This window comes from Shewanella sp. YLB-07, assembly GCF_009377275.1.
The window spans coordinates 346,029-403,699 of sequence record NZ_VOQB01000006.1 but is presented as its reverse complement, the minus strand read 5'-3'; the positions used below and the strand labels follow the sequence as shown (position 1 = coordinate 403,699).

Genomic DNA, 57,671 nt, shown 5'->3' with positions numbered 1-57,671 from the left:
TGTGTCGGCTTTTCTCAAAGTGACAAATAACAAGATTAAGCTACCAATCGATAGTCCGAGGGACATCATGGGGCTAATGGCTAATGCCATGGCTAATCCTGCACATACGGCAGAGAAAGCTAATGTCATTGAAAGTAGCATATAGGTGTTTTTTAGAAGCTTATTCACTTCCAGTGTGGAAGCTCCTGTTGAATACATTGTCTGTTGCGTCATAAATCTCTCCAGTGACCCTTAAAATCGAGTGTTGTACTTGATGCCTGTAATTAGATGATGGTTCAGTCAAAGAGTTCCATATTCTCTGATTAACCCTTATACATGTTTGCAAGTTATTGAATCATACCTTAGCTTGATAGGGGGTTAAAGTCACAAAGTACATTTTACCTCCTCAAGTGGCGAATAATGCGTGATTTGCCTTATTTATAGAAACCAATCATTGTGTAATTTTTCACTATCGCCTAAATATTCGAGTACCCAAGACATGGCTGGAGACTTATTTGCGCCATTCCAAGCAAGGCAACATGGGCTTGGGGTCCTAGGTTGCTCTAAATCTTTGAGTATTAAAGAGCCGGTTTTGATAAATGGTTCGGCAAAGTGCAGTGGCATATAACCTATGCCCAGACCTTCACGGAAACAGTTTATTGCTCTTATCCAATCCGGGACCACTAAGCGACGCTGGTTATTTAACAACCAGGTCATGCGTTTAGGAATTTCACGAGACGTATCTTCAAGACAAATAGAAGGGTATTGACGTAGCTCATCATCGGCTAATGGTCGATCGATCTTAGCCAATGGGTGATGCTTACTGACTAAAAAGGCCCATTGTATTTCGCCCATATCCCTGAAGTGATATTCGCCACCGACAGGAATCGCTGTAGTTGCACCAATGGCGATATCACTGCGACCATTAGCGATGGACTCCCAGACTCCATTGAATACTTCGATACGAATGATGAGTTCAACATTGGTGAATTGTCGATAAAAATCGGCGATGAGTACACTGATCTTGTCTGCACGGACAATATTATCGAAGGCAATAGATAATGTAGGTTGCCAACCATTAGCGATACGTTTTGTATCATCTTTCATCGAGGCCATGTTTGTTAATAGAATACGAGTCTGTTTAACGAAATGTTCACCCGCTAAGGTTAAGCTGACACTGCGATGATGGCGTTCAAATAAAGTGACGCCTAATTCTTCTTCTACCTGTTTTACCGCATAGCTGACAGCCGAAGGTACCTTGTGCAGTTTATTTGCCGCGGCGGTAAAACTGCCTACCCGTGCGACCATATCGATCAATTGCAGTGATTGTTCAGAAAGCATACCCGCATTTCCTTGCTGTGATTTTTTTTGAAGGCTGATATCAAAATTAAACGTTTCACTTCAATATTGCAAGTGATTAGACTGCGCAGCCAATGTAATTATCTTTAGTTTTTATTAGTAGTAATATTTTATGAATTCAGTAAATAATACCAAGTACTTCTTTTTTCTATCTTACTTAGCTTTGCTCAGCATGCTAGGTTTTATTGCCACCGATATGTATCTTCCTGCGTTTAAAGCGATTGAAAACACCATGCAGGCATCGCCAGCGCAAGTTGCCAGCACACTCACGAGTTTTCTCGCCGGTTTGGCCATTGGTCAACTATTGTATGGTCCATTAGTCCTACGTATTGGCAAGCGTAATTCCTTGTTAGTCGGTTTAGCCATTTTTGCGGCTGCCAGTTTCTCAATAGCATCGAGTGAAACAGTATTCGCTTTTAATGTGTCACGCTTCTTTCAAGCCATAGGAGCTTGTAGCGCTGGGGTGATCTGGCAAGCTATCGTCATAGAAAAATACGATGCAGCCAAGGCTCAGCGGGTATTTTCGAATATCATGCCTCTAGTGGCGCTTTCACCGGCTTTAGCCCCCTTATTAGGTGCATTAGTATTAGAAAGCACGGGGTGGCAAAGTATTTTCATGATTTTAACTGGGCTGGCCGCCTTTCTTATGTTAATGACACTAATATTTGTGCCCAAAGAAGCAATTGAAAAGCATAAGGCAAGTCAGACTCGCGCTATTTCTAATTGGGGTCTGCTAAATAATACCAAATACTTGGGGAACGTGATCATCTTCGGAGCTTGCTCCGGTGCATTCTTTGCCTATCTAACCGTGTGGCCAATTGTCATGGAGCAACATGGATTCGCTACCAAGGAGATTGGACTGAGCTTTATTCCACAGACGGTTATGTTTATCGTTGGTGGTTATGCCAGTAAAATATTAATAAGGAAAATAGGGACTGAAAAAACACTCTCAGTTCTACTCACGGTATTTGCCCTATGTGTATTAGCCATTGTGGCCAGCACACTGGTCTTTTCTGTTGATACCTTGCTACCTCTGTTAATTTCTTTCTCGGCTTTAGCGGCTGCAAACGGCGCAATCTACCCGATAGTCGTCAATAATGCGCTACAAGAGTTTACCGATAATGCGGCGAAAGCGGCAGGTCTGCAAAACTTCTTACAGATAGGTATCGCCTTCGGTGCCTCAAGTTTAGTCGCTATCTGGGCTGCTCTTGGTGAAGTCGCAATCGGATGGGGAATACTTGCCTGTGCAATTGGAGTACTTGGAGGCTATTGGTTGAGAAAACAGAACTCCTGGTCACAGGTGAAAGCACACTTTGTCACCCCTGATCCTGCGCGTATTGCGCTAAACACTGATAAAACGGATAAAAGTTGATATAAAATAGCCAAATAGCGCCAATATTGACCGTTCAATCAGGTTTAGGCCTTCTTATGATGAAAATGTGCATTTGAGGCCTTTACAAGACTGAGGTGTCACTATATTATTCGCGGCGTTCGGAGAGATGGCAGAGTGGTCGAATGCACCGGTCTTGAAAACCGGCATGGGTTTATAGCCCATCTAGGGTTCAAATCCCTATCTCTCCGCCACATTTAGAAAAGGCCGCTTTAATAAGCGGCTTTTTTGCTATTTATAAAATGGTGATTGAACCCTAGGGTTCCTATTGTTCAGGTCCGCTATCTCACCGCATTCGTTTCGAACAAAGAGTCAGATAAAGCCCAGCAGAAATGTTGGGGCTTTTCGTTTATGACTCCTTTGTTCCTATTGTTTAACTCGGCTATCTCTCCGTCAGATTCAGAAAAACTCCTTATAGAAATTTTCTATCATTTTCCTTTTGTTTAAATCCTTGCTGTTAACAATACCTAGTCTCATCAGTTTAAATCGATTCATGCTAACAATTGATTGCCACTTTCTGACGTTATAGAGGTGCCACAAAAATAATACACAACAAGTTAAAAAGATTAACATCTGTTACTGGTCATATAACTATAAGTTTTTAAAGGCTATTATATTGTTAATTTACTCTACTTTTGGCTATATTTTCTTGTTATCTCGTTTCAACTAGTCCAATGTCTAGTTTTTACAGAATGACGTGTGTTCATCCTGTAGCGGTATATAAAAGGAATTACTCAATGAAGTTTAGAATGAACAAACTCGCCTTAGCCTCTTCGGTATTGCTTTCAGCCTTTGTCTTACAGGCATGCGATAGTGGTTCTACGACTCAGACCCAAGATACAGTGACAGCTGAAAAACAAGTCACAGCTGAGGTAACCGCAATGAAAACTCTGGATATCAATGTTATCTATTTAGACCGCAGAATGTTGCCACCTAATGCAGTACTCGAGGTGACACTGGAAGATATCTCAAAAGCTGATGTTGCTTCAGATCTGATCGCGAGTCAGTCCTTAAAAGATATCGGTACACCTCCTTACGCCGTGAGTATCGAATACGATGCCAGTAAGATACAAGATAAACACAGATATAGCCTGCGTGCGACGATAAAAGTCGAAGACAGCTTAGTGTTTACATCGACCACCAGCATAGATCCTTTTGCCGAGGGCCAGACCAAGCCTATCGAGATTAAACTGGACCGAGTCGCTCGTGCAAAGACAGCGGAGTCGGATAAAAAAGCCAATGCCGAGTTTACCAATACTTATTGGAAACTGATGAGTTTGGGAGATAATCCTGCAAAATTGGGTGCTGGTGAGAAAGAACTTTTTATCCAGTTCGTAGCTGAGAAAAATGTCATCAAGGGTTTTTCTGGTTGTAATAACTTCACTGGCGCTTTCGAGGCGAATCAAGGTAAGTTAACCATGGGGCCGGTAGCGGGTACACGTAAGATGTGTATGCAAGGCATGGATCAGGAACAAGCATTCCTTAAATCTATCGGCGAGTTTGCCAGCTACAGCGTCAATGGTGAAGCACTGACAGTGAAGAGTGATAAGGGCGAACTCATCGCGATTTTCGAGTCTCGTTACATGAACTAGTTTTTGCTGGCGCATTATTGCAGCGCTAGTTAGACAAGATTAAACCCGCTTTTGGCGGGTTTTTCATTTCTGACAAATAATAGGTCTGTGAAATCAGGAATATAAAAATGCCGCTCGAAATGTCGAGCGGCATTTTATTGAGCGAACATCAATCTAAGGCCTATTTTATCAGCTCTGGTTCCATGGCGTGATCATCGTCATGCTGAACACGTGACTTGCTGCCGACTAGCTTTTTAATATCTTCGATAGCGAGATACAAGCATGGGATCAGCATCAGGGTGACCACAGTGGCAAACAGGACACCGAAGGCGAGGGAGGTTGCCATAGGGATCACCATCTTAGCTTGCATGCTGGTTTCTGTCATGATGGGCATCAAGCCGATAAAGGTGGTCAGCGAGGTCAACATGATGGCTCTGAAACGTCTGCAACCCGCCTCAAGTACCGCCGTCTTCATCGCAATTCCCACCTCTCGGGACTTGTTGATGTAATCCACCATCACCAGTGAATCGTTCACTACAACACCGGCAGCAGCAATAATACCGAATAGGGAAAGGGCGCTTAAGTCGATTCCCATGATCATATGGCCGAGCACTGAGCCTATGACGCCGAAGGGGATAACAGCCATGATCATTATGGGTTGGGAGTATGACTTCAGTGGGATGGCCAACAGGCTATAGATGATCAACATGGAGATGATAAAGTCTCTTAACTGAGTCTTAGCGCTGTCCATCTGCTCCTGGATATTTCCCGATACTTCACTTTGTACACGCGGATATTTCTTTAGCAGCTGAGGCATAAAGTTATCACGAATGTCCTGAGCCAGTTTGAAGGGCTCGGCTTGATCGGCATCCACAGAGGCCCAGACATTAATGGTACGGTTACCGTTTTCACGGCGAATGCCATTGACCCCTTGAGTGACTGTGATGTTGACCACTTCTGAAAGGGGAACTTCGGCACCTTCTGGGGTGACAATCAATACTTCGCTGACCTGAGCAATGGAGTTACGCTCTCTTTCGGGATAGCGCAGCATCACCTTTATCTCAGAGCCATGTCTCAAGATACGCTGGGCTTCCAAGCCATAGAAGCTGTTACCTACCTGAGAGGCTATGTCGGCCAAGGTGAGACCCAGACCATAGGCCTGAGGCTTGAGTTTAAACTGTACCTCTTTAGCACTGGATTGACGACTGTCGTTGACATCACCGACACCTTTGAGCGAGTTAAGCTTAGCCTTGAGTTCATTCGAGGCGGCAATCAATTGTTGCTCATCTTTTCCTTCCAGGCGGAAACTGATGTCACCATCGTCACGACCACCACCGAACAAGTTATCCTGAATCTCGAATGACTTCATTCCCGGTATGAGAGGCATGGCTTGACGCCATAGCTCAGCAAGCTCGAAGGTATCTAAGGGCCTAAGCTCGGGATCCACCAGCTTGGTCATGACTTCTGCCGAAGTACGTCCCTTAAGATCGACCTGCATGTCTGAGATCATGCCTTGACCATATTGCTCTTCCAGCCGCTTATCTACATCATAGATGGCCTTCTCGATAGCCAGTGCCGCAGAAAGGGTAGCTTTCTCAGAGGCATCCACGTTCATCTCGAAGTTCACCCGAGGAAAATCATGGGGGATCTTGGGCTGTCCGATGAAGCGGATCATGCCACCGGCGTACAGCCCTGCACAGATCAGTATGAAACTGATAAACAGCATAATAACCGTATAGCGATACTTAACGGCACTGGTGAGCGCCGGGCGGTATATATTCTGAATAAAATACTGTAGACCCGTATCGACCTTGCCTTGAATAAAGTTCACGCCATTACGTAACCAATCCAAAGGATTTTTAGAGCCAGGTTTAACCTTGGTTCTAGGTTTCATTCTGGCCAAATGTGATGGCAAGATGAGCTTAGACTCAACCAAGGAAAATATCAGACACAAGATCACGATATAGCCTATGGCTTTACCGAAAGCAGAGGAGGGACCGTCATCAAGAGTCAGTGGTAAAAATGCAGCTATGGTGGTCAGTACGCCGAATGTTGCAGGCATAGCGACACGTTTTACACCACGGATGACATTTTCCAGACTCTGGCCATTTTTCTCACATTCATCGTGGGCACTCTCACCCATGACGATGGCATCATCCACCACGATACCCAGTACTAAGATGAAGGCAAACAGGCTGATCACGTTCACTGTGACATCGAGCATCGGCATAGGCATGAAGAGTAGGGTGCCGAGGAAACAAACCGGCAGACCCATCATGACCCAGAATGCCAGGCGCACCCGCAGGAATAGGGCTAACATAAGGAAAACCAGCACCGCACCAGTTTTCATGCTATCTAACATGAGATCTAAACGGCCTTCAAGATAATAGGTCATGTCTACCCAGGTCTCTAGCTTAAGCCCGTCAGGTAGCACTTGCTGTTTCTCAGCCACATAGGCTTTAACTATATCGGCTACATCTGTCATGCTTTGATCGTTTGCGGCCCCGATAAAGAAAGTGACCGAGTTTTTACCGTTAAACTTCGAATATTGAATGCCCTCTTCGAAACCGTCAATGACGGTGGCGATATCTCCCAAGAGCACATTGGTACCGTCTTGTAAGGTGATTAAGGGCAGGTTCTCGAACTCGTAACCAACGTAGGCCTGATTTTGAATTCTAAGGTTGATGTAACCGTTCTCGGCGCGGATCTGACCCGCTGACATGTTACGGGAGAAGCCGCGAACGGCTGCGGCTACATCATTGAACGTGAGCCCAAACTCTCGCAACCTGTCTCTACTCACTTCGATGGCTATCTCATAATCAAGACCGCCGTAGAAATCGGTGATGTTAACCAAGGGAAGTTGCATCAACTCATCATGGATTTTTTCACCTAGTACCTTGAGTTGTCTCGGCGTCATATCACCGTACAAACTCATATAGAGCACTTCCTGACGCAATTTAATGCGCTCGACCTTAGGCCTTTCCATGCCATCGGGGAAACTGGATATGGAGTCGATGGCAGATTTTATCTCGTCGAGTACGATTTGTGGATTGTAAGAGTCCTCTATACGAAAATAACCAGTGGCCGAGTTTCGGTTAGAATAGGTGATCACACGTTTGAGCCCCTGAACACTCTCCAGCGCCTCTTCAACTTTTATGGTGATGCCTTCCTCTACTTCTTGAGGCGCAGCGCCGGGATAGAAGGCATTAAACTCGACCCAGTTGATCTCAATCTGAGGGAAAAACTGTTTACGTATGGTGTCGGCGGTCAAGAGACCACCTAAGATGATAATGAGCATCAAGAGGTTAGCCGCGACACTGTTGCGAGCAAACCAGGCTATGATGCCAGTTTGTGTTTCTTGCTCGCCAGCCGAAGGCGCAGATGTTTGATTAGTGTCTGACATGGACTATTCCTTCTCTTCCATGGCGAGTTTCGTCTTAGACTCTTCGGAGCCATCGTCTTGCTGCAGTTTGTCTTCCGGTAGGGCAAGCTGCATGCCTTCGACTGGATAATCGAGCGCGGAGGTGATCACATTCATTCCTTGTTCGAGACCTTCGGAGATCACCACTTCTGCACCGAATTGACGGATGATGTTGACGGTTTTATAGGTGAGTTTCTTGTCATCATTGAGTACTGCAATTTGTCCGTTGACGACTAAGTGTCTCGGCAGTACGGTTACATTTCCGGCCTGAGTGCCTGCAATGTTGGCAGTAACATAGGTACCAAACCTGAGTTCACTCTTTTTTGACGCTAAACCATAAGGGTCGATGACTTCGGCGACCAGGTAAGTCATACGGCTGAGTTTATCGATAACTCCTTCGCTACGCACTATGATGCCAGTCCACTCTTGCTGCTTGCCACCTAGGTCGGCAACGAGAGTCACTTGTGCATGCTTACCTTTATTGATTAGGTATTGGATGTCTTTATCTGCCAAAGGCAAACGAATCTCGGCCTTATGGGTACTTAACACCTTGCCAAGGGGAGTTCCCATGCTGACATAGGAACCTAATCCTATGGTTCGACTTTCTATGAGGGCATCATAAGGCGCCTTGATCACAGTACGTTCGACGTTGCGAAGTGCACGTTTAAGGCCTGCTTCGGTGGATTTAAGCTTGGCTATCTCTTGGGCGAGCTGTGGTTTACGCAGGCTCAACTCCGAGGGGACGCCATCTTTAATGCGTTTCCACTCCTCTTCGGCTACCTTGCCGTAAGCTTTTTCCTGCACTAAAGTGGCTCTTGCTGAGGCCAGGTTGGCTTCGGCATCGATGAGATCGGCATCGTAATCACTGAGATCTATTTTCGCGAGAATGTCGCCTTTCTTCACGAATCCTCCACGAACGAAGCTTTCTGACAGGTAAATGATCTCGCCGTTAACTTGAGAAACCAATTCCGTTTCATACTTGGCGTTGACCACGCCGTAGGAGCTGACGGTAAAGGTCATAGGGTTGAATTCAACCTGTTTAACGGCAACTAAAGGCGTATTGTCTATCGCTTCCTTCTCTTGGGGAGGCTGTTTCAGTGCTGATATAGCAAAGAAACCACCGATCCCGAGGGATAATACGACAATAGGCAAAATAATTTGTTTTTTTGTAGCCACGAACACTTCCTCTTGTTGAAGCTTGGATTTTTATATTTTTGTAGAACAGCCTTACTATGGCTAGTCCAAATTAATACATTGGCGAAAGACTTTTTTTGACTTATATATGTTAAATGATCTGTGTCGATGTTACATGCTCATTGTGTAAATTTGTATGTCGTAATTCATGGCTATTTTATTGCCGACTAAATGTCGGCTTACTCAATGTAAATGCTGATGTTTTATTCGATTGCTGCGTTTGGTTTTATTAACACTAAACGTGTAAGTTTTTAACTTGTCTACAGGGCGCCCATTTATCGACCATAATTTGATCGACATCACTATCTCTTCATACCTGAGTGTTAGTCTGAATAGGCTAACTAAACACAGCTATCTAGTGAATAAACAGAATTTTATTACAGCATTCAATTCTGTTTATATTGAAATCGAGGGAAGGTTATGACTGATTTAGACCATAGATTTGGCGTAAAAGAGGCCAATTTAGTCGTCAGATATTTAAAGCTTGAAGGGATCACACCAGATAACAAAAACAAACTAGTCGCTAGTATTGATCTGATTATCGGTATCGACAGTGTTTCATATGATGAGTCTGCAAGGACATTAAAAATGGCCTACGATGCTAGTCATTGTGATCTGGACCTGTTTGAAAGGTTAATTCAAGCGCAGGGAGCAGACCTTTCACAGGGGATATGGACTCGGGTTAAAGAGGGATTTTATAAGTATGTCGATCAGAACGTGAAAGATAACGCAGAGCACGATCCATATTGTAATAACGCTTTACCCAAAGCTTTACCTGGCAGTAGGAAAAGATAAGACACTATTTATTTATACTCGTTAGAATCATGAAAAATTGCTACTTTCATTAATTTATCCTTGTTGGCTGCACTCTCTAAAAGAGTGCAGCTCTTTAGCTTTATTTCATCAAGCTTCATCTGTCCAAGTTTCGATTGAATGAAAGCCGCTAATACCATTTTCCATCCCCAAAAATTTGAATAGAGATTTTACTCTATTCTTCTACGTCAAAAAATTTAGGCATCGAAATCAATATCTGATTATCGAAGTTTTAATTTTATACAGCATATTATCTTAGAACAGCAATGGGCAAAGGCTTACAAGATTAATCTAAGATCTCTCGTTAAGATAATTATCTATATAATCGGACATATCAATTAGCGGTTGTCAAAATTCAACTTTCGAATGAAATATGAGCTTTACCTTTATGCTTATTATTCATAAATATTATAAAAGATAATTATTTTTAATAAAAAATACCGAGTAAATGTATTTGTTTGTATCGTTAAATCAGTCTGAATCGACTTTTTGTTACTCTGGTAACCATAATGTAAGTTATTGTTTATGAGTGATTAGCACGGGCTTTTAATCTGTTTCACTATTATCTGGAACATTCGTTCCACTTATATTGGTTTACAAAATTGCAACCTGGTTGAATTAATGTGTGTGAATTATTCTCTTGCGATTATAAATTTGTTAGTTAAAATCAGCTGATTCAATTTACTTGATTAATTTTAACTCTAGAATCCATCTTAATTAGAAAGTCAATAGGTAAAAAGAGGGGGGTACCCTTAAGAAACATATTTTTTTGTAGTAAATATATAATTAATTGGAATAGGTTTTAGCCTATTATAGCCGTATATGGAGATTTAACATGGCAAAAGATGGCACAGTTGCGCCTAAAGAGCGTATCAATATCAAATATGTCCCTGCAACGGGCGATCAACAGGCAGAAATGGAACTTCCGCTGAAGATGTTAATCATCGGTGACTTTAAAGGACACCCCGAAGATACCCAGCTCGAAGAAAGAAAATCCGTTTCAATCAATAAAACTAATTTCGAATCTGTTATGAAAGAAAGTGAGCTGTCAATTAAGGCTACAGTTGCCAATAAATTGACAGATAACGAAGCTGATGAGCTGGATATCGAATTAAACTTCACTTCTTTAAAAGATTTTTCTCCCGATTCTATTGCGGAACAAATTCCGGAAATTAAAAAGCTTATCGAATTGAGAGAGGCCTTAGTCGCCCTCAAAGGGCCTCTGGGTAATATCCCTTCATTTAGAACTAAGCTGCAAGAGCTCATTGAGACCAAAGATTCTCGGGAGCAATTATTGGCCGAACTTCAAAATCTAGACAGTTAATACAAGCAGTATTATTTACTCAGATTTTATACGAGTGAAGGGATAAATAGATCTCGTCATTCGACGATCCATTTAAGGAATAAAATTCATGGAATCTATGGATAAAGCGGTTGAAAGCAACCAGGCTCTCGGTGCTAATTTACTGGATGAAGTATTAGCTCAAACTAAGATAACCCCCGTCGATGAAGGCTATGATATTGCAAAGAAAGGCGTGGCAGCATTCATCAGCAATGTGATTGCCAGTCGTGATAGCAGTGAGCCGGTTAATAAAGCTCTTGTCGATAAGATGTTAGTCGAGTTGGATAAGAAGATCAGTAGTCAGATGGACGCTGTGCTTCATAATGAGACTGTGCAGCAGATGGAGTCTTCATGGAGAAATCTTAAGCTGTTGATCGATAGAACCGATTTCAGAGAAAACATCAAGCTTGAACTCCTGCATGTGACTAAGGATGAGTTACTGGATGATTTTGAGTTTGCACCGGAAACAGTGCAGTCTGGCCTCTATAAACATGTGTATTCATCGGGATATGGTCAATTTGGTGGCGAGCCCATCGCTGCCATTGTAGCTAACTACGCCTTTACGCCTTCATCACAAGACATGAAGTTGCTGCAATATGTTGGGGCGATTGGTGCCATGGCACATGCACCGTTTCTCTCTTCGGTTGCACCTGAGTTCTTCGGTATAGATTCATTCGAAGAATTGCCTAACCTAAAAGATCTTAAGTCTACTTTCGAGAGCCCTAAATACACTAAATGGCGTTCATTGAGAGAATCTGAAGATGCCAGGTATCTTGGGTTAACTGCGCCTCGCTTCTTGCTGCGTGTGCCATATGATCCTATCGATAATCCTATCGGCTCTTTTAATTACCGTGAGGATGTCAGCGAGAGTCATGAAGATTACCTTTGGGGTAACACGGCCTTTGCATTGGCCACACGTCTGACAGAGAGCTTCGCTAAATATCGCTGGTGCCCGAACATCATAGGTCCGCAAAGTGGCGGCGCAGTCGAGGACTTGCCTGTGCATGTGTTCGAGTCTATGGGGTCCTTGCAGGCAAAAATTCCAACGGAAGTCTTGATCACAGACCGCAAAGAGTTCGAATTAGCCGATGAAGGCTTTATCAGCTTAACCATGCGTAAAGGTAGTGACAATGCTGCTTTCTTCTCGGCAAACTCGATCCAGAAGCCGAAGGTATTCCCTAATACCAAGGAAGGTAAGGAAGCCGAAACTAACTATAAGTTAGGTACTCAGATCCCTTACATGATGATCATCAACCGTTTAGCGCATTATATCAAGGTGCTACAAAGGGAACAGATAGGTTCATGGAAAGAGCGTCAAGATCTTGAACGTGAACTGAATACTTGGTTGAAACAGTTTGTCGCCGATCAGGAAAATCCACCAGCAGAAGTCAGAAGTCGACGTCCACTGCGCGCGGCTAAGATCGAAGTGATGGACGTACAAGGTGAGCCGGGTTGGTATCAGGTCACCATGTCGGTTCGTCCGCATTTCAAATATATGGGTGCTAACTTTGAACTTTCCTTGGTGGGTCGTTTAGACCAGGAGTAGTGATTTGTACACCAATGACAGAACCTACTGTGTCAGCTTCTTCGAGCGACTAGGTAGCGACATAGATCTGCCCTCGACCGGGGTAGAGTCTATTGAATATGTCATTGCTTCGATAAAACGTAATATCTCCGGCCTGCTTAATACCCGGGTCGGAGAATCCCAAAGTTGCCCTGAACTTGGTTTGTTCGATTTCAACGACGCAAATTCAGGCAGCTTCGATTTGGGAGTCAGAATCAAAGCCGGCATTAAGGCATGTATCGAACGCTTCGAACCTAGGCTAACTCAGCTGGATATTCGAGTATTACACGATGATACCTGTCCTTTTAGCCTACGATTTCATATTCATGGCAAGATCAGCGTTAAATCGATAAAGGAAAAGGTCGAGATCGATCTCGTTCTCGACAGTAATCGGACCTATAGGGTGAGTTAGAGTGTCTCAAGACAAGTATTTCAGGGATGAATTAGCGTTTCTGAGGGAGCAGGGAAAGCAGTTTTCCGATCTTCACCCTCATCTTGCACGCTACCTGCACGGCAATAATACCGATCCGGATATAGAGCGTCTGCTCGAAGGATTTGCATTTTTGACTGGCAGGTTAAGGGAAAAAATAGAAGATGAGTTTCCCGAACTCACTCACTCTATGATCAACATGCTATGGCCTAATTACCTGCGTCCGGTGCCCAGCACCAGTATCGTCAGTTTCTCCCCATTAGAACGTGGCATCAGTCATAGACAAGGGATAGAGAAGGGCTGCATGTTGAATAGCAGACCTGTGTCTGGACAAGTGTGTCACTTTTCCACCTGCCGCGATGTCAATGTCTATCCTCTGCTGGTGGATAAGGTAGAGGACTTTCATTCGCGAGAAGCGTCCATCATAGATATCCATTTCACCAATTTGAGCGATCTGCCCTTAAATGAGATAGGACTCGAAGATCTTCGTTTCTATCTCGGTGGACAAAATTACAGTGCGCAGATGCTCTACCTCTGGTTGAATCATTATCTCGAGGGAATGGCTATCTGTGTCGGAGATAAGCAGTATTCTCTGCCTAAGAGTTGTTTCAAGAGTGTCGGCTTCGACAGTGGTGACGGTATCTTGCCTTATCCGAAGAATGTCTATGAAGGCTACCGAATTTTACAGGAATACCTGGCGTTCCCCGATGCCTTCATGTTCTTCGACATTTGTAAGATCCATAAATGCTTGCCAAGTGGCCTCACTGGTAATTTCTCGCTTAAATTAACCTTCTCCCGCACCTTACCTGCGGACGTGTTTATTAAGCAAGAGACGTTTCAACTCTATTGTGTGCCTGTGATGAACCTGTTTAAACATGATGCCGATCCTATCGACCTCACCGGCAAGAAGATCGAGTATCCCATATTTCCGTCTAGCCGTTCGCCGGAGAACTTCGAGATATTCAGTGTCGACAAGGTGCAGGGCTGGCTGGATTCAGACTCTGGCAGAATGCGCGGCGAAGAGCGGATTTATAGTCCGTTCGAGAGCTTCCAACACGAAGTGGAGCGGGTTAGAAATCGCGTGGCACTCTACTACCGCCTCAGGGTTAAGGAGAGCATTCGTGAAGATGGTTTCGACCATTTCCTCTCCTTCGTTAGGGGAGATGAAACCTTAAGTTTCGATGGTAACGAAGCCGTGTCGTTATCGCTGACATGCACCAACCGTCAACTGCCGATGCAATTGGGAAAGGGGGATATCTGTGTCGCCACCGACAGCTCACCTAATTTCGCTACTTTTAAGAACATTACCGAGCCCAATGCATCACTGAGACCCGTGCTCGATGGCAGTATGCTGTGGACCCTTATCTCAAATTTATCCCTTAACTATTTGTCTCTGTTATCTAAAGATGCCCTGTGCTCGATCATCCGGGCCTATGACTTTAAGGCATTGATCGACCGTCAAGCTGAACGAGTGACCCAGAAGCGTCTCGATGGCATTGTTAGCATCGAATCCAGGCCAACCGAGCGAATTTTGCGGGGACTGCCTGTACGTGGTCTGCTGTCAGAAATTGTATTAGATCAAACTTGCTTCGGATCCGAGGGAGATCTCTACCTGTTCGGCACTGTGTTAAGCCGATTCTTCGCTCTCTACGCCAGCATCAATTCATTTCATGAGTTGATTGTGATCAATGCAGCCAATCAGGAACAGTACACATGGGATATTCAGATTGGCCAGCAACCTCTGATCTAGCAGATGAGAGTGAAGGGCACAAGCAAGTAGAGAATGTAAGGTCGTATAATTTTTTTCAGCTGGTTGAATTACTGCATAAATTAGAGGGGAACGATCCCGAAGAGCAATCTTGGGAGAGTTTGGGGAAACTATTTTTTACCGCAAACCCAAGTTTGGGATTTGCGCCGAGCGATGTGAGCGCAATGCACAGACATCCGGGGAACAGGGTCCAGTTAGAGACGACGTTTCTCGGATTAAACGGGGCTCAGTCACCGCTGCCCAGCTATATGCTGGAGCAACTTATTTTTGATGAGACCAATATCAAGCGTGATTTTCTGGATTTTTTTAATAATCGCTTGATCGCCTTATTTTATCGGTCCTGGCGTAAGTATCGCTATTACATACGTTTTCAAGATGATGCCGTGGATAAGTTTTCTTCACAGGTGTTTGCCCTGGTGGGGCTGGCCAATGAAGACATTCGCGGCGATACGCCGATTAACTGGTGCAAGATGCTGGCCTATGCCGGCACCTTAGCCGGACGCAGTCGCTCACCGCAAACAGTAGCCGGTATCGTGGCCCATTGTTTCGAACTCGAAGATGTGTCAATCAGGCAGTGGGAGTTTCGTCATGTACAGATCCCGGATTCCCAGCGTTGCATCTTAGGTCAGCGCAATGTGTCCTTAGGTCAGGACACCATGCTGGGGTCGAGAGTCGGCGATATTACCGGTAAGTTCGTTTTGTGTATCAAGAACTTATCGCTCGAGCGATTTAAGGATTTTCTGCCTTCGGGTAAGGAGTACAAGGCCCTGTGTAAGGTGATGGAAGTGATACTCAGAGAGCAGATGGCATTCGATTTTGAGCTGACACTCAAGACTGATGAGGTTCCGCTGTTAAGGCTCGGAGAGGGCAAGGGGGGTCAACTTGGCTGGTCATCATTTCTGGGACAGGCTGAGATTGAAAATCAGCAAGTATTGATACAAATTAGACAGTAAAGAGGGTCGAAGTGGATAAAGTAATTTCATTAAATATTGTTAATTCTCAGATGCTTGATGCGGGACTGCTCCCTTACATTCGTTTTACCAAGCAAGGCGGAGTCATAGGAAGCAGCCCTGGTGCAGATTGGCAATTAAAGCACCGTTTAAATGAAGTTAAGGCGCAGCAATGTCGCATTCTATGGCTGGATGAACAATTTTGTGTCGAAGATTTGTGTGGTGAAGTCTTCGTCAATCAATCGTCTATGCCAATAGGCCTGAATCGCATGGCTAGCCTGAATGAAAATGATGAAATCTCCATCGGTCCCTACAAGGTCAGAATATCTCTGGGGAGCGAGAACGAGCGTTCATCGGCAATGACCAAACAGTTATCTGAGATGTTTGATGAGCAAGCCTTATCGGATCTCACCCAGACGTCGGCTTTATCGGCGGGCTTGGTTGCCGAGGTGAAGCTCGCCGCCATCGACGATCCCATGCAAGCTTTGGATGCACTGGAGCAGCAGGGGAGAAATAAAGTACTGAGCTTTACCTCATTAGACCCAGAGCAGGAAACAGAGATGAGTCTGATAGACAGTCAGCTCCTGGGCTCAGATAAAGAGTTAACCATGCAGGCAGATTCCGAGTACACACAAGACTCGGCTATCGCATTGAAGAAGCATACTTATTTGGATAATTTTACCATGGACGAAAAAACGTTAGATTTATTGGAATCTGAATTACATACGGATTTTGACAAGAATTCAGTGCCATCGATTCACCCTGTGGGTAATCACCTCACCGCCGGACCTCTGTTTCGTGGTCTGGGCGTACAGCTTGGTGATGTGCGCGACAGCGAGCAGATGCAGGCCATCTCGGTGGATCTTGGGGCGTCACTTAAAGCCGCCATTTCCGGCATCTTGTCACTGCATGACACGGCCAGTCAGGGTCGCTATCAGCTGATGAACAAGAATTTGCAACCTATCGAGGATAATCCTCTGAGACTGGGTCTGAATTATGAAGACACAGTAAAGACCCTGTTTGATGATGACCGAAGCCCGGTACATCTCTCTTCAGCATCGGCAATTACTGAGAGTTTACAGTCGGTTGAGCAGCATAACCAAGCGGTACAGACGGCAATATCTGAGGCGCTGGATTACATCTTGATGGCTTTCTCTCCGGAGAAGTTGCTTAAGCGTTTCAGTCAGTACCGCAAGAGCAGCGATGCCAACCTTGAGACTGGCGATAAGTGGGCCTGGTCTATGTATGAAAAGTACTATGCCGAACTCACCTCTAATCGTCAAAAAGGCTTCGAGAAACTGTTCTGGGAAGTCTTCGAGCAGGCTTACGATCGCAAGCTGCGTGAACTTCAAAGGGATTGTTGATGAATCGCCTGCGCTTGGGTCTCATGCTTGTAGTCTTGAGTCAGTTGTTTGCATGTAGTAGCTCCAAGCCTAAAGACCTGCCGACCATACTGACCTACAGCATATTGGCTCTGGATGAGGTTAACCCAAATCTAGAGGGAAAACCGTCGCCGTTAGCTTTTCAGGTGTTCGAGCTCGAGGATGATTCCAAGCTGCTCGCTGCCGACTATGATTCGCTGATCGAAGATCATGAAGATGCGCTGGGAACCAACTATGTCGATCACAGTGATTACACCATGCTTCCGGGGCAGTTTAAGTTTATCGAGCCAAAAGCTATCGATGAAGACACACGTTATATCGGTGTGATGGCCCAATACGGCGATCCTGAGGTGTCTCAATGGAAGAAAGTCATCAAAATTAAATCAATTGGCCGTGAGTACCATCTACTGATCTTGCTTAAAGAACAGGAAGTCATACTGGATAAAGTGGAATAAACATGTCGTCAAGAAATAGAGTAATTTGGGCCGAAGGTCTATTCATCAAACCACAACATTTTCAGCAGCAGCAAAGATATTTTGAATACGTAACCGATGTGAGGTTGTCTTCGGTAAACGGATACCTCTACGGAATATCTGAACTGGAATTGAATCCCGAGTACCTGAGCTTCGGTCGTATCGCCATACAAAGAGCCAAGGGAGTGATGCCCGATGGCACTGTGTTCAACATGCCTCAGGAAGATCTGCTCCCTAATGCCCTGGAGGTCGTGGATGGATCCTTGGCCAACCAGATTGTTTACTTGGCCTTATCTCTTCGCAGCGATTCGATAACCGAGGTAGCCGAGACCTCAGAGTCCGGTAACTCCCGTTATGTGATGCGCCGTCATGAAGTGCGGGATCTCCACAGTCCTCAGGGAGACTTCTCCACCATAGAAGTGAGTCCGCTACATATGCGCTTGATGCTGGAGAAGGAAGATCGCAGTGCTTATAGTTCGGTGGCCATCGCCAAAATATTGGAAAAACGCCCCGACGGCAGCGTGGTACTCGATCCCCATTTCATTCCCTGTAACCTCAATGTTGTCGGGGTGCCATTTTTGCACCGTTTCATCGGTGAGATGGCGGGTTTGATGCGAGAGCGGGCAAAAAATATCGCTCAACGTATCGGCTCCCCTAGTCAGGGTGGTGTGGCGGATGTGTCTGATTTCATGCTACTCCAGTCACTGAACCGTATGCAGCCAATCCTGCAACATATTTCTCAACTAAAAAGCCTGCATCCGGAGCAACTCTATCAGCAGTTGGTCAGTATTTGTGGTGAATTGTTTTCATTCACCGACGACAGCCGCTTAGCCCCCACATTCAGCCCCTATGATCATGATATGCCAGTACAGTCTTTCTCACTGTTGATGTCCATGTTGCGTCAGTCGTTGAGTATCGTGCTCGAGCCAAAAGCCGTGTCTCTGCAGCTACATAAGCGTAAGTACGGCCTGATGGTAGCGCCAGTTCAGGATCCGGAGCTTATCAAGGATGCCGACTTCATCCTCGCGGTTCGCGCCAAGATCCCATTGGAGGAGCTGAAGAAATTGTTTATTCAACAGACCAAGATTGCCTCAGTTGAGAAAATTCGTGAACTTATTTCACTGCAACTACCGGGTGTGGGTCTGACGCCTCTGCCTGTCGCACCTAGGCAACTGCCTTATCACGCAGGTTATACCTATTTTCAGCTAGATCGATCGAGCCCGTCATGGCAGATGCTGAACCATTCCAGTGGTTTTGCCTTCCACGTTGCCGGTGATTTCCCAGAGCTTGAGCTGCAGTTCTGGGCAATAAGGAGTTAATGCGATGAAACCCCAGAAACAATCCCTTACCGAGCAACAACTGGACGATGTCCTGTTCGATGAGGTGAGCAATATCGACGCCGATAAAGAGTATTGGTTCCAATTACGTGGCGACAACATCAATCAACTGATCGATGCGGCGTCTCCTCTGATTGGCATGGTACTCAGGGTCAGGAAACTGGCGGATTTGCAGGATGTGCAGCAGCTCTATGATAACAGTGTCGATGATATCTCTGCTATAGAGGCTGAGCTCACCGAGTCCGGTTACGATCGCGCCATCATATTAGCTTATCGTTACGTGCTGTGCTGCTTCATCGATGAGGCCGTGATGAACACGGCCTGGGGAGCCGACAGTGTCTGGGCGCAGCACTCACTCTTGACCCGGTTTCATAATGAAACCTGGGGCGGCGAGAAAGTTTTCAGTATCTTACAGCGTTTAGAGACGGAGCCAGGAACCTATCAGGAGTTGCTTGAGTTTATCTATCTGTGTTTCAGCTTGGGTTTCGAAGGCAGATATAAGGTCATGGAAAATGGACGTGAGGAGTTCGACAAGATAGTTAACCGCCTGTTTGAGACCCTAAGGAACCTCAGAGAAGAGGAGCCACAGCTGCTGACCAGCGCCACCGAACATGTGGTCAATACCCGCTTTCAGATCGGCAGACAGATGCCCATCTGGACCGTGTTTGCAGGTTTTTTTGCCATGCTGACCGTGATATTTATCTTTTATTCTGTGTCCCTTGCCAATAAGTCTGCCGGCGTGTTGGACAAACTTTATCAGATCTTAAATTAAGGACGTTTTATGATCCGTATAGAATTGAGTGCGCTCATTACTAAATTAAATCCTATCAACAAATTAGCCATGGAAGAGGCGGCTTCTTTCTGTATCAGCAGAAGAAATGAAGAGATAACCTTAGCGCATCTCTTGTACAGTCTGTTGGAAAATCCTCTGTCAGATGTGAGGGTGATACTTAAGCAAGTCGACTGTAACCTAGACGAGCTCAAGTCGATACTCGGGGAGGCCTTGCCAAGGGGCGAGAGCTTAGATACCTATCCGTCATTCTCACCTCTGTTGGTGGAGTTACTCCAGGATGCCTGGTTACTGTCAACTACGGAGCTGGGACAGACTCAGCTGAGATCCGGCGCCATTTTTATCGCAGCCCTGATGCAGTCGAGTCGTTATCTGCCGTTTGAGCTGACACATTTTTTCGCCGATATCAATCGTGAAGGCCTGCGTAAAGAGTTCAATGCCTTGACCGCAAGCTCTGCGGAGTCAGAGAGCAAATCGGAGAAATCAGCCTCTCAGCCTGTGGCTACGGCTAATTCAGCACTGGATAAGTTTACCAGCAGTTTCACTCAGCAGGCTCGTGATGAGGAGCTGGATCCGGTTTTATGCCGAGATGATGAGATCAACCTGATGATCGACATCCTGTGTCGGCGTCGTAAGAACAATCCCATCGTGGTGGGAGATGCCGGTGTGGGTAAGAGCGCTGTGGTAGAAGGACTAGCGCTGCGAATCGTCGCTGGTAAGGTGCCGGATTCACTTAAGGGTGTCGAGCTCCTATCTTTGGATCTTGGCCTGCTGCAGGCGGGAGCATCGGTCAAAGGCGAGTTCGAGAAGCGCCTCAAGGGCGTGATAGAAGAAGTTAAGCTATCGGCGACGCCCATCATACTCTTCATCGATGAGGCGCATACCCTGATTGGCGCTGGGAATCAGGAGGGGGGCGGCGACGCGGCTAACCTGCTTAAGCCCGCATTGGCCCGCGGCGAGCTGCGCACCATAGGCGCCACGACCTGGAAAGAATATAAGAAGTACTTCGAGAAAGACCCAGCCCTGACCCGACGTTTTCAACTGGTAAAGTTAGATGAGCCGACACCGGAGCAGGCCGTGACCATCATGCGCGGCCTGCACGGCGTATATGAATCGGCCCATAAGGTGCTGATACAAGATTGTGCCCTGAAAGCCGCGGCGCATCTGTCTAATCGTTACATTTCGGGTCGTCAACTGCCGGACAAGGCCATCGATGTGCTGGACACCGCATGTGCCCGCATCGCTATTAATCTTAGCTCCCCGCCTCGTCGTTTGGCTCAATTAGAGGGAAAGATACATCAGACTGAGGTCGAGGTGGCGCTGTTGACCCGTCAGCTCAATCTGGGTCAGGCCGTGGATGAGGAGTATCTGACTAAGCTTGCTGAAGATATCGCCACTGCCCGTGAAGAATACCAGCAGCTCGAGGCATCCTGGCATCAGCAAAAGGAGATAGTCGAGAAGATCATCAGCTTGAGGCAAGCCATACTCGAAGATGAGCAAGCGGGTGATTCAACACTGCGCAGCGAACTTCAGGCCACAGAGTCTGTGCTCGATGAGATGAGTAAAGAGCATAAACTCATTATCCCGCAGGTGGATGAGCAGCAGATAGCCGCCGTGATTGCCGATTGGACCGGGGTACCCGTAGCGCAGATGAATAGTGATGAGCTGCATAAAATCACTCATCTGCCCGAACTTCTGAGTGCATCGGTCAAGGGGCAGGAGATTGCCATTTCGCGCTTACACAAGAACATGCTGACGGCGCGAGCCGATCTGCGTAAGGCGGGGAGACCCAAAGGCGCATTCTTGCTTGTAGGCCCAAGTGGTGTGGGTAAAACCGAAACCGTGATTCAGATAGCCGAGCAGTTATATGGCGGCAAGCAATTTTTGACCACCATCAATATGTCTGAGTATCAGGAGAAGCACACGGTATCTCGCCTCATAGGCTCGCCTCCGGGTTACGTAGGTTTCGGCGAGGGGGGGATCCTGACTGAGTCTATCAGGAAGATGCCTTACTCTATTGTGTTGCTCGATGAAGTGGAGAAGGCCCATCCCGATGTGCTCAATCTTTTCTATCAGGCATTCGACAAGGGCGAATTGGCTGACGGCGAGGGCCGTCTGATCGATTGCCAAAATATTCTCTTCTTCATGACCTCTAATCTTGGCTATCAGACCATAGTCGAGCATGCTGATGAGCCGGACGTCCTGGAAGATAAGCTTTATCCTGAGTTGGCCGACTTCTTTAAGCCAGCCCTGCTGGCACGCATGGAGATAGTGCCTTATCTGCCATTGGGTGAAGCGGTACTGAGACAGATAGTCGAGTCTAAACTCGCGTCTTTGACTGAGCGACTTGAGCTCAGATACAAGGCGCGGGTGGAATGCGACCCAGCGCTTATCGATGAGATCATCAATCGTACCGGCCGCACAGAAAATGGTGCCCGTATGCTCGAAGCCATCATAGATGGGCAGATGTTACCTCCCATCGCCCTGGCGCTACTCAATAAGCTCGCCAATAAGCAGGCCGTGAATGAGATCCGCTTGGCTTGTCATCAAGGTGAGTTTGTTGGAGAGGTCAGTTAGTGACCAGTAAGCAGTGGCTAGAGCAGACTTCAAGTCTGCTCGAATGCACCCGGGAGCATGAGTTAACGGCTCAGTTTATGCGGACGCTACAGCAGCAGCTGTGCCTGAGCGATTGTGTGTTACTCGTGCCTTCTGTGGATGGTCGACGCTTGATTTTGTCGCAATTTCGGGCCGATAAACGGCTCAAGGTGGATACGGAGGCCGACTGGGATGTGACCGATTTTAGTCATCCTTTCGCCCATGTGTTACAGACAGGCAAGCCAATGGTACTGGATTATTTTAGTCTGGCCTACTGGCGCGAAGAGGTTAAGTTTGTCCAGCTGGTGTCAGGGCTTCCCCAAGAGATAAACCTGTTGATGTTTCCCCTGATCCAGGACCAGCATGTGTCTGGCCTGCTGATTTTCGCGGTTTCGGTAGTCGAGACTAAGGAGATGCTGCAGGATCAGCAATGGCAACATTACTGCGGCGTATTTATGCGCCATTGGCAGCTGCTCAATACCGTGGCGAGTCAGTCGGGGCAAGCTAGTTTTCTTGCCGACTCATTGTCTCAAGCCAAGGATGAGATCCGTCATCAGAAGAGCCTAAAGGCCCTGTCACAGATCCTGGTGGGCGAGGCGGACAAGATGTATAAGCTGCGGGGCGAGATCTTACGCGTCTCGGGCACAGATCTGTCCGTGATGGTGCAGGGAGCAACCGGAACCGGCAAGGAGTTAGTAGCCAAAGCCATTCACGAGCATTCTCAGCGTCACGATGAACAATTTGTTGCCATCAACTGCGCTGCCATTCCGGAAAATTTGCTTGAATCTGAGCTGTTCGGATATGAGAAGGGCGCTTTTTCCGGTGCCCATGCTAAAAAGAAGGGACTGATAGCCCAGGCGAATAAGGGCACCTTGTTTCTCGATGAGATCGGCGATATGCCGCTTAACCTGCAATCTAAGTTGCTACGGGTACTCGAGTCGGGTCACTTTCGCGCGCTGGGCGCATCGAAGGAAGAACACTCTAACTTTCGCTTAGTGGCGGCGACCCATGTGAACCTTAAACAGAGAGTCGATAACGGCGATTTTCGCCGGGATCTCTATTATCGTCTGTGTCAGTTTCCCATTCATGTTCCAGCGTTAAGCGAACGTCTCGATGATCTGTCTTTGTTGGTGAATCACTTTATCAATGGCTTTAATCGTCACCACAGGCGCGAGATCACAGGGGTACGCTATGAGACGTTGCTGAAACTTAAGCGTCACAGTTATCCTGGCAATGTGCGCGAATTACGTAACATTATCGAGTACGCCTGCGCCCTGACGAGTCACCATGGTGAGTTGGAGGTGTCTGCATTACCCGAGTTTGAATCCGCTGAGTTAATCGACATCAGATGTGTCTCATCTGTTGAGGGGGACTTTGGCGATATCGAAGACCTTAGGCTAGCAGTAGCAGAATTTGAACGTCAGGTGATCCGCGACAGACTGGATAAATTTAAGGGCGACAGGGCCAAAGCCGCCATGAGTCTGGGCATGCCCAAACGGACCTTCTCGCATAAATGCTTAAAGTTGGAGATAAACGAATAATGTCACAGGTGAAGGGATGGGTCCTGACAGGGGTACTCTTGTTACCGGCTATGTGTCACGCAGAGCCACAGCTGCTCAATGATGCTCAGGTTTGCGTCAAGATCACCAGTAAACTCGAACGCTTATATTGCTTCGATCAGGTTTTTGCAACGCCTCTGATGGCACAGCAAACAGGCCTTCAGGCATCGACACATGCGGTGGAGTGGTTACGTGCCACTAAGAACGAAGAGCAGAGGCAAGCCGGTTCAAGTTTCTTTCTGGGCCGTGAAGAGGATAGCGACAATGTCTGGTTAACCGCTTCCGCCATCGGCGCAGTGCCCCCTAGGCCCATATTGATGTTGAGTTGTATCGACGGAATAAGTCGGGTGGAGTTGGTGTTATCGCACTATTTCGAGACGGGCTCGATGCTGGTAGCAGTCAATAGGGCTGCCAGTAAGGGTCAACGTTGGCAGAGTGATAATTCTGGTTATATTTTCAGAACCGGACGTGGCCTACCTGCCATCAAGGTGATGAGGACCATGTTGGCAGATAAGTCCTTGGTATTGCACTCAGATACCGAAGAGATCGATGGTTTGCTGTTCGATACCACAGAGCTTAAACAGGCGATCATGCCCCTACGAAAAGTTTGTCGCTGGTAAATAATATGTCACAACAATATCTTAAAAAAATAGTCGAGCCCATCAGTGCTGCCAATCCTGTGGGTGATCGCCTGCACGATGATGCATTATTCGATTTTGTCGAAACTCAGCTGATGAAGGTGGGTTCCCTGTCTCACAGCGAAGTGCAGTGGGGGGAGGTCGAGTCCGGGGTGATGACCTTACTTGAGACCCGTAGTAAAGATCTCAAGTTGATCACTTACCTGATGCAGTGCCTGCAACATCAGGCCAGTATCGACAGATTCAGCCTGTCATTGACGAGTCTCAATGAATTTATGAAGTGTTATTGGGAAACCTGTTTCCCAGCACCGGGTCCCAGAGGCGTGTTGCCCAGACGCAAGTACTTTGCGCAAATCGTGCAGCGCACGGCTAAAGCCGGTGAAAATCTGGATAGCCAATTTAGCGATCCCGAGAGTAAAGAGCAACTGCTGATCTGGTTGAGTGAATTAATGGACACGGCCGAGAAGCTGGAGCTGCCAATCGATGTACTCGACGGGCTCAAGGTGCGTCTGACTCGCCAATTTGAACAGGGTGAATCTAAGGCGGTGGTCAATGCCGTGAGTCAAACCGCTTCGACAACTTCAGTGGCTCAAGTCATGGCGCCTAAGTTGGAAATAGATTCCAGCAACGACAAGGCGACCAAACAGACCTTACTCAAGGTGGCTGATTTTATCAGTGAATTTGAAACCGGAACTGGGCTCAGCCTCAAGATTCGCCGGTTTGCCACTTGGTTTTCCGTGGCGAGTGCCCCCGAGAATGCCAATGCCGACGGGGAAACCAGTTTGATGCCGATTGCCGCCGACAGGGTCAGTGAATACCTGAGCCAATTAGAGAGAGGTGCAGATCTGGCTTTGCTGAGAAGGGTGGAGTTAAGCCTTACTCTGAGTCCGTTCTGGCTTGACGGTCATCATTTGAGTGCCCGCATCGCGGTGGCTCTGGGTCAGACGCCGTGGGCCAAGGCCATTCATGAAGATACCGCGGCATTTGTCGACCGGTTACCTAAGTTATTGAACATGTCGTTCAAGGGCGGCTTGCCTTTCGCCAGTAAGGACACTAAAGCCTGGCTTGAGCAAGGTTATGGCCGAACAGCGGCCAATGGCGGCGGGCAGGGGTGGGAGCTGCAAGGTAATGAGGTGATGGAATTAGCCGAGTCCGGCGGTTTGTCGGTGGCTTTTGCCAGCCTCAATGACCATCTGCAGCGGGCATCTGAGCCAAGAGACAATTTTTATCTGCGCCTGTTGGCGGCAGATCTTAAGAGCGGTCATCAACTGTCTGCTATGGCCGATATCGATTATCGGATCTTATATGAGCAGGCCAATAGCACGGCTCTGGCAGACTGGGAGCCTGGTTTAATGGCTCGCCTCAAACAAAAAGCAAATTTGGATTAAGTACAGGGAATTAAGTATATGTGGTCGAAGCTGAAATCATTTTTTATCAAGCTATTACCAGAGTTTAAATCGGCATTACCCATTTTATTGGTGGCCATTTTTGTGTTGATCAATGTAGGGATCTGGTGGGCTGGTCCTTGGTTGGAGATAGAATCCGAGCATGTGCTCGCCAGTGTCGGTTCCCGAGTGGTGGCCAGCACTATCTTCTCGCTGTCGTGTTTCGCTCTGTGGGGCTGGTTTCAATGGCGTAAGTTGAACCAATATAACGCAGATAATGAGAAGGTTCAGCAGCTTAAAGATGATCCCATCAAGGGTATGGTCGAGCGCCAGCAAGTCGAGCTTAATGATGTGATGTCAGGGCTCAAAGAGAGTCTAAACACCCGTAACTACCTCTACGCCTTACCTTGGTATTTGGTGCTTGGGGTCGAGAATGCCGGTAAAACCAGCATGATAAACCGCTCGGGGCAGAAATTTGTGTTCTCCTCTGTGATGCGGGCCTCGGGCAAGAAGTCTGAAAATCCCTACTCCTTCGATTGGTGGATCAGTGACAATGCCGTGCTTATCGACCCTGACGGCGAGTTGCTGACGCAGAAGAAGGTAGAAGGCAGTAACGAAGGCGAGATGACAAGGCGTCTGTGGACCCATTTTGTCGAGTGGCTCGAGAGTACCCGCAGCCGCAGACCCCTCAATGGTGTGGTGTTAGCGCTGGATATGGCTAACGTTATCAGCTCGGCAACATCTGAACGTAAGGCTTATGCTCAGCTGATTCGAGCCCGTCTGCGTGAGTTGATGGAGACCCTGTCTACACGTCTGCCTGTGTATATCACCTTGACTAAATTAGATTTATTACTTGGTTTCGAGCCCTTCTTTCGCCATTACACTCAGGCCCAGAGAGATGAGATCATGGGGTTTACCTTCTCACTCAATTCGGTCAACGATCTGGACAGTTGGCTCAAGGAGTTCGATGAAGACTATTCCGGCTTTATCGCGCGCATCAATGCCCATCTTCCCCGGGCGCTGTTGCAGTGCCGTGATAAGGAAGAGCGCGCGGCCATCTATAGTTTTACCCGTCAGATAGCGGGTTCTCATCAGGTGCTACAAGAGTTCTTCAGCGATGCATTGGCCAGCGATCAATTTTCTACCTCGGCCCTGGTTCGTGGTGTCTATTTCACCTCGGTTTATCAACAAGGCGTGCCAACCAATGCCTATGTCGACAGTGCTTCACGTCGATATGGCCTGAGAGAGTCAATCAACAGTGCCCAGAAGAGTGAGAACTCGACGACTTATTTCATCCAGTCACTGTTTAAACAGATCATCTATCCTGAGGCCGGTCTAGCATCGGATAACTTCAAGGTGGCGAAACAAAAACGTCGTCTGATGACCCTCTCTTTCGTGGCATGCACAATCGCCTCGGTGCTCCTCGTCGGCACCTGGCACAGATATTACCTGCTTAACGGTGAGCAGGCGGACGCGGTATTGAACAAGGTGACCGAATTTAATGAACTCAATGAGCTCTCGAGCTTCGATCTACTGGGTAAGAGCATCATACCTCCCTTAAATACCATACGTGCAGCGACCTTAGAGTTCGGCTTCTTTCGTGATAAGCCAAGATTGATCTCAGATTTCGGTCTTTATCAGGGCCATACCATAGGGCCTAAAGTAGAGGAAACCTACCTGAGGCTGTTGTCATACCGTTACCTGCCGGCATTGCTGAAACAAGTGGCCATCGACATGTCCGATGCCCCCGAGAACAGCAATGAAAAGCTGGCGATACTCAGGGTGTTTCGCATGATGGTGGACAAGAGCGGTCGTCAGGATGAATTTGTTAAGGCGTATTTTTCTAAGGTGTGGCAGAAGTCCTATGAAGGGGATCGCATCTTACAGACTCAGTTGATGGAACATCTGGATTATGCTTTGTTGCATACGGATCTGCAGGCCATGAGGCTAGCCGGCGTCATAGAGGCGGAAGATACCCTGAAATCATACGATAAGCTGATCGCTAAGACTCAGGCCGAGTTGAGCACCTTACCCATAGAACAAAGGGTTTACAGGCAGCTCAGGCAATCGGCCTCGGCGGAATTAGGCGGCGCATTGGATCTTAAACTGGCCACGGGACCGGCCTATGAGCTGGTGTTTGAAGAACGTAAAGAGATCAAAAATCATGGTGATGGGATGAAGATCCCCCGTTTGCTCAGTAAGCAAGGGTTCGAGCGCTACTTTATGCCTAAGTCTGATTCGGTGGCAGATCTGGCGTTGATAGACAGCTGGGTGCTGGGCCAGTCCGATACCACGGATTTCAGTGATGCAGATAAGATAGCCCTGAGAAACAAGATCATCAATCAATATACCTTAGACTACAAGTCATCCTGGCGCAGGGCGCTCAATGATTTCGAGTTGAAGGATTTTCGGGATATCAATCATGGAGTCATGGTGATTGATAACTTTGCCATCAGCAATCGTCCCATTAATCGCCTGCTGGATACTTTGACCACTAACACTGAGCTATTCCCCTCTATGCCGGACGATGCCAGTGCTCGCAGTGTCATCATGGAATCTCCCCGTTATCAGATAGCGGCGAAGATAGACAGTGACTTTACCGCCTTGAACCATCTACTCAAGAGTGAGGGAAAGCAGCCCGCTTACCTTGACGAGGTAATGGGGTCTATTGAGCGATTGCACGCTTATCTTAAATCGATTCAGGATGCTCCCGATGTGGGTAAGGCTGCGCTCAAGGCGGCTCAGGAACGCCTGACCCTCAACGATGCCGATCCCATCTATGCTTTAGAGCGTATTGCCACCAGTTTGCCTAAACCTGTAGATGCCATGGTGAGCAAGCTGGCCAGTGAGAGCTGGAAAGTCGTGCTCCAAAGTGCAATCAAGCATTTAGAGGTTCGCTGGTATAACGAAGTGTTCCAGGATTTTGAGCAGAATCTGGCTTCACGTTATCCATTTAACCCTCAATCGAAAAAGCAGGTCTCCATCGATGACTTCGAACGCTTCTTCGGCCCTAAGGGCACATTGAACAACTTCTATAACGACCAGATGAAGATGTTTCTCGAAGAGAACTTCGATGCGCTAAATCAATTCAGCGAAGGTGATTCGACTCTGGTGCGCAAAGAGGTGTTGCAGTCTCTGGAGCAGGCTAAGCGTATCCAGCAGGCCTTCTTCAATCCCAAGGGTAACCTGGATGTGGAGTTTTCTCTGGAGACACTACAGATGAGCCCCAACAAACGCCGCAGTGTGATGAATATAGACGGTCAATTTGTCGAGTACACCCATGGTCCACATCGTGGAGTGGCGCTGGTATGGCCCAATACGTTACGGGACTCGGCGGTGAGCAAGCTGACTCTGGTGCCGAGTAAGACAGATGCTTCGCCTCGATCCCTGGTATTTGAAGGGCCCTGGGCCTTCTTCCGTCTGCTGGACAGTGCCAGAATGTCTGGCAGTAGCTCTACCAGTATCGATTATAAGTTTGTGGTCGATAAGGGCGATGTGACCTATCGATTGCGTACCCGGGATAATGTGAATCCATTTACTTCTAAGTTACTCAGTAGCTTCGAGATCCCTAAAACTTTGTATTAATTCTTGTATTAACCCTTGTATTAAATGACGGCGGGGGGAAACCCCTGCTTTTCCTGTTTATAGAGGCGAGAAGAGCTCTTGCCTGGTGGTACCTTAATGCAAAACAATGTGTGTAGAGTCAATCGTTTCAAACTGGCCTCAAATCCTAAGTCTCTCAGAGAGCAGCCTCTGTATCAGGAGATGAGAGCCGAGATCAATCGGCGTAACAATCCGCTCAGTGGGGGAACCGACTGGGACAAGGTGTGTCGTTTGGCACAGGAATTAGCCAACACCTCGGGTGCAGATCTGCTGACCTCAGCCTATTACATTAGCGCCGCGAGTAAGACCCAAGGGGTGAGCGGCCTCGCATCGGGACTGGAACTGATGTTATCCATCGTCTCTTATTCCAGTGAAATAGAGGCCATGGCGGCGGAGAAAATTGCCGAAATAATCAACTGGGCGGTGACGAAAGTGACCCCAGAGCTTAAGAAAATGGCGGCGACGCCGGCCAATGTGCGTGACTGGTATCGTTGTGAATATGCCTGCCAACAGTTATTCGAGTTACTGAAGCAGAAGCAGCCTCAGCAGGTGCCCAATCTGGATGTGCTGGGTTACGTGATTTTTGAGAAATTAGATCATATTGAGGCACTGCAACGTAGATCCATCGCTAAAGTGACGCACATCGGAGTTGATAAGACAAAAACAGCCAAAAAATCCACACCTTGGATGGTGGCGCTCTCAGGTTTATCGATTTTGACATTTGGCTGTGCAGGTGTTTACGCCGGCGTCTCTTATCAGGATGAAATTCGTCAGCAATTACCCAGCTGGTTTACTCCCATCGTCGAAGTACAGGCACCGCCAACGGTGGCTCAGCTGATCGATGAGTTATTTAATCTGCCACGGCAAGACACTTCTCTGTCTATCTATCCCGAGCAGGTGAATTATTTAATAGAGCTAGATAAGAATTTTAGGCGATTTTCGGCGGCGAGAACCAAGATGGCCAACTTAAGCCAACTCACCAGACGAGTCCCGGTGAACATCAGGCAGGTGCAAGGGGCCGCTAAAGATGTGGCTAATTATGCCAGCAGCTTGTCGCCCATATTGGCGCGGACCTATTTTATCGATGATCTGTTAAAGGATGAGGCTTATGTTCGCGCCAGTGGTGAATTGTCGCAGCTCGATACTCAGTTAAAGGCCTTATTGATCAAACGCACCTTACTGGCCCTGCAGTGGGGGAAATTAACCGCCGTCGAGTCTGAAGCCAAACTCGCTAATGAAGCTGTGGCTAGTGGAAAGGAAAATGCTAAGGCAAGTGGCAAGAGTAGCGGGAATAACGCCACACTATTACCAAAGGATGCAAATGTATCCTTAAAGGTCATAGCAAGCGAGACCAAGGCAGAGAAACAGCATTAAGCCTAAGCCTAAGCATAAATAGAATAGCTGGGCCACTTTTTGCTCGCTGGGCAAGATCTTGCTCAGCATCGAGCAAGAACTTGCCCAGAAAATACAGGTAAAAACACTAAATAATGTAAAAACAACCACTTACACACTTGGCACGATACTGGCTATATGGCAGTAGGTTTAATAACAAACCCCTAGGTTTAAAGAGCCAACAGGCTCAACGAACCAAAGTAAAATCATTACTAATTTTAAAAGGAATTATCCATGCCAACACCATGTTATATCTCAATCAAAGGACAGACCCAGGGACACATTACTGCAGGTGCTTTCACCGCCGATTCTGTCGGTGACATTTTTGTCGAAGGTCATGAAGATGAGATGCTGGTTCAGGAATTTGATCACATAGTCACAGTGCCTACAGATCCACAGTCGGGTCAACCTTCAGGACAGCGTATTCATAAGCCATTTAAGTTTACTGTGGCACTGAACAAGGCCGTTCCCTTGATGTATAACTCACTCGCATCGGGTGAGAAGATCACTGAAGTTGAACTAAAGTGGTACCGCACTTCTATCGAAGGTAAGCAAGAGCATTACTTCAGCACTAAGCTCGAAGGCGCAACCATCATAGATATTAAGTGCCACATGCCTCATTGCCAAGATCCAAGCAAGGCTGACTTCACTCAGCTAGTTACTGTGTCTATGGCATACCGTAAGATCGATTGGGATCATACGACTGCAGGTACTTCAGGTTCAGATGATTGGCGTAAGCCGATCGAAGCTTAATAGCCCATTAAGTTAACTCATCAGTTGTCCCTATGTTTCGACGCAGTACTGGCTTGAATCCGTCATTTAAGCCAGTCGTTCGGATCATAGGTACGGCCAATGAGAATAAGCAGGTGCTTACATAAGCACCTGATTTTCTTTTAGCGCGTTTATTTATATTTTCACTATTTATTGTAGTGAAGGAGATAAGTTTTAGGGAAATACACCTGCCCAAGGCCGGGTTTGTTTCCCTAACATTTATTGCAATCGGCAATTTCAATCGACATAGAGTCAGGCATGAACCTACTCGATGTCACTGGATACAACACCAATAGATAAGGATATTGTCATGGCGCTTTCTGGCCCAGGTTTACGTTTCCACTTCAGTGCCCAAGGCTTGGACGAGGATAGCCTAGATGTGGTCGATTTCAACTTCATCGAGCATCTGTCGACGCCATTCGAGGTTAAGTTGACGCTATTAAGCCGATTAGACGATCTCACTGCCGAGTCTATCGTCGACCAAACAGGCTTACTCACCTGGACCTTAGATGAGTCGGTTCAGCGTCAGGTGCACGGCATTGTGAGCCAATTTAGCAAGGGCGATACCGGCCATCATCACACTCAATATCAGCTGACCTTAGTGCCGGCACTTTCCAGACTCAAGCTCAGGCAGAACAGTCGGATTTTTCAGCAGAAAACCGTTCTGGATATTATCGCCACCTTGCTCGGTGAGATGGGGCTAAAAGATTATGCCTTCAGTTGTGATCCCAGATTCGAGTCTGAAATACGTGAATATTGCGTGCAATATCGTGAGACAGATTTCGAGTTTATCAGTCGTCTGGCGGCTGAAGTCGGTCTGTTTTACTTTTTCGAACACACTGCAGACACGCACACGCTGATTTTCTGTGACAGCACCAGTAAATTGGCGAGCTTGGGTGCGCCTTTTCCTTACAATGCCATTAGTGGCGGAGTGATCGATGTTCCCTATGTGAACGCGTTCAGCTTTCAACATCAGATAAAGCCTGCCAGCGTCACCCTCAAAGATAACAGCTTTAAGAAGCCCCAATACAGCTTCCTGCAGACCAGCACAGGCAAAGAGTTAGATTGCCAACGTTTGGATTACGAGCACTTCGACTATCCGGGCCGTTACAAGGATGATGCCGCGGGGATCCCGATCACTCAGGTGCGTCAGGAATACCTGCGCCGTGATGCACAAGTGGCCACAGGCAAGAGCAACATCATGCAGGGCATCAGTGGTTTTAAATTCGACTTGATGGAGCACGGCGATAGCAGCCTTAATCGTGACTGGATCATTACCGGGGTTAAACATACCGGCGAGCAGGGAGCCGCAGCGGAAGAAGCCAACACTCAAAAGCCTACCCGATATCATAATGAGTTTACAGCCATTCCAGCCAGCTTACCCTGGCAAGCAAGGCCGAACCCTAAACCTCTGGTTACCGGCCCGCAGATGGCTATCGTGGTGGGGCCTGAAAATGAAGAGATCTTCTGTGATGAATTTGGCCGGGTTAAGGTGCAGTTTCCCTGGGACAGATATGGTAATGGTGACGCTAGTGTTAATAAGGGGTCCAGTTGCTGGGTGCGTGTCAGTCAGGCCTGGGCCGGGGGGCAATATGGCATGATGGCCATTCCACGGATTGGTCACGAAGTTATCGTGAATTTTCTTGAAGGCGACCCGGATCAACCTATCATCACAGGGCGTGCTTTTAACGTTATCAGCCAAGTGCCTTATCCGTTACCGGCGAACAAGACACGCACAGGTATCAAGACTCAGACCCATAAGGGCGAGGGCAGTAATGAGCTAAGATTTGAAGATGAATGTGACAAGGAAGAGATATACATTCACGCCCAGAAAGACATGAACACCTTAGTTGAAAATGATCAAGCAACACAGATTAAACATGATCAACATCTTGATGTGGATAACGAACGCTTCACCCGTATTAAGGCCAATGATCACCTGACCGTAGAAGGCGAGAGTCGCCACAATATCAAAGGCGACATGAGTTTAACCGTGGAAGGTTCGATACAGATGAAAACCGGCAGTGCCTGGATAAATGAAGCGGGCACCGAAGTGCACATCAAGGCCGGACAGAAAGTGGTAATCGAAACCAGCACGGAAATCACCCTCAAGGCCGGTGGCAGCTTCGTCAAAATTGACTCCGCTGGCGTACATCTGGTTGGCTCAGCCATCAACCTTAACTCAGGCGGCGGCGCAGGCTCAGGCAGTGGTTTTTCGGGCCAAAATGCCATATTACCCTTAGGCGTAGAAGCGGCTACTGTTGCTGAAAGTGAAAAGATGGAGTTAGCTGAGGCGACGGAGGTCGCTGGTGTGGCAGAGGCTAGTGTAGCTGTGACGCCTGCACTCAAACATAAAATAATTTCCGATCAGCAAGAAGATGCTCCCTTGACAGAGGTATGTCAAAAACAAACTGATGGTTCATGCCCTTTAACCGACTGTCCTTGTGGGAATAACGGTTAATGGAATTACATCATACTCTTCAGCTTCAAGACAAACTCGATGATGAAGAGTTAGCACATTACCTGATTGCTGATTATCACCCTGATACTGCTCACGATTTGTATGCTTATGGAGCCAGTCCGGATATTGCCCCCTTATACATAGGTACCGACTTAGCTGAGCTATTAGAATACAGCCCCTATGTGATCAGAGTTAAATCAGATGATACTCTATTGAATATATTTCACACTAAAGCTGTTTCGGGTGGCTCTTGGTCTGGTATTCTTATTTCAGCTCTGGCTGAAATTGCTTTTGATGATTTAATCACACATCTTCGACAACGATTAATTATGCAGTTTTCCGGGAATAAAAAGGGCATTCTGCACTTCCAAAATCCGGCCGTTGCTCACTACTTCTTCGGGGAGTCAGATAAACGAGATACGGCGCTTTGGATGGGGCCTATTACACATATCTCTTGGTATGCTTTTCCATATTCCGCAATCCAAGGTGTATGGTGTTCAGTCAGTAATTCATTGCCTATAAAAGCCGCAGAACTATTAAGCGATACTTCAAATTCATCTTGGATTATTACGCCATCGCAGCAAATGGCTCTTGAGATACAATATGATGATAAAACCTTGAGTCGCTTTTTTGAATCTATTTCTATTTCAGTCACTGATAACGTCGAGTGGTGTAATTATCGGCAATACCTTAATCAAGCCGAGAGTCTGGGGTTAATCGATAATACCTGTATTTATCGTTACTTAACCTTATGTCGTCAATATGGAAAGCCTGCTGAATCTCTGCTGAAATCATCATACCTGTTCAGTTTAACTGGTTCAGAAAAATTACAGTATTTAGAAAATACACTTAGAAAGGACTCTTTGTATGTCAGTTGATAAACTTAGCCCTGGGCCGGCATGTGACCCCAAGAAATTATTTATTGAAGTAACCGGACTCGATCATGGCACAGAGCATAGCATTCAATTCTATGATGATAAGGATGCTGTTCAGCAGGAGTTTCTGGAGAACAAGTTAGAAGTAGAATCACTTGAAGATACTTGTATAAACAGTTGGGACTGGAATGAGCAAAAAACGCCGATTAATGCTTGGCTATCTATTACAGCTGATTCCGGAGTGATCAAATTACCCTTATTTACCGATATTCAAGCCAAAAAGCGCGTAGACGGCGAACAAGACTACCTGTTACATGCGGTGATGCCTCTGACCTTGCTACCGACCTATGACACATCACTGACCGCTAAAGAGCGATTAGCACCAGTGAGGAATGGTTATATTTATGTGTTTTATAATAATAAAGCTTGGCGCGAAATTGAAATACGAACTCAAGATGATGGTAGTGTCAATTTAAAAGATATCGATTTATATCAATATCGCCAAGGGCGGGATAAGCCGTTTCTTGATGAGAAGCGCATCGCAGTAGGGCAACCACTCAAAGAAATTTGGTTACCGGCAAAGGACAACAAAAACGGAGCCAGAATTCATCTAGCCTACTCTGAAGTGCAATGGAGCAGTGCACGTCTTAATGCACTTGAAAAGGACTCAGGCAAACTGACGACACGACTCGTCGCGTTTAACAGCATTAACATCGATGGTGCTAAAGGCTTGCTCCATGCGGCAACATTACCTGAAATGAGAGCGCGTGCTCCGGAAGTTGAACTCAGTGTCGCTTATCCTATTGCACTTAATCGCGATCTTTCTGGAAAGTATGCATCGGCTCTGTATCAAGATATAGAATTGGAGCAAGAGCAACTGCAAAAGGGAGGGGATTCGGCGTTACAGGTTTTTAAAGATAATAACGAGCTGCGTTTTGAATATGGTGCCAGGGAACATGCCCTACGTTCACTCATTCAAGGTCGTAACGACCCATTTGTTCAGCTAACATCTACTCCTGATTATCTTGATGATGCGAAAGCCAGAAAACTGCGCGTGCTTCCCTTAACCGATATGATTTTTATCCTTAAGCATCATGGGTCGTTAACATTATTAGCCAGTGGTTATTTACAACAAGTTCAATTAAGTGCTAGTAAAAATAAACACTTTCATAGTGCCGAACTCGTGCAGCGTTTGGTGCTTCCCAAGAAAATTGGTGAAACAGAAAATCAGTTACACGAGCATAAGGATGATGTAAATACCAATTTAGGCGGAGTCTTCCACCGTACTATACGTACCATAGAGCGGCAGTTATTTCGCACTGACTTTAACCTGTTGCAACAGGCATTAGCTAGCGTTCTCGATGATCCTAGTTTTGCCATTGCACTATTAGATTTAACCTCATTGTCTGGCGGCAATGGCGGGGCCGGACATGCTGTTGTGAGTAACGCCTTGTCAGCACTCTCCCTAGATGCAGATAAACTTGATACCCTGTTACCAGTGGATGAAAGGCAAAATCACACATCTATTAATACGTTAGTGAATATTCATGACGCTAAGGCGCACCATCCTTTACATCCTTTATTATTTGTACCAGAAAATGAGGTGACATTAGATGGCCCGTATGTGCAGCCTGAGGCGGGCAACGATGGCTCAGGGCTGGCGACAGCGGCGAATATTGCGCGCTGGTCGAGTGATAACTTGCTCGTTGACGAGTCGCAATTAGAGTCTATCGATTTAAATACTATCTTTGCCTCGGCTGATAACAGTGAAGGCTCATTTGGTAATTATCGACGCATCTCAAGTGTGGTGGACGGTATATTGAAAGGTTTTTTCACATCCTTGTTTACTATTCAGTCTGCGATAAACAGCGGTGCGGTAAATATTGAATTTACTGCACTTTATGTTAACAGTCTAAGTACCTTAAAGGCCATTAACGCTAAATTCCTTGCCACGATGACTTTTGTACCTGTTACTGGAGTATCACTGAAAGGGTATGTTGTGGGCGTCATGGGGGCAGGCCTCACCTATGGTGTACCTGAAGGTAACAGTACCTATAAGTATGGTAAGCGGGCCGCGCCAGTAGCCTATGGCAGTCTTTATGATGACGCTGGAAATTTAATCGCCTCAACCAATAAAAAAGATTTCCCTAAGAATGCTAAATTAGAGAAGGTTAAAGCGCGTGTGGTAATGATGGCTGAGGGCAGCGATCTGGCTATGAGCAAGGCTGAGGCCCAAAGGGCGTTAAACAATACCGGTGATGCTAGTAAGAATTTAAGTAATATTTATGAAAAGTTGCGCGTGCCCTATATTATTTCGGTGATCGAAGTCATTAACTTAGTGACTACTATTAACGGATTAAAAGCTGAAAGTAATTATTTGAAGAGAGGGGTTAACATTGCTAGTGCTGTTTCAGATTTAAGTATCGCCTTAGTCCATGCAGCTAACATGATGAGCCATAATGCCTCGGTCTTGGCCAAGGCCAGCCAGGTTAATAGCTTTATATTCTCTCCTGAGACAGTGGCTAGATTTACCACACCAAAGAAGGCATTTAGACTCGTCGAGTCGGTAAGCCGTTTAAATGTGGTAGGTTTTTTGGCCGGTATGTTAACGACTGCAATTGCCATTTGGGATACATGTCGTCTGTACAGCGCCCAAGATAAAGATGCAGCCATGGGCATGGGCATGATAGCGCTCGGCACTGGTATGAGTAGCTTAGCTAGTACCTTCATTACTGCCTCGACTACATTCTTGGGCATTGGCCCCATTGCCTGGCTAGGGATAGCCATCGCCATTGGCGGCGGGCTATTGTATTATTATTTTAAAGACAGCCCAATTGAAACTTGGCTTAAAAACGGTCCCTTCGGTGAGTCACCGGCCACCTCTGGCGATTATGCTATTCTGCAACAGCCACAGCAGGCCTTGTCGCAATTTATCAATTTAATCATGTCGGTATCGATTACGGTGTACCCTTTGGAGAAGGTTAAAATAGGCCCAGATACCCGCGCAGTGCTTGCAGATAAAGGCGTCACCCACGGCATTATGCTGCGTAGCAACTTGTTGCAGCTACTCAATGCCGATAAAGTGAAGGTTCGATTTTTTGCACGCCAAGCCATAGCCAAAACAATTAAGCAGGTGCGCCGTTACGGAAATAGCCATTCTGTCGAAATTATCAATGCCGACACCATAAACAGCACGGTTATTGATAGCGTCACTAGCGCAGAAGGCCGAGTGTATTTTGTCGTTTTCGATAAAAAACTTCCAAAAGATGGCGTGGACAATAGTTGGTTGAAGATAACTCGACCTGATGTCTATACTCACCAGCCTCACTTTATGGTGCGGGCGCAAATAGAGGTAGACGGTCAGGCGTTTCCGGCCTTACCCATTAACGAGCTCAATGTCCTTGCAGATCCCCAAGCTGCCCCCGCATTTAATGAACAAGATATGTATTGGGCCGATGAGTTAAATTACCCTTTACCCCGTCCGCAGTGATCACATAGCTTAGGAATGTAAGGCTATAGCAGACAAGTGAAAGGGTATAAGCAAGAGCACAAAAGAGAGAAAAATATCAATGAAACAGCAACCAACAAACTCAGTGAACGACAGTAAGGCTTATACGAGTTCAGCATATAACAGCCAAGATATAGCTCCACAAGCCCAGCCAAGCCCCAAGGGTTTATTACAAAGCCTGCTAACTAAAGGTCAATCGTTTAGCTTTAGGCGACCGACAAGCACTATTTCAACCAGCGCTGTGATGGGGCAAAACCCAATCCATTGGAAAAAAATGGCAGAGTATATTTCTAAGACACAAGAGCAGGCTGGCTGGGATGAACAGAGGCTGGAACAAGAGGCCTTGAGTCGCTGGACTCAGATATATATGTTCTTATCTGCGGTAGGTAAGATCAGTTGTCAGTTTTTTTTGCCGCTATTTATCGTAGTATTTTTAACTATGCCTTTTTATGATGAAAGAAGCAGTTTTATTGAAGCTTTTGAGGCTTTAGGCTTGGTTTTGCTCTATGGTTTTTTTCCCTTAAGTCTGCTCTGGGGTCAGGCTGAACTTGTTAATCGAGGTTATTTTACTCCTTGGTTCTTAAAGGCCCAGAAACAATTTAGTCTGAATCGCCAAACGGGCATGGTGACCTTGTATAAAAGTAATGGTAAGCCACGCTTTAGCCACCCCTTTATTGAGTTCGACTGCATTTTGGTCTCGGCCCCCAGTCACCAAGGGTTGATTAATTATGCTCTGTATTTGGTACACCGGTATAATGGTTATTCCCAAGGCATTCCACTACACGGTTTAATGCCTAATAACCAGCTGGTGGTTGAATATCAGGCTTTATGGAATATGATCCAGCGCTATATGGATATCAGTCAACCCATGCCAGATGTATTAATTCTAGAGGCGGCCCGTGAGCGCGACATTACCACGGCCAAGTTTGACTTAGCGGGTAAACGAGGTCATCCCAGCCATTACTGGCGTGAGATGAGTGATGAAGAGTTCACGAAAACGCTTGAAGCCATAAGAGGTAAGCAACAAAAGTCACCTAAGCAAGGCCCAGTACTCGATATCTTTAAAAAGAGTAAGGCGGCCTAGTGCCATCTCATTGGTTAAATATTATATGTGTAGATAAGGGCTGTGATTAGATGAGTAATAAAGATGCCGCTCAACTGGCTAGCGCCTTCAGATGAGCATCACTTGTGGCATTTTATTAGGGAAGTCTTGCTCAAGGCACTCAGTCTGGTGCGTTAAATGTCGGCAGCCGTGACGCGTTTAACAACGACTCAAACAAAGAGCCTCGCAAAGAGATCAGTACACGTATTATTACCGTGGGAGGTAAAGCTTAATGACCAGTGAAGAAGATATTGCAGCATTAGATCAACAAGTTTACCAAGCGCCAGTGCTGTTTGAGTGGGAATATATTGGTGGGGAAAGCAAAGATTGGATCCGGTTATTGACAGCAATTGTTAGTCCCGGGATAGGTACCGGTCTGTTGCTTTTATTATTCGTATTAGATGATTCTGATTCTATAGGAGTATACGCATTCTTAACTACCATGATGCTTATGGGTTTTCTTATGACCCGTTACTTATTTCTCCCCGACAGTCATTATCACTACAAACTCACCAAACTAGGTATTCACTATACCAAAGAAGATTTAATCCCCGAGATAGCCTACACCCTCGTCAGGGGATTTGCCTGGGTCGGTATAGCTGTCTGCTTAATCGCACTCTTTGTTATTGGACCGCTGGCATTCGTGGGGGCGGGGGCATTCGCTCTGATGGCATTCGGGATGACTAATTTTAAATCAAAAATAGACCAGCACAGAATCTTATTTGCTGACGCTAATATATTATTCAATCTCAAAAATGACGTATTGTTAGATATTATTCCTAAGAAGAAGATGAAATTAGCTTTTTCAGGAACCATTTATGCGACCTCTTTAGAGAAAAAAGAATCAATCATAGCCGAACTGATACAGCAACTCGGTGAGGTTGAAGTGGTGGACATCAAGCGCCTCAATGAGCAATACAAGCATCCGGTATATACCTCTGCTCAGAGTGAGCAATAGTGGATCTCAGTAATCGGCCGCCAACGGCGGGTGAGCAACGTGATATTTCTCTGGGTCAGGCGCTATTTTTCTCGCCGCTGCCAACAGCCCAAGGGGATGGTTTGGATATCAATGGCAGTTTTTTAGAGGTTAATGATGTGTATCTGGATACTGGCACCAGTAATAGTGTCAAATAATTAAGACACCCATAGTTGTTAGCTTGATATGTCTGATGACGTACACAAGACGATTAAACATATTCAGAAGGAGTTGAGAGATGGGCAATGCAGTGAAGTTAGGCGATATGGGATTAGATCATGAAGGGTTTCCACCCACGGCAGTGATTGCTGCCTCCTCGACGGTCAAGGTCGATGGCGTTCCCTTGGCGAGAAAGGGAGATGCATTAGCACCTCACGATAAACCCAATAATCCACCCCATCCTCGTGCTATTTCGGCAGGTTCAGGGACGGTATCAGCCGATGGCATGCCCGCAGCCCGTAGTGGCGATGCCGTCGATTGTGGGGGCTCATTAGTCGGTGGTGGCACAGTCAATATTGGTTAAAGGCAAAGATTATTTTAAGTGGCTGAAAAGCTCGATGGCACTCTTGCGAGTGCTTTTTATTTATGGATGTTTTTGTGATAGCTTTTATAATGGCACTCTTATAATAGAGGCCTGCCTAGGCAAGATTGAACCTTTATTCGAGAGAGTCTTATGGTGATAAACCGTTTCCCATATCATTAAATCAACGGATAGTGACGGTTTGTCATTCACATATTAAATGGATGTTTTTATGCTAAATAAGTTAGTGAAAGAGGGAGAATTACGTTTAGGTGAAGGTAGGATCAGTGGCTATATCGCGTGTTTACTCTCCTTTTTATCATTGCTAGGTGTGCTGGCATTTCATTTCCCCGAATATTTAACCACACCTGAGCTGAGACAAAATTACAGTGTGAGCTTATTAAGGCAGATTATGTTCTTTGCTTTAGTGATATCCGGGAGCCTGGGCTTACTCAATTTTGTTCGTAACAAAAATAAACGCTTAGGCATGCTTGCCTGGTTGTTTGTGATCGTTGCAATAGCACTCGGTGGCCACAAAGTGGAAGTGGGGGATTTTGATGATAACACCCCTTATTTAGGCTTAGATTGGTTTATCCTGGATCTTCTGGGCTCGACTCTTATCTTTATCTTCATCGAAAAACTCTTACCCCATAAGTCTCAACAAGTCATTCTCAGGCCTGAATGGCAGGGGGATCTGAATCATTTCTTCGTTAATCATCTGGCGGTCGGCTTTGTACTCTTAGTGGCTAACCGTTTTGTACATGAAGCCTTTGGTTGGGCTATTTCGACCGATATACAAGGTTTTATATCCAGTCTTCCATTTGTACTACAGCTTTTTTCCATTATCCTGGTCGCCGATTTGGTTCAATATATGGCGCACAGGGCTTACCATGAAGTGCCTTTTTTATGGCGTTTTCATGCAGTGCACCACAGCGCTAAACATATGGATTGGTTAGCAGGTTCAAGACAGCATATTTTAGAATTGATAATCACCCGGTGTCTGGTGTTAACGCCGATATTTGTATTGGGTTTTCCCGAAGAGGTGATTGGGCTTTACGTTATCATTGTCGGCCTACAGGCTGTGTTTAATCATGCTAACGTTCAAATTAATCTAGGTTGGTTAAGGTACATCATAGTCTTACCTCAGTTTCATCACTGGCATCACTCCTCGGATAGTGCAGCAATTGACAGAAATTATGCGGCACATTTTTCGTTTATCGATTACCTATTGGGAACCGCCGTGTGTGATCAAAAAGAGTGGCCGGATGAATATGGGGTAGTAGGCGACTATATCCCTGAAGGCATGTTGAAACAGCAAGCGTTTCCATTTAAAAAAAGTCGATAAACAAGGAATATGAATATGATACAAGGATCATCGATTAAAGCAGGTATTAGCCTGATAACTCTGTTACTGCTGACGGCCTGCCAAAGTGAAGTTTATGAACTTCAAGGCTGTGATGACAGCAAGTTGCAGGCGGCCCCTCCGACGCTGGAGGCTATTAATCAGATAAAGCTGGCTATGAGTGAACATCATGGCACGCTTGAATCCCTTGATGAAATGGATAAACAGGCATGGAAGCATGCAGCCGCATTACTGAATCGTACGTTTTTCTGTGAGGCGGGTTATAGCTTAAGCCGAACGTACGAGGCTTTTTATGATGACAAATGGGAAGATGAACCTAAATATGCTCCCTTGCGCCAGTTTGATGGACTTTTCATATTAGGCGCCTATCTTATCCAAGATGATATGGATAAGGCCTTGGAACTGGGCATTATTAATCAAGCGACATACAGTGAAATTAAGCTTTGGCAGGATGCTGAATTTACTGAAATAACCTCAGATTAATAAAGGCTTGATTGGACTAAGTTGCAGTGAACATATTGGAAAGGCAGCAAAGCCTGATGAATGCATTTGATTTGAATGTACGAACGGCTAGTAGCGAAGGGCGCTTTACCCAAGCAGAGCATATCGAGATGGCCACAGGTTATGTGCTTGAGCGGCGCACCGACTTTACCCTCTCGGGCCGACTCCCTCTGCTGCATAAACGCTTCTATCATTCAGGCAGTATGATGAGTCCAGGTTTACTTGGCACCCGTTGGCGCTGTTTGTGGGACATGAGCTTGCTACTTGATGGTGAGTCGGTGACTTTTACCGATGAGCAATATAATCAAGGCGTGTACGACTTGCCTGTAGCGGGACACAAAAGCCGGGTTTCCCATCTGCCACAATGGCGATTATTGCGCCGTGGTGATGATCTGTTGATGAGGCATGTCGATGGTCTTAGTTATCGCTTTGGTCACGCCTTTGGCGATAGGCTGCTTCTTTCTCGTATTAGTGATGGCAAAGGCAATGAGCTAACTTTCACCTATCATGGCGCAGTCCTGAGTCATATTAGTTTGGCCGATGGCCGACAGATTCGGGTGGATACTGATCTGGGCTGCATCAAGCAGTTGACCTTACTTACTCCACAAGCATTACCTATCCAAACCTTGGCTCGATACGAGTATAATCCGCTTGGTTATATGACGTCTTGCCGCGCCGATCCCGGTGCTAATTTTGATTATCGTTATAGCAGAAATGGTTTTCTATTGCGCAGTTCTGACTTGAGTCTCACCTGGCTTGAGTTTGATTATGATGTAAAAGGGCGTGCCCTTGCCATACGTGGTGCAGAGGAGCGTTTCAATGCTCAACTTAGGTACGATGACGAGCAAGGTGTGGTGTATTACAAGAGTGCGCGCTACGGGATCAGGCATTATTACACAGATGAGCAAAACAATATTACCCGCATAGTCTTCTCCAATGGTGATGAAACGATCAATGAGTGGTGGGACAATTGCCTTATCGCTCAAATCAATGCCCGGGGAGAGCCTTGTCAATTTACCTATAATGACTTTGGCCAAGTGACTGCAATGAGTATCCAGGGAGACAAAACCTGGGAGTATAGCTACGATGACTCGGGGCGATTGACGCAATACACCAATTCAAAAGGTGAAATATGGTCATACCGATATGATAATAAAGGAAACCTTGTCAGCGTATCCGATCCTTTTCTTATGCAGTGGTTCTATCAATACACCAGTTTGGGCCAATTAGCTTGGATTATCTCACCAGACGCTAGCCAAACGGGCTATCGCTACAACAGATTAGGTCAATTAGTGACTATTTTATTGGCTGATGGTGGAACTGTTGTTTTTCATTATGACGGACTCGGCCGCTTAGTTACACGATGTCAGACTTTGGCCGATGGAAGTAAAGAGGGGACTCAATTCTGGCAGTATAAGTTCGGTATGCCTTATCCCTGCGCTTGGGTTGATGAAGAGGGTCAACAAACTAATTTTGCTTATGATTGTGATGGGCACTTAATCGGTGTGACGAACTCCCAAGGGCTCAAGCATGATTATGAGTATGGTGCATTCGATACCTTGATAAGTCATGTCACTCCACAAGGGCGAAGCTGTTATCAGTATAACCATGATTGTCAGCTCATCAGCGTGAGTGAAGCTAAACAAATTTCAGATTCATCTTTGTATTTTCATTCTTATCAAGGTCAAGCTGTTCAGGCGGTGGCGACTCAGCCTGTCATGTCTCAACAAAGCAGGGTTGTGTTCACTTATGATGCAGCTGGCAGACTCGAGAGTAAAACCTTAGCCGATGGCACCAGTGTGCATTTCTATTATGATGCTATCGGTCGTTTAGTGCAGCAACAAAGCCGTACTAAAGAGGGGAGAGTCGATGCCAATATCCCCCTCGAGTGTAATGACGTCGTACATCAGCTCAAGGTCCTTAGTCCGGACGTAGCGTTAACCTTTGAATATGAAAAACTTGCCCAAAACTCATGGCGCCCCAAACAAAACAGCTAAAGACTATCAAGACACCCAAAGTTTAAAAGAGCAAATCTATGAACTAGGCTTAAACCAACTTTACATAAACTCAATATTCCGGAACAGAATTGGCTGAAAATCACATCAGAGTTTACTCGGTTGTTTAAAGGCCCTGTAGGAACTTTACAGGAGCTAAGTCGTTACTGTGAGCATTTAAAGAAAACGTAGGCATGGGGCGGCTAATTGTCATAAATGGCTAGACAGCGCCTAATATATATCCGTTAAGGTTCCTTAGTGAAAGAGTGTAAACCCAGCTGAATTTCCGTTCGGTATTTTGCGTTTTCCTGATTTGACTATTTCATCTAATTTGAACTCTTCTCGACAATTCTTAATGAGTTATGCATTAAAGAGGTCTATTTATCATGCCTGATAATTGATGATATAGATAAGTCGTGGCACACTGGGTTTTACGGTAGTTTCACATGTTTCTAGTGGTTGTTTTTTATTGAAATAATTTTGGATGTCTTTATTAGGAGGGGTTATGTATATTGTCGCGAACCGTATTCCGGTGGCTGTGGATTGGCAAGATGAATTTGAGAATCGATTTCGTCAACGTGTGGGACAAATCGACCAGCAAGCTGGTTTCGTCTCCATGCAGATCTTAAAACCTGTGAGTGAAGGGGCGCCTTATGTCGTTTTTACAACCTGGCAAGATGAAGCGGCTTTTGAGGCGTGGATCCACAGTGAAGATTTTAAGTTATCTCATCAAAATCCCTTACCCAAGGAAGCCTTTACCGGCAGACCTATGATTGAAAAGCATCAGGTGGTGATATCGACTAGGGGGTGAGTTCTAAATGACGTCATTTATCTATTAGGTTAATGCGTCTAACAAGAGGTCCTAGGGAAGAGAGATATTCTGCCAGTGATTTACGCTGTTTAGTGCGGAGATTCTCTCACCTCTTTGCAAATACATTTAAACCCTGTCAATTAGGAACAAACTAGATAATTTTCGCCAGCTGGTGGTGATGTCTTAGCTCTATATATTATTTGTCAGTAGATTAGCAATTGATCTTAGGAATATCGCGCCAGCTGGTGGTGTATTGAGGCGTGAGATATTCTCGTTTCATGTGCCACTTGGTCGTGAACCCTTGTGCAGCCATAAATATAGAGTCGGAGCCGTATCTGTGATTGAGTGCATCATAGACCTTCATTAATGCCGGTTTTTTCGGTGATGCAAACAGATCCAACTGGTTATGTGACTCACTGATAAGGTCGATTAGGCCTACTCCTACCTTGTAATAACGCACACCATCTCTAAATTGTTGCTTGGCTATCTGAGTCACTATTTGGGTTATTTCACCTGTGTCATTGGTGGGATAAGCAAATCTGTGAGTGAGTTTAAAGCCTATAGGCTGCTCATCGAAAGGGGAATTGGAGGCGAAAATAAGCAGTACCGAGCACAATGAGCCTTGCTCTCTTGCCTTGCTGGTGGCGATACCGACATGTTTGCTGAGGGCTTGCTGTAGCGAGTTTGAGTCTGTGATCCGCTCTCCCATGCTACGAGTCGAAAATATCTGTTGTTTATCAGCTCTGGCTTGATCCCAATCCTTACACGGCTCACCGTTAAGCTCCCGCACCGTACGTTCCATCTCGATACTGAACTGTTTTCTGGCCAGCCCAGGTGCCATCAGAGATAGCGCATAGGCCGACTTTATTCCCATTAAATCCAGCTTCTTAGATAAACGCCGGCCTATGCCCCAGACATGGCATGGCTTTATCTGCGAGAGAATTGCCTTGCGTTGGCCTGAGTTATCTATGACACAGACTCCGTTGTAGTCTACAAGCTTCTTAGCTGCATGATTGGCTATCTTAGCTAAGGTTAAGGTTTCTCCCATGCCAACGGACACAGGTAAGCGAGTTTCCTTCCATACTGTGCGCCGCAAGGCCTCGCCATGTTTCACTAGGCAAGGTATGGCTGGATAACAGTGTTTAAACGACAGGAATGATTCATCTATGCTGTAGACATGCTGATCTGGTGCAAAACGACCAATCACCTCCATCATACTGGCGGATAGTGAGCCATAGAGCTCGTAGTTCGAGCTTAAGGCGATAATACCTAAGCGATCACACTGTGCCTTAATTTTGAAGTAAGGCTCAAATTTTGGGACCCCGGCATCGACGGCCTGACGGTTAGCGGCGACGATACAGCCGTCGTTGTTAGATAGCACCACAATAGGGCGGCCACGCCACTCGGGACGAAATACCTGCTCGGCACTACAGTAAAATGAATTAGCATCGACGAGGGCGAACATCATATCTCCTCTGTGTGAGTTGATTCTGCTGGCCCATTAACTCTGGTATAAGTTCTGGTACAAGTTATTGTATTAGTTTCAGTACTCGTTTTGGTGCTATAACTCACTCTGTAACGACACTGGCATCAATAACTTTCATCGGTTAAAAGTCGGCTCGACGGCTGCGTCATTCATCAGCAGAGGACTCGGCCGATGGCAGCGAATTGAACGTACTACGATACCTTCGACACTGAATTGGTCGTACTCATGTATGACCACTGGCTGATGTTCATCATTAGCAGAGAGTAACATTCTTCTTTTTGTGTCAATAATTTTGCAGACAAAACTGCCATTGTAATTTGCCACTATCACGTCCTGATCTTGTACCTTGACGTGTCTGTCGACGATGAGAATATCACCATCGAATATACCGACATTTTGCATCGAGCATCCGCTTGCTTGGCCGATGAAAGTGGCACTGGGGTGCTGGATAAGTAATTCATCTAAGCTTAAAGGAAGCTGTTTATAGTCTGTGGCTGGACTCTCGAAGCCGGTTATTCCCGCACTGGCTGAGATTGGGATCATTTTTATCATGGTCGCTTTACCCTGCACTGTATATTTATACAGTTGTAAGTCTAGCAGTAATCTAGGCACTGGCAATCTTTTTCGGGATGATGGTGGCAGAACGTTAAAGTAGGATTGTCGTTTAATCTGGCTCGTGGGGAGAAACGGCTGATTTTAAGCACTTTTTGTTAATAGGGTTAGATTGGATCTGCCTGTGAACCTCGTATATTTGGTGGATAACGCTTGAGTGTCGACAGAGGCATCTTAGCCCGCATTCGGATTAAGATGTGCTGAAAGGAGACTGCAACTGGGTTTGGCGTGTTTTATGTATCAGTATTTTAATGAGCTTAGTATCCGTTTTATTGACGGTGATAAAGCACAATCTACTGTGTACTAAGTCTTGACAAGCCGACTGAAAGCCCTTCAATATGCAGATCATTGTGATCAAGATCAGTTTACTGTTATCTACATAATACAGGTAACTCGAACTCTCTTCTGGAGGTAAGCTTATGACGTTTGGCCAGTACAAGGCGATAAATATATTGGTAGTAGACGACCACTCGTTAATTTTTGATGGATTATGTAGCTGCTTAGCCCCATATTCCGAGTTGAATTTGGTGGGATTTGTTGAAGATGGCTTGGCTGTGTATGAGCAATGTTTAAAGTTAACACCCGATCTGGTGTTTATGGATCTTAAATTACCGGGCATGAGTGGTTTCGATGTTATCCGTCAATTACGTCAACGTTGGCCGGAAATGATGATAATAGTGCTGACGGCCACCGTTGAAGAGAAGAGTGCCCGTGAAGCATTGGATGTCGGAGCCAATGGTTATGTACTTAAAAACAGTCCGAAAAGTACCTTATTAGCGGCAATTAAATCTGTCAGTAAAGGCAAGACTTTTATCGATTCGAGTCTGGACGAGCAACAAGTTGAAGCCCTGATTGGTGCCGTCGATGGTGATATCCCTATGTTGACTCCGAGGGAACAACAAGTGCTCAAGTTGATCTGCGAGGGGCGTCGCAACCGGGATATCGCGGAGGATTTAGTCATAGGTTTGAAAACGGTTGAAACCCATCGAATGAATTTAATGCGCAAACTCAACGCACACAATGTGGCCGAATTGATGCGTTGGGCTCAGAGGTTGGGCTCTTAATTCTGCTTTTGTGATTGTACGGCTGATACTAACCCAGTATCAGCGTGCAATCATCTTATGTGTTTGTCTCGCAATTTAATGCCTGAATGAGCGCTTCTAGGGGCGCAAACTCCTCCAAACTTAAACAGGCTTCGGCTTCAAGGGCGACCTCTAAGTCGGCAGCTGCTTCAGAAATATCTTTTATTCCCGCTAGGCCCGCGCTGCCTTTAATCGTATGCAGTACATCGCTGAGGGGTTTCCATTCGTCTTGATTAATATGCAGTTTGGCTTGTTCGCCCATATCCGTTAAATGAGCGGCCAGTCGCTGATTAAGATCCGTGTGGGAGACATCGATCATCGGCGTGTCGATATCGGTATTGATGATCAGGGGCATATCGCGATCCAGTTGCAGATCTGCCGCCTCTTCAAGTGCCATATTTAACTGCTTCAATGACACAGGCTTAGTCAAATAGCTGTTCATTCCAGCGGCTCGAATGGTGTCATGCTCCATAGGGTTAGCATTTGCCGTGAGAGCAAAAATAGGGCATTCGGTGTCCAGAATATCTTCACTTTCACGCCATTTTCGTGTGGTTTGATACCCATCGAGTCCCGGCATGCGGATATCCATCAATACCAGATCGAAGATATGGCGCATTCCTTTTTGCAATGCCGCCTCACCGCTGCTGACACTGAACACTTGTTGGCCCAACTCGAGTAACATCTTGCCGATAATATCCCGGTTAGTATCTACATCATCCACCAGCAGAATTTTTAGCTTCCAGGGGAGCAGGGCCAGCGTATGGCTGCTTTGTTTGCGAGGCAAGTCGTGACGTATCTCGTGTAGACGTTGCCATAGGCGGGCGGGCAGGTGAGTAAGCTCAGGGTTATCTAGCTCCTCATTATCACCCTCTATAGGTTTAGCTCCCCATAATGCTAATTGTTTATGCAGGGCAAGTGGTGCTGTGATGGTATCGTCTGGCAAGACTAAGGGGGCTGTGGCTTGAGACAGGGGCAGGTCTAACACAAAGGTGCTGCCCTTGCCTAAGGTGCTAAACATGGTTAGCTGACCTTGCATTTTCTTGGCGAGTTTAGCCGATATGGGCAAGCCAAGGCCTGTGCCCGGTTGGTGGTGACAGCTTTGAGCAAAGGGTTCGAATATGCGTTGCTGATCTTGAATGTTTATGCCATCCCCCGTGTCTTCAATGCTGAAATAGAGATGATTTTCAACAACTTCTATACGCAATAAAATATAACCTTCTTCCGTGAATTTGGCCGAATTCCCCAGTAAGTTGACTAAGATCTGCCTCACTCTTAAAGGGTCCAGTAGTGCTTTTTCCGGCACATTGGCGTTAACGATGCATTCGAGTGAAATAGGCTTGTTCACAATTCTGCTCTGTATGGTGATCATGGCGTTGTCGGCCAGTGTCAACACGGGATAGAGCTGATAATTTAACTCAATTTGATCGGCTTCTATGCGAGAAAAGTCGAGCAAGTTGTTGATAATGGCTAATAGGGAATTCGCACAGTTATAGGCTGTGTCTCTGAGATCCATCTGCTTAGTGGTGAGCTCGGTATTACGCAGCAGCTCCAATGAGCCGGTTATGCCATTGAGTGGGGTGCGGATTTCGTGACTGATGTTGGTTAAATGCTCAGTCTTACGTTTATTGGCCTTTTCCGCTTCCAGGGTGGCAATGGCCAGCTCATGGGTTCTTGTTTCGACCTTCTTTTCGAGTACATCATAATTTTCTTTGACCGTATCCAATAAGTGATTATAGGCCTTGGCTATCTGACCTAATTCATCTTTTCTGTCTACGGGGAGGCGCCGCTCTAAGGTCGGTTGGCTGTCACTGTTAATTATGCTGACAAAATGGCCAATAGGTTTGGCAAAATTGATGCGCAGCACATTGAGTAGGACGAAAGACATAAAGGCCAAAGAAAGGAGTGACCAGGGCAGTTCCGCGAAGAAGGGGGTTAAGGCCATATCTTTCAGAAAATCATTTGATATCAATGTGATTTGCTGCCATCCAGGGCCATGAATGTGATTTTTAATCACATAGTATTCACCTAAGGGATGTAGAACCCGCTTCTCATTATCTGGGTGGCTGCTGTTAAACTGGTGTTTTAAGGTGTTGATGGTCTCAGGTGACAAGGCCAACATAGATTTAGAGAATAGTTCACCTTCCGGTGTCATGAAAAAACTGACATCCCCAGGCCCTAATGAATTATTGAGATCCATCACTGAGACCAGGTTTATCCCAAAACCTACCTGGGGAGCGTCAGGGTTAGCCGGATCACTGGAATAACTGAATATGAGGTGATAATCACCGGATCTTTTATCAAGAATGGGCGCTCCCCAACGATAACCATCGAGGGATTTTTTACTCGTCAGTTGTTTTATCTCTTCGAGCCTTATCTGAAAATATTCTTCGTCTGCATTGGAGTCCGCATAAATAGAGATCCCTTTATGAGGCTTATAGATGAAGCTATCTAAATATCTGTGTTGGCCCGCATTACCAAAAGTCTGGGCAATCCACATGCTTAAGGTGTCATTTTCTTTATTAGGGTTTTCTGCCAGAGGAAAATAATGAGCGACTATTCCTTGGGCATTGATCTCATTCATGGATGAGAATTGATGTAACTGCTTATCGAGTTGACGAGCATCATAGCGTGCATCGGAAAATAGGGTGTTACTTACCTGAGATCTTAAGTCACTTAGCTCACCGTAGGCGATTTGAGCTCGGTGGAGGGTTCGGGAAAAGGTGTTGCTGTAAGCTTGGTATTCAATCATGAGCCAGAGACTGACGAGGACGGCGGTAAATGATACTGTGAGTTTGGTGACCAGTGAGGCTTTCCATTTAATCTTCATCATCTTCTTCCATCTGTTGCCAGCGGCAATCATAAGTTATTGTTAGAAAGTACCGTAAAAACAGAGTACTTGCATCGAATATTTGTTATTTCCCACACTAGGCATAGTTGACTCTGTATAGGGTTACTGATATCAGCTTGAGTCAAGTTTGCGAGATTGGCTATCAGGTGAACGACTGAGAGAGTCATTGATGATATGTATATTGACGTTTTGATTGGGCATGATGCCGACAACGCCCTGCTCATTGGCTATGGCGGCTATGGTTCCTGCAACATGGATGCCATGGGCATTATTATGTCCGGGGTCATCTTCCTCTACATAATCCACATCAGCGCGCAAACTCAGCGCCTGCACGCTTTCTTCATTCAGTTTGGCGGTGTAACCATTACTGCGGCCTATGCGTATTATCTCTTTTGCTGAGACACTGTTTAAGGCTCGATGTTGAGAGAAAACCTCATTGATGCGTGGCTTGTAAGCCAATATGTTGGCTGTAGATCTTGTTTCCGTCGAGCTGCCGGCATTTCTAAATTTTACGATGTAACGTTTAGGCAGAGGTGAGTGTGGCTTAGCACCCGAGTCGAAGGAGTGTTTATCTTGCATCACGTCGGGAGAGGCATGAATATTGGCGGAGATCAGCATAGATAATGCCGACAGGCTTATCGCCATTTTTATTGTGCTTGTTGTCATAGTTATCTTCTATTTGTGTTAGCGCATGTGGTTTTAAGCCAAGCTTTAAAAACTCTGTGACCCGTCATACTAGTTTTCTTCTGCCGTTTTCATATCAGGTGAACTACTGAGTTGTGCCTGCCATCTCCTCAAACCTATTTGTCCCGAGTGCTAGTTAAGGTGTTCACCTGATGGGCGCGAAATCCCTTCGATCACATACTGAATCCATGGAGGAGAGCAAAGTGGCTACTCAGATGATAGATAGATTAGTTAACAGTGGATTTCTCACCTCGACATTATCCCAAGAGGGAAATGCCTGGTTATTGGCCGAGAGAAAAGCCTATGTCGTGGAGCAAGAGACGTCTGCTTCTGTTGCCATAGTGCTCAATGTGTCAATTGAGATGGAACTTGACTGGATAAACCAAGCGAGCCTAGCGCTTGCGGCCTGTGAAGAAGCCCGGGATTGTGGCTTACAGTTTAGAGATAATGCCTGGTTGTTATGGCGTTATTACGATGAAAATCAAGATGATGAATTAGTTTACCAAGGGGTTGTGCTACAGCTGGCTATCGCGAGATTTCTTGAAAAAGGGCTAGTTAAACCACTCGATCGTCATCGTGGCTCTATTATCGGGAGGACAGCATGAAGAGATTTATCTGCTTATTACTACTTTTTAATTTAAGCCTGGCCCAGGCAATGCCTTTAACGGCGGTTAAATGGCAAGGCGAACCTTTCGTGATGCTCAGTCGCGGCACCGCTCTATCCTCAGTGTTGCAAGACTTCGGCAGTAATTATGGCGTACCCGTTGTGATAAGTGATCAGGTGACAGACACCTACATAGGTGAGATTCAGAACCAAGATCCTCAACAAGTGATCAAAGACCTGAGCCGACGTTACGGCTTGGTCTGGTACTACAACAGTGAGGTGTTGTACGTCTATAAAGCGAGTGAGATCACCAATGATATTTTATCCTTAAACAGCCTGTCCGCGGCTAAAGTCAGCCAATATCTGAAGTCGGCAGGTGTATTGGATGCAGGCGTTTGCAGTATCAAGCCTGTCGCAGGGATCAAGGGGCTGCAGGTGTCAGGTGTACCGGCTTGCATCACCAGTGTCACTAAGCTGACCGCGCAACTCGATGCCAGTGCCAAACACACTTCCGAGACTGGTGAGACTGTACGGGTATATCCGCTCAAATATGCATCGGCAACTGACTCCGTTTATCAATATCGCAGTCAGTCAGTGAAAATCCCCGGATTGGTAACTGTGCTGAAGGAGATGAATCAAGGTACCCAGGTGGCCAATGCTGTTGCCGGTAATGTGAGTAGTATCAGCGGCCCGGTCTTTTCCGCCGATCCTCGTCGAAATGCCATTATTGTGCGGGGAAGTGGAAGGGATATGGCGACCTATGGCTCCCTGATTAACCAGCTAGATACTAAGCCCAGTATGATCGAAATTTCCGTTTCTATCATAGATGTGGATACCTCTGATTTTAATCAATTAGGCGTCGATTGGTCGGCCTCGGCCAAGTTAGGCGGTGGCTCTGTGAGCTTCAATAGTGGCGTCAGCAGCGATAATTTCTCCACTGTCATCGGTAATACCGGCAACTTTATGGTGAGGCTCAATGCGCTTGAGAAAAACTCAAAGGCAAAAGTGTTATCCCGCCCCTCAGTGGTCACCCTTAACAATGTACAGGCTGTGTTGGATAAAAATGTCACTTTCTACACCAAATTAGAGGGAGACAAGGTGGCAAAATTGGAGTCGGTCACCACGGGGACTCTGCTTAGGGTCACCCCCAGATTGATAGAAGAATCGGGTCAACAGATAGTGATGCTAAATCTGAATATACAAGATGGTCAGCAGAGTCAGGCTGTGAACAGGAGTGAGCCTCTGCCTCAGGTACAGAGTTCAGAAATATCGACTCAGGCAAGTCTTAAGTCTGGTGAGAGCCTGCTTATCGGTGGATTTGTGCAGGACAGAGACGAAACCACTGAGAACAAGATCCCGTTATTGGGTGATATCCCCTTGTTGGGTGGCTTGTTCAGAAGTACAGATCACCACACACAAAGTGTGATGCGTCTGTTCCTTATCAAAGCGGAACCTATTAACCAAGGAGATTGATATGTCTTCAAAATACAAGCTCTTATGGTTAAACGGCCCCCTGCAAGGGCGGGAGCTATCTCTACCTCTAGGCTGCATGAGTATTGGTCCGGATGGGGATGTTCTCGCGACCTTAGTTGAGTTAAGGCAGCTGGAGCTGTTTATCGATGATGCCGGAGTACATCTTCAAAGTGAAGTGTCGACTTGGATCGATGGTAAGCCTGCTAGCAAGCTAGATCTTCTGCCATTAGGCCGGGTCATTGAGTTTGCCGGTATCGCTATGGTGCTGGGGGGAGCGGACGATGTACTTAGGATGCAAGCGGTGCCTAAGCAGGTGCTGTCTAAATCGAAAATGTCCTATTGGATGCTGGTTATTGCCTCTTTGCTTACCTTCACTTTGCTGATGAGTGTACTCCTGGTACCAAGCTCACCGCCACAAACTGTGCAGACGCCGAGTCAATGGCTGTCACAACAACTGATCCAAGATGGCCTCAAAGATATAAGAGCTAGCTGGTCAAACTCAGGGATTGTCACCCTAAGTGGCTATTGCACTGACGCGCAGCAGATAACGGCTTTTTTCAGTGACTTAAAAAATTCTGGAATTTTGTTTGTCGATCACACTCAATGCGGCGATCAACTCATCACTAATGTAAAGGGAGTGCTGGCTCAAAACGGCTTTCCTGATGCGATTGTCGAACTGGGGCATGAACTGGGTAGCGTCAATATTTCTGGTGCGATTCGATCCGGTGAGGCTTGGGATAAGGCGGTTGATGGCTTTAATCGTTTACCGGGTCTGGTGAGATGGCATGTGTCCAATCAAGTGAATAGACAATTAAAACCCTTGATCGCCCAACTCAGGGAGAAACAACTGCTTAGCGGATTAATGGTGGAGCGTGTGAAAAACTCGATTGTGATCACCGGCAAGATCAGTGAGGAGAAGCAGCAGCAGGTCATGAGTGTTGCAAGGCAACTGGAGCAGAGCCACCCGAGTGGATTTAAGCTGGTGTTTCAGAATATTCCGGTACGGGACGAACTCGCCCAGATGTTAAGTGCGCCGGTTGTCAGTTTTGGAGGTAATGCTAAATCTCCCTTCATTGAACTGGGCAATGGGATGAGGTTATCGGCTGGCAGTAAATTAGATAATGGCTTCATGATTAATTACATGAATATTCATGGCCTGGATTTAACTCGCGGTGGTGAGTTAATACATATCCCATTAATTTTTTAAGGAGACACCTATGTCTAGAATCACTCAGTTGGAAGATGATATTAAGCAAGGTAATAAAAATCATGAAGGATATCGAACTCGGATGAAAGAGATGAGAGGACGAGCGGTGTTATTAAAGACTCATGGTAATGAGTCTTGCTTGGAAGCGGTGGATGCAGCTGAGGAGGTGATCGATATATTGTTCAGTCGTTATGGTCGATAAATAACGCGTGGTCAGACCAGTTTTTATTTGTATTTTATTTTTTTCGATATTTTCAATAAACAAACCTATTAATATGAGAGTCAAGGAGAAAATTATGGATATGTTCAGCGATATTAAATCAGTAATGAATGACCTTAATCAACGTAAATCCGCTTTGGGACAACAGCTTAAGGAGTTTCAAGGACTTCAGGTTGAGATTAACCAACTTGTAGAACGATCAGATAACGATGCCGATGCTATGGCGAAGTTAATAAAGTTAAAAAACGCATTTCCGGAAGGATTTGAATTCCAACAGGCTAAGGTGATGAATAAGGTTGATGAATTAGAAACTCATTTTAAAAGTTTGGAACAACAATTTAATGTGTTAGGTGAAATAGAATCTGCAGAAGGTGGTAAGGGGGGAGAGGAGTTAACTGAGCAAGTGAGTGAAGCAGAGGCATTAAATAACGTTAATAATGTTAAAGCTAAGAAGGTCAGGAATTATTTATAGTGTGAACTTTTTCATTTCTTATTTAAATGATTAACAAATCAATGAGGAAATTATCATGAGTATGTCAGTAGCTAATCAAGGTACCAGTATTATTAATTCTCAGCAGCCTGAAGATATTAAAAATCAGATTGCAGCCAGAGGTGATTCAGTGCTCTCAGGCGGGATTTCAGTGCTCTATATGTTTATGAACCTGCTCTCTGAGCTGGCCGATGCTAAATATAGCCAGATGCAGCAAAAAGCCGATGTTTCCCGTCAGGCGCAGGATATGGCCAATCAAGTCGATGAAGTGATTGCCGAAGTCTCTAAGGGGGACGACAAAGCGATGGGGAAGCTCCCCGATGATGTCGTTAAATATATGCATGACAATGGTTTTACCATCGACGGTATGACAATCGATAAATACATGGCAAAGAATGATCCTAATGGTAAGGGGCTGGATAAAGGCAAGTTGCAGGCGGTGAAATCTGCACTGGAATCTGTGTCAAATCGAGCATCAGACTTTGTGTCGCAATCTCAGTTGCAGCTGCAGAAAATTATGCAGACTTACAACGTCACCGTCAGCCTACTCAACAGTATGCAGACCATGCTCGCTGAGATGAATAAATCCATCGCCCAGAACATACGATAACTCTGAGCATCAATCTGAATTTCTGTTGGAGGTAGTCATTGTGGATATTACAAATGTCTCAACTCAAGGTACCAGTATCAGCAACTCTCAGGCTCCGGAAGATGTGAAGAACCAGATCGCATCTCGAGGGGACTCAGTGCTCTCGGGCGGCATCGCTGTGCTGTATATGTTTATGAATTTGTTGTCTGAGTTGGCCGATGCAAAATATGGTCAGATGCAACAGAAAGCCGATGTTTCTCGTCAGGCTCAGGATATGGCCAATCGCGTCGATGAAGTGATCGCTCAAGTGTCGAAGGGAGATGATAAGGCCGCTGAAAAATTACCGCCTGATGTGATCAAGTATATGAGTGACAACGGTTTTAAAGTCGATGGTATGACCATTGATAATTACCTGAGCAAGAATGATCCCTCGGCGGCTTATCTTAAAAAATTGTTAGGAAAAATTGGTGAAGTGGGTCCACAGGGGATGCAGTCTGCCAGCTGGCAAGACGTAGTCAGTTATATGGATGCTAAGGGCATCAAGGTGGATGGACAAAAG

Annotated in this window: 47 protein-coding genes, 1 tRNA gene and 1 pseudogene (2 of these 49 cut by a window edge); 40 read left to right on the top strand and 9 right to left on the bottom strand. The window is 46.1% G+C overall.

The genetic code is table 11. The annotated features are described in order from the left end of the window. Both FS373_RS15885 and punR read right to left on the bottom strand, forming a co-directional pair. Positions 1–213: the 5' end (the start) of a Bax inhibitor-1/YccA family protein gene (locus FS373_RS15885; protein WP_144046646.1), read on the bottom strand. It extends 450 nt beyond the left edge of the window; 213 of the gene's 663 nt are visible here — the first part of the coding sequence; it begins with the start codon at positions 211–213; the stop codon falls past the left edge of the window. Positions 214–417: 204 nt separating this feature from the next. Beyond that, complete coding sequence (gene punR / locus FS373_RS15880; RefSeq protein WP_144046645.1) at positions 418–1,320, bottom strand: DNA-binding transcriptional activator PunR; 903 nt, start codon at positions 1,318–1,320, stop codon at positions 418–420. A 130-nt stretch (positions 1,321–1,450) separates the two neighbouring features. On the opposite strand from punR, the gene punC reads away from it, so the two are divergent. The 3 genes from punC to FS373_RS15865 all read left to right on the top strand — a co-directional run bounded on the left by punC (position 1,451) and on the right by FS373_RS15865 (position 4,320). After that, entirely contained in the window at positions 1,451–2,710 is a 1,260-nt protein-coding gene (punC, locus tag FS373_RS15875) for a purine nucleoside transporter PunC (RefSeq protein ID WP_144046644.1), read from the top strand. Positions 2,711–2,831: 121 nt separating this feature from the next. Then, a tRNA-Ser gene (locus tag FS373_RS15870) sits at positions 2,832–2,922 on the top strand. 543 nt (positions 2,923–3,465) lie between these two features. Continuing rightward, entirely contained in the window at positions 3,466–4,320 is an 855-nt protein-coding gene (locus FS373_RS15865) for an META domain-containing protein (protein ID WP_144046643.1), read from the top strand. Between the two features lie 160 nt (positions 4,321–4,480). Here the strand turns inward: FS373_RS15865 and FS373_RS15860 are convergent, their stop codons facing one another. After that, positions 4,481–7,702 (bottom strand): efflux RND transporter permease subunit, encoded by a 3,222-nt coding sequence (locus FS373_RS15860; RefSeq protein WP_144046642.1) that lies wholly within the window; start codon positions 7,700–7,702, stop codon positions 4,481–4,483. A 3-nt stretch (positions 7,703–7,705) separates the two neighbouring features. After that, the gene (locus FS373_RS15855) at positions 7,706–8,896 is read right to left on the bottom strand and encodes an efflux RND transporter periplasmic adaptor subunit (RefSeq protein ID WP_144046641.1); all 1,191 of its coding nucleotides are present in this window, start codon (positions 8,894–8,896) and stop codon (positions 7,706–7,708) included. 438 nt (positions 8,897–9,334) lie between these two features. On the opposite strand from FS373_RS15855, the gene FS373_RS15850 reads away from it, so the two are divergent. Continuing rightward, a complete protein-coding gene (locus FS373_RS15850) occupies positions 9,335–9,709 on the top strand; it encodes a cation transporter (RefSeq protein WP_144046640.1) in 375 nt (124 codons plus the stop codon). Between the two features lie 8 nt (positions 9,710–9,717). Here FS373_RS15850 and FS373_RS32050 read toward each other — a convergent pair whose 3' ends face one another. Next, complete coding sequence (locus FS373_RS32050) at positions 9,718–9,867, bottom strand: hypothetical protein (protein WP_185976831.1); 150 nt, start codon at positions 9,865–9,867, stop codon at positions 9,718–9,720. A gap of 695 nt (positions 9,868–10,562) precedes the next feature. Here FS373_RS32050 and tssB point away from each other — a divergent pair. The 28 genes and pseudogenes from tssB (at position 10,563) to FS373_RS15715 (ending at position 45,817) form a co-directional block, all read left to right on the top strand. Next, the gene (gene tssB, locus FS373_RS15845) at positions 10,563–11,051 is read left to right on the top strand and encodes a type VI secretion system contractile sheath small subunit (RefSeq protein ID WP_144046639.1); all 489 of its coding nucleotides are present in this window, start codon (positions 10,563–10,565) and stop codon (positions 11,049–11,051) included. Between the two features lie 88 nt (positions 11,052–11,139). Continuing rightward, a complete protein-coding gene (gene tssC, locus FS373_RS15840) occupies positions 11,140–12,615 on the top strand; it encodes a type VI secretion system contractile sheath large subunit (RefSeq protein ID WP_152829837.1) in 1,476 nt (491 codons plus the stop codon). 4 nt (positions 12,616–12,619) lie between these two features. Beyond that, positions 12,620–13,045, top strand: coding sequence for a type VI secretion system baseplate subunit TssE (gene tssE, locus FS373_RS15835; RefSeq protein ID WP_144046638.1), 426 nt, complete (start codon positions 12,620–12,622; stop codon positions 13,043–13,045). A gap of 1 nt (position 13,046) precedes the next feature. Then, positions 13,047–14,813, top strand: a complete 1,767-nt coding sequence (gene tssF / locus FS373_RS15830; protein WP_322619512.1) for a type VI secretion system baseplate subunit TssF — start codon at positions 13,047–13,049, stop codon at positions 14,811–14,813. Further along, a complete protein-coding gene (gene tssG, locus FS373_RS15825) occupies positions 14,777–15,784 on the top strand; it encodes a type VI secretion system baseplate subunit TssG (RefSeq protein ID WP_144046637.1) in 1,008 nt (335 codons plus the stop codon). The genes tssF and tssG overlap by 37 nt, the downstream gene beginning before the upstream one ends. An 11-nt stretch (positions 15,785–15,795) precedes the next feature. Continuing rightward, on the top strand, positions 15,796–17,145 hold the full coding sequence (tagH, locus tag FS373_RS15820) for a type VI secretion system-associated FHA domain protein TagH (RefSeq protein ID WP_144046636.1): 1,350 nt from the start codon (positions 15,796–15,798) through the stop codon (positions 17,143–17,145). Further along, positions 17,145–17,618 carry a type VI secretion system lipoprotein TssJ gene (gene tssJ / locus FS373_RS15815; protein ID WP_144046635.1) on the top strand — a complete coding sequence of 158 codons (474 nt, stop codon included), beginning with the start codon at positions 17,145–17,147 and terminating at the stop codon, positions 17,616–17,618. Before tagH ends, tssJ begins: the two co-directional genes overlap by 1 nt. 2 nt (positions 17,619–17,620) lie before the next feature. Next, positions 17,621–18,955: a type VI secretion system baseplate subunit TssK gene (gene tssK / locus FS373_RS15810; RefSeq protein WP_152829836.1), complete on the top strand. Its 1,335-nt coding sequence runs from the start codon at positions 17,621–17,623 to the stop codon at positions 18,953–18,955. 4 nt (positions 18,956–18,959) lie between these two features. Further along, the gene (icmH, locus tag FS373_RS15805) at positions 18,960–19,745 is read left to right on the top strand and encodes a type IVB secretion system protein IcmH/DotU (RefSeq protein ID WP_144046634.1); all 786 of its coding nucleotides are present in this window, start codon (positions 18,960–18,962) and stop codon (positions 19,743–19,745) included. A gap of 9 nt (positions 19,746–19,754) precedes the next feature. Further along, complete coding sequence (gene tssH / locus FS373_RS15800) at positions 19,755–22,340, top strand: type VI secretion system ATPase TssH (RefSeq protein ID WP_152829835.1); 2,586 nt, start codon at positions 19,755–19,757, stop codon at positions 22,338–22,340. Then, entirely contained in the window at positions 22,340–23,899 is a 1,560-nt protein-coding gene (locus FS373_RS15795; protein WP_144046633.1) for a sigma-54 interaction domain-containing protein, read from the top strand. Before tssH ends, FS373_RS15795 begins: the two co-directional genes overlap by 1 nt. Next, entirely contained in the window at positions 23,899–24,537 is a 639-nt protein-coding gene (vasI, locus tag FS373_RS15790; RefSeq protein WP_185976830.1) for a type VI secretion system-associated protein VasI, read from the top strand. Before FS373_RS15795 ends, vasI begins: the two co-directional genes overlap by 1 nt. 5 nt (positions 24,538–24,542) lie before the next feature. Next, positions 24,543–25,943, top strand: a complete 1,401-nt coding sequence (tssA, locus tag FS373_RS15785; RefSeq protein WP_144046631.1) for a type VI secretion system protein TssA — start codon at positions 24,543–24,545, stop codon at positions 25,941–25,943. A gap of 18 nt (positions 25,944–25,961) precedes the next feature. After that, positions 25,962–29,525 carry a type VI secretion system membrane subunit TssM gene (gene tssM / locus FS373_RS15780; protein ID WP_144046630.1) on the top strand — a complete coding sequence of 1,188 codons (3,564 nt, stop codon included), beginning with the start codon at positions 25,962–25,964 and terminating at the stop codon, positions 29,523–29,525. 96 nt (positions 29,526–29,621) lie between these two features. Beyond that, positions 29,622–30,917 (top strand): type VI secretion system ImpA family N-terminal domain-containing protein, encoded by a 1,296-nt coding sequence (locus FS373_RS15775; RefSeq protein ID WP_152829834.1) that lies wholly within the window; start codon positions 29,622–29,624, stop codon positions 30,915–30,917. 252 nt (positions 30,918–31,169) lie between these two features. Then, complete coding sequence (locus FS373_RS15770) at positions 31,170–31,688, top strand: Hcp family type VI secretion system effector (RefSeq protein WP_144046628.1); 519 nt, start codon at positions 31,170–31,172, stop codon at positions 31,686–31,688. A 289-nt stretch (positions 31,689–31,977) separates the two neighbouring features. After that, positions 31,978–34,167, top strand: coding sequence for a type VI secretion system Vgr family protein (locus FS373_RS15765; protein ID WP_227992825.1), 2,190 nt, complete (start codon positions 31,978–31,980; stop codon positions 34,165–34,167). Further along, complete coding sequence (locus FS373_RS15760; RefSeq protein ID WP_144046627.1) at positions 34,167–35,045, top strand: DUF4123 domain-containing protein; 879 nt, start codon at positions 34,167–34,169, stop codon at positions 35,043–35,045. The genes FS373_RS15765 and FS373_RS15760 overlap by 1 nt, the downstream gene beginning before the upstream one ends. After that, complete coding sequence (locus FS373_RS15755; RefSeq protein WP_152829833.1) at positions 35,035–38,532, top strand: toxin VasX; 3,498 nt, start codon at positions 35,035–35,037, stop codon at positions 38,530–38,532. Before FS373_RS15760 ends, FS373_RS15755 begins: the two co-directional genes overlap by 11 nt. A 79-nt stretch (positions 38,533–38,611) precedes the next feature. Beyond that, positions 38,612–39,634 (top strand): hypothetical protein, encoded by a 1,023-nt coding sequence (locus FS373_RS15750; RefSeq protein WP_194165863.1) that lies wholly within the window; start codon positions 38,612–38,614, stop codon positions 39,632–39,634. 250 nt (positions 39,635–39,884) lie between these two features. Further along, positions 39,885–40,610: a hypothetical protein gene (locus FS373_RS15745; protein ID WP_152829832.1), complete on the top strand. Its 726-nt coding sequence runs from the start codon at positions 39,885–39,887 to the stop codon at positions 40,608–40,610. After that, a complete protein-coding gene (locus FS373_RS31530; RefSeq protein WP_194165862.1) occupies positions 40,610–40,786 on the top strand; it encodes a hypothetical protein in 177 nt (58 codons plus the stop codon). The genes FS373_RS15745 and FS373_RS31530 overlap by 1 nt, the downstream gene beginning before the upstream one ends. A gap of 80 nt (positions 40,787–40,866) precedes the next feature. Beyond that, positions 40,867–41,151, top strand: a complete 285-nt coding sequence (locus FS373_RS15740) for a type VI secretion system PAAR protein (RefSeq protein ID WP_152829831.1) — start codon at positions 40,867–40,869, stop codon at positions 41,149–41,151. 229 nt (positions 41,152–41,380) lie between these two features. Next, positions 41,381–42,493 carry a sterol desaturase family protein gene (locus tag FS373_RS15735; protein WP_152829830.1) on the top strand — a complete coding sequence of 371 codons (1,113 nt, stop codon included), beginning with the start codon at positions 41,381–41,383 and terminating at the stop codon, positions 42,491–42,493. Between the two features lie 15 nt (positions 42,494–42,508). Continuing rightward, positions 42,509–42,994 (top strand): hypothetical protein, encoded by a 486-nt coding sequence (locus FS373_RS15730; RefSeq protein ID WP_144046623.1) that lies wholly within the window; start codon positions 42,509–42,511, stop codon positions 42,992–42,994. 26 nt (positions 42,995–43,020) lie between these two features. After that, positions 43,021–45,009: a DUF6531 domain-containing protein gene (locus FS373_RS15725; protein ID WP_152829829.1), complete on the top strand. Its 1,989-nt coding sequence runs from the start codon at positions 43,021–43,023 to the stop codon at positions 45,007–45,009. Positions 45,010–45,069: 60 nt separating this feature from the next. Then, positions 45,070–45,241 (top strand): annotated as a pseudogene (locus FS373_RS32045) (transposase); the annotation flags it as partial. Positions 45,242–45,511: 270 nt separating this feature from the next. Further along, positions 45,512–45,817: an antibiotic biosynthesis monooxygenase family protein gene (locus FS373_RS15715; RefSeq protein ID WP_144046621.1), complete on the top strand. Its 306-nt coding sequence runs from the start codon at positions 45,512–45,514 to the stop codon at positions 45,815–45,817. Positions 45,818–46,028: 211 nt separating this feature from the next. Here the strand turns inward: FS373_RS15715 and FS373_RS15710 are convergent, their stop codons facing one another. After that, entirely contained in the window at positions 46,029–47,282 is a 1,254-nt protein-coding gene (locus FS373_RS15710; protein ID WP_144048970.1) for a Y-family DNA polymerase, read from the bottom strand. A 135-nt stretch (positions 47,283–47,417) separates the two neighbouring features. Then, positions 47,418–47,852, bottom strand: coding sequence for a LexA family protein (locus tag FS373_RS15705; protein ID WP_185977076.1), 435 nt, complete (start codon positions 47,850–47,852; stop codon positions 47,418–47,420). Positions 47,853–48,334: 482 nt separating this feature from the next. Here FS373_RS15705 and FS373_RS15700 point away from each other — a divergent pair, with 482 nt between their 5' ends. Continuing rightward, positions 48,335–48,979 carry a two component system response regulator gene (locus FS373_RS15700; protein ID WP_144046619.1) on the top strand — a complete coding sequence of 215 codons (645 nt, stop codon included), beginning with the start codon at positions 48,335–48,337 and terminating at the stop codon, positions 48,977–48,979. A gap of 55 nt (positions 48,980–49,034) precedes the next feature. Here FS373_RS15700 and FS373_RS15695 read toward each other — a convergent pair whose 3' ends face one another. Next, positions 49,035–51,827, bottom strand: coding sequence for a two component system sensor kinase (locus tag FS373_RS15695; protein WP_227992824.1), 2,793 nt, complete (start codon positions 51,825–51,827; stop codon positions 49,035–49,037). 129 nt (positions 51,828–51,956) lie between these two features. Next, positions 51,957–52,511, bottom strand: a complete 555-nt coding sequence (locus tag FS373_RS15690; protein ID WP_152829828.1) for a protease inhibitor I9 family protein — start codon at positions 52,509–52,511, stop codon at positions 51,957–51,959. Between the two features lie 221 nt (positions 52,512–52,732). Between FS373_RS15690 and FS373_RS15685 the strand changes: the two genes are divergently transcribed. The 7 genes from FS373_RS15685 to FS373_RS15655 form a co-directional block, all read left to right on the top strand. Further along, positions 52,733–53,134 carry a hypothetical protein gene (locus FS373_RS15685; RefSeq protein ID WP_229380893.1) on the top strand — a complete coding sequence of 134 codons (402 nt, stop codon included), beginning with the start codon at positions 52,733–52,735 and terminating at the stop codon, positions 53,132–53,134. Continuing rightward, entirely contained in the window at positions 53,131–54,606 is a 1,476-nt protein-coding gene (locus FS373_RS15680) for an EscC/YscC/HrcC family type III secretion system outer membrane ring protein (RefSeq protein WP_144046616.1), read from the top strand. Before FS373_RS15685 ends, FS373_RS15680 begins: the two co-directional genes overlap by 4 nt. A gap of 1 nt (position 54,607) precedes the next feature. Then, a complete protein-coding gene (gene sctD, locus FS373_RS15675) occupies positions 54,608–55,813 on the top strand; it encodes a type III secretion system inner membrane ring subunit SctD (RefSeq protein WP_152829827.1) in 1,206 nt (401 codons plus the stop codon). Positions 55,814–55,823: 10 nt separating this feature from the next. Then, positions 55,824–56,015, top strand: a complete 192-nt coding sequence (locus FS373_RS15670; protein WP_144046615.1) for a hypothetical protein — start codon at positions 55,824–55,826, stop codon at positions 56,013–56,015. 94 nt (positions 56,016–56,109) lie between these two features. Next, positions 56,110–56,505: a hypothetical protein gene (locus tag FS373_RS15665; protein ID WP_152829826.1), complete on the top strand. Its 396-nt coding sequence runs from the start codon at positions 56,110–56,112 to the stop codon at positions 56,503–56,505. Between the two features lie 55 nt (positions 56,506–56,560). Beyond that, on the top strand, positions 56,561–57,133 hold the full coding sequence (locus FS373_RS15660; protein ID WP_144046613.1) for a secretion protein EspA: 573 nt from the start codon (positions 56,561–56,563) through the stop codon (positions 57,131–57,133). A gap of 40 nt (positions 57,134–57,173) precedes the next feature. Beyond that, a protein-coding gene (locus tag FS373_RS15655; protein ID WP_144046612.1) for a secretion protein EspA crosses the window boundary here: on the top strand, positions 57,174–57,671 show its 5' portion. The gene runs 303 nt beyond the window's last position; only the first 498 of its 801 coding nucleotides appear in the window; its start codon is at positions 57,174–57,176; its stop codon lies off the right edge, out of view.

Coding starts and splice junctions, on each gene's coding strand:
- punR (WP_144046645.1), bottom strand. CDS start 1,320: ATGCTTTCTGAACAATCACTGCAATTGATCGATATGGTCGCACGGGTA.
- punC (WP_144046644.1), top strand. CDS start 1,451: ATGAATTCAGTAAATAATACCAAGTACTTCTTTTTTCTATCTTACTTA.
- FS373_RS15865 (WP_144046643.1), top strand. CDS start 3,466: ATGAAGTTTAGAATGAACAAACTCGCCTTAGCCTCTTCGGTATTGCTT.
- FS373_RS15860 (WP_144046642.1), bottom strand. CDS start 7,702: ATGTCAGACACTAATCAAACATCTGCGCCTTCGGCTGGCGAGCAAGAA.
- FS373_RS15850 (WP_144046640.1), top strand. CDS start 9,335: ATGACTGATTTAGACCATAGATTTGGCGTAAAAGAGGCCAATTTAGTC.
- FS373_RS32050 (WP_185976831.1), bottom strand. CDS start 9,867: ATGGTATTAGCGGCTTTCATTCAATCGAAACTTGGACAGATGAAGCTT.
- tssB (WP_144046639.1), top strand. CDS start 10,563: ATGGCAAAAGATGGCACAGTTGCGCCTAAAGAGCGTATCAATATCAAA.
- tssC (WP_152829837.1), top strand. CDS start 11,140: ATGGAATCTATGGATAAAGCGGTTGAAAGCAACCAGGCTCTCGGTGCT.
- tssG (WP_144046637.1), top strand. CDS start 14,777: ATGGGATATTCAGATTGGCCAGCAACCTCTGATCTAGCAGATGAGAGT.
- tssJ (WP_144046635.1), top strand. CDS start 17,145: ATGAATCGCCTGCGCTTGGGTCTCATGCTTGTAGTCTTGAGTCAGTTG.
- tssK (WP_152829836.1), top strand. CDS start 17,621: ATGTCGTCAAGAAATAGAGTAATTTGGGCCGAAGGTCTATTCATCAAA.
- icmH (WP_144046634.1), top strand. CDS start 18,960: ATGAAACCCCAGAAACAATCCCTTACCGAGCAACAACTGGACGATGTC.
- tssH (WP_152829835.1), top strand. CDS start 19,755: ATGATCCGTATAGAATTGAGTGCGCTCATTACTAAATTAAATCCTATC.
- vasI (WP_185976830.1), top strand. CDS start 23,899: ATGTCACAGGTGAAGGGATGGGTCCTGACAGGGGTACTCTTGTTACCG.
- tssA (WP_144046631.1), top strand. CDS start 24,543: ATGTCACAACAATATCTTAAAAAAATAGTCGAGCCCATCAGTGCTGCC.
- tssM (WP_144046630.1), top strand. CDS start 25,962: ATGTGGTCGAAGCTGAAATCATTTTTTATCAAGCTATTACCAGAGTTT.
- FS373_RS15775 (WP_152829834.1), top strand. CDS start 29,622: ATGCAAAACAATGTGTGTAGAGTCAATCGTTTCAAACTGGCCTCAAAT.
- FS373_RS15770 (WP_144046628.1), top strand. CDS start 31,170: ATGCCAACACCATGTTATATCTCAATCAAAGGACAGACCCAGGGACAC.
- FS373_RS15765 (WP_227992825.1), top strand. CDS start 31,978: ATGTCACTGGATACAACACCAATAGATAAGGATATTGTCATGGCGCTT.
- FS373_RS15760 (WP_144046627.1), top strand. CDS start 34,167: ATGGAATTACATCATACTCTTCAGCTTCAAGACAAACTCGATGATGAA.
- FS373_RS15755 (WP_152829833.1), top strand. CDS start 35,035: ATGTCAGTTGATAAACTTAGCCCTGGGCCGGCATGTGACCCCAAGAAA.
- FS373_RS15750 (WP_194165863.1), top strand. CDS start 38,612: ATGAAACAGCAACCAACAAACTCAGTGAACGACAGTAAGGCTTATACG.
- FS373_RS15745 (WP_152829832.1), top strand. CDS start 39,885: ATGACCAGTGAAGAAGATATTGCAGCATTAGATCAACAAGTTTACCAA.
- FS373_RS15740 (WP_152829831.1), top strand. CDS start 40,867: ATGGGCAATGCAGTGAAGTTAGGCGATATGGGATTAGATCATGAAGGG.
- FS373_RS15735 (WP_152829830.1), top strand. CDS start 41,381: ATGCTAAATAAGTTAGTGAAAGAGGGAGAATTACGTTTAGGTGAAGGT.
- FS373_RS15730 (WP_144046623.1), top strand. CDS start 42,509: ATGATACAAGGATCATCGATTAAAGCAGGTATTAGCCTGATAACTCTG.
- FS373_RS15715 (WP_144046621.1), top strand. CDS start 45,512: ATGTATATTGTCGCGAACCGTATTCCGGTGGCTGTGGATTGGCAAGAT.
- FS373_RS15710 (WP_144048970.1), bottom strand. CDS start 47,282: ATGTTCGCCCTCGTCGATGCTAATTCATTTTACTGTAGTGCCGAGCAG.
- FS373_RS15700 (WP_144046619.1), top strand. CDS start 48,335: ATGACGTTTGGCCAGTACAAGGCGATAAATATATTGGTAGTAGACGAC.
- FS373_RS15695 (WP_227992824.1), bottom strand. CDS start 51,827: ATGATGAAGATTAAATGGAAAGCCTCACTGGTCACCAAACTCACAGTA.
- FS373_RS15690 (WP_152829828.1), bottom strand. CDS start 52,511: ATGACAACAAGCACAATAAAAATGGCGATAAGCCTGTCGGCATTATCT.
- FS373_RS15680 (WP_144046616.1), top strand. CDS start 53,131: ATGAAGAGATTTATCTGCTTATTACTACTTTTTAATTTAAGCCTGGCC.
- sctD (WP_152829827.1), top strand. CDS start 54,608: ATGTCTTCAAAATACAAGCTCTTATGGTTAAACGGCCCCCTGCAAGGG.
- FS373_RS15670 (WP_144046615.1), top strand. CDS start 55,824: ATGTCTAGAATCACTCAGTTGGAAGATGATATTAAGCAAGGTAATAAA.
- FS373_RS15665 (WP_152829826.1), top strand. CDS start 56,110: ATGGATATGTTCAGCGATATTAAATCAGTAATGAATGACCTTAATCAA.
- FS373_RS15660 (WP_144046613.1), top strand. CDS start 56,561: ATGAGTATGTCAGTAGCTAATCAAGGTACCAGTATTATTAATTCTCAG.